This is a genomic window from Halalkalibacter oceani, assembly GCF_040544555.1.
GTDB classification, from domain to species: Bacteria; Bacillota; Bacilli; order Bacillales; family Bacillaceae_D; genus Halalkalibacter; species Halalkalibacter oceani.
The window spans coordinates 115343-173013 of the sequence record NZ_JBEPKD010000006.1; the positions used below are offsets into that span (position 1 = coordinate 115343).

Annotated in this window: 54 protein-coding genes (1 of these 54 cut by a window edge); 44 read left to right on the forward strand and 10 right to left on the reverse strand. The window is 49.2% G+C overall.

Annotation, left to right across the window (positions count from 1 at the left end):
- The 8 genes from ABMB67_RS09295 to ABMB67_RS09330 form a co-directional block, all read left to right on the forward strand.
- On the forward strand, positions 1-41 hold the 3' end of the coding sequence (locus ABMB67_RS09295; RefSeq protein WP_251221452.1) for a GntR family transcriptional regulator. It extends 643 nt beyond the left edge of the window; 41 of the gene's 684 nt are visible here — the last part of the coding sequence; its start codon lies beyond the left edge, outside the window; the stop codon is at positions 39-41.
- Between the two features lie 90 nt (positions 42-131).
- The gene (locus tag ABMB67_RS09300; RefSeq protein WP_354571894.1) at positions 132-1559 is read left to right on the forward strand and encodes an SLC13 family permease; all 1428 of its coding nucleotides are present in this window, start codon (positions 132-134) and stop codon (positions 1557-1559) included.
- Positions 1560-1635: 76 nt separating this feature from the next.
- Positions 1636-2694, forward strand: coding sequence for an Ldh family oxidoreductase (locus ABMB67_RS09305; RefSeq protein WP_354571895.1), 1059 nt, complete (start codon positions 1636-1638; stop codon positions 2692-2694).
- Between the two features lie 5 nt (positions 2695-2699).
- Positions 2700-3656 (forward strand): NAD(P)-dependent oxidoreductase, encoded by a 957-nt coding sequence (locus tag ABMB67_RS09310; protein ID WP_354571896.1) that lies wholly within the window; start codon positions 2700-2702, stop codon positions 3654-3656.
- Between the two features lie 25 nt (positions 3657-3681).
- The gene (locus tag ABMB67_RS09315) at positions 3682-4545 is read left to right on the forward strand and encodes a fumarylacetoacetate hydrolase family protein (RefSeq protein ID WP_354571897.1); all 864 of its coding nucleotides are present in this window, start codon (positions 3682-3684) and stop codon (positions 4543-4545) included.
- 15 nt (positions 4546-4560) lie between these two features.
- Positions 4561-5352: an SDR family oxidoreductase gene (locus tag ABMB67_RS09320; RefSeq protein WP_251221457.1), complete on the forward strand. Its 792-nt coding sequence runs from the start codon at positions 4561-4563 to the stop codon at positions 5350-5352.
- A 335-nt stretch (positions 5353-5687) separates the two neighbouring features.
- Positions 5688-6305: a fumarylacetoacetate hydrolase family protein gene (locus ABMB67_RS09325; RefSeq protein WP_354571898.1), complete on the forward strand. Its 618-nt coding sequence runs from the start codon at positions 5688-5690 to the stop codon at positions 6303-6305.
- 25 nt (positions 6306-6330) lie between these two features.
- Positions 6331-7065 carry a glycerophosphodiester phosphodiesterase family protein gene (locus ABMB67_RS09330; protein WP_251221459.1) on the forward strand — a complete coding sequence of 245 codons (735 nt, stop codon included), beginning with the start codon at positions 6331-6333 and terminating at the stop codon, positions 7063-7065.
- Here the strand turns inward: ABMB67_RS09330 and ABMB67_RS09335 are convergent.
- From ABMB67_RS09335 to ABMB67_RS09350, 4 genes are read right to left on the reverse strand one after another with little or no spacing between them, the layout of a single operon-like run.
- A complete protein-coding gene (locus tag ABMB67_RS09335) occupies positions 7062-9491 on the reverse strand; it encodes a glycogen/starch/alpha-glucan phosphorylase (RefSeq protein ID WP_354571899.1) in 2430 nt (809 codons plus the stop codon). The two genes, ABMB67_RS09330 and ABMB67_RS09335, sit on opposite strands and share 4 nt — an antisense overlap.
- On the reverse strand, positions 9475-10920 hold the full coding sequence (locus ABMB67_RS09340; RefSeq protein ID WP_354571900.1) for a glycogen synthase: 1446 nt from the start codon (positions 10918-10920) through the stop codon (positions 9475-9477). The genes ABMB67_RS09335 and ABMB67_RS09340 overlap by 17 nt, the downstream gene beginning before the upstream one ends.
- Before the next feature lie 22 nt (positions 10921-10942).
- Entirely contained in the window at positions 10943-12046 is a 1104-nt protein-coding gene (gene glgD / locus ABMB67_RS09345; RefSeq protein WP_354571901.1) for a glucose-1-phosphate adenylyltransferase subunit GlgD, read from the reverse strand.
- A gap of 13 nt (positions 12047-12059) precedes the next feature.
- Positions 12060-13229 carry a glucose-1-phosphate adenylyltransferase gene (locus tag ABMB67_RS09350; RefSeq protein ID WP_354571937.1) on the reverse strand — a complete coding sequence of 390 codons (1170 nt, stop codon included), beginning with the start codon at positions 13227-13229 and terminating at the stop codon, positions 12060-12062.
- Positions 13230-13471: 242 nt separating this feature from the next.
- On the opposite strand from ABMB67_RS09350, the gene ABMB67_RS09355 reads away from it, so the two are divergent.
- The 11 genes from ABMB67_RS09355 to ABMB67_RS09405 all read left to right on the forward strand — a co-directional run bounded on the left by ABMB67_RS09355 (position 13472) and on the right by ABMB67_RS09405 (position 26898).
- Positions 13472-14170 carry a DUF2225 domain-containing protein gene (locus tag ABMB67_RS09355; protein WP_354571902.1) on the forward strand — a complete coding sequence of 233 codons (699 nt, stop codon included), beginning with the start codon at positions 13472-13474 and terminating at the stop codon, positions 14168-14170.
- Positions 14171-14193: 23 nt separating this feature from the next.
- Positions 14194-14652, forward strand: a complete 459-nt coding sequence (locus tag ABMB67_RS09360; RefSeq protein ID WP_251221464.1) for a chemotaxis protein CheX — start codon at positions 14194-14196, stop codon at positions 14650-14652.
- 350 nt (positions 14653-15002) lie between these two features.
- On the forward strand, positions 15003-16547 hold the full coding sequence (locus ABMB67_RS09365) for a bifunctional GNAT family N-acetyltransferase/carbon-nitrogen hydrolase family protein (protein ID WP_251221465.1): 1545 nt from the start codon (positions 15003-15005) through the stop codon (positions 16545-16547).
- Positions 16548-16751: 204 nt separating this feature from the next.
- Positions 16752-17261 carry a FixH family protein gene (locus ABMB67_RS09370; RefSeq protein ID WP_354571903.1) on the forward strand — a complete coding sequence of 170 codons (510 nt, stop codon included), beginning with the start codon at positions 16752-16754 and terminating at the stop codon, positions 17259-17261.
- 125 nt (positions 17262-17386) lie between these two features.
- The gene (locus ABMB67_RS09375) at positions 17387-19036 is read left to right on the forward strand and encodes a glycerol-3-phosphate dehydrogenase/oxidase (RefSeq protein WP_354571904.1); all 1650 of its coding nucleotides are present in this window, start codon (positions 17387-17389) and stop codon (positions 19034-19036) included.
- Between the two features lie 132 nt (positions 19037-19168).
- Positions 19169-20905, forward strand: coding sequence for a phospho-sugar mutase (locus ABMB67_RS09380; RefSeq protein ID WP_354571905.1), 1737 nt, complete (start codon positions 19169-19171; stop codon positions 20903-20905).
- Between the two features lie 115 nt (positions 20906-21020).
- Positions 21021-22436 (forward strand): SpoVR family protein, encoded by a 1416-nt coding sequence (locus ABMB67_RS09385; protein WP_354571906.1) that lies wholly within the window; start codon positions 21021-21023, stop codon positions 22434-22436.
- A gap of 249 nt (positions 22437-22685) precedes the next feature.
- The gene (locus ABMB67_RS09390; protein WP_354571907.1) at positions 22686-23384 is read left to right on the forward strand and encodes a response regulator transcription factor; all 699 of its coding nucleotides are present in this window, start codon (positions 22686-22688) and stop codon (positions 23382-23384) included.
- Entirely contained in the window at positions 23381-24745 is a 1365-nt protein-coding gene (locus tag ABMB67_RS09395; protein WP_251221470.1) for a HAMP domain-containing sensor histidine kinase, read from the forward strand. Before ABMB67_RS09390 ends, ABMB67_RS09395 begins: the two co-directional genes overlap by 4 nt.
- Positions 24738-25505 (forward strand): PepSY domain-containing protein, encoded by a 768-nt coding sequence (locus ABMB67_RS09400; RefSeq protein ID WP_354571908.1) that lies wholly within the window; start codon positions 24738-24740, stop codon positions 25503-25505. Before ABMB67_RS09395 ends, ABMB67_RS09400 begins: the two co-directional genes overlap by 8 nt.
- A gap of 571 nt (positions 25506-26076) precedes the next feature.
- Complete coding sequence (locus tag ABMB67_RS09405) at positions 26077-26898, forward strand: PepSY domain-containing protein (protein ID WP_354571909.1); 822 nt, start codon at positions 26077-26079, stop codon at positions 26896-26898.
- 641 nt (positions 26899-27539) lie between these two features.
- Here the strand turns inward: ABMB67_RS09405 and ABMB67_RS09410 are convergent.
- Positions 27540-29225: a DUF4127 family protein gene (locus ABMB67_RS09410; protein ID WP_354571910.1), complete on the reverse strand. Its 1686-nt coding sequence runs from the start codon at positions 29223-29225 to the stop codon at positions 27540-27542.
- A gap of 378 nt (positions 29226-29603) precedes the next feature.
- Here ABMB67_RS09410 and ABMB67_RS09415 point away from each other — a divergent pair, with 378 nt between their 5' ends.
- The 13 genes from ABMB67_RS09415 (at position 29604) to ABMB67_RS09475 (ending at position 42636) form a co-directional block, all read left to right on the forward strand.
- Positions 29604-30821 (forward strand): aminotransferase-like domain-containing protein, encoded by a 1218-nt coding sequence (locus tag ABMB67_RS09415; RefSeq protein WP_251221474.1) that lies wholly within the window; start codon positions 29604-29606, stop codon positions 30819-30821.
- 631 nt (positions 30822-31452) lie between these two features.
- Positions 31453-32595: an acyl-CoA dehydrogenase gene (locus tag ABMB67_RS09420; RefSeq protein ID WP_354571911.1), complete on the forward strand. Its 1143-nt coding sequence runs from the start codon at positions 31453-31455 to the stop codon at positions 32593-32595.
- Between the two features lie 26 nt (positions 32596-32621).
- Positions 32622-33971, forward strand: coding sequence for an acetyl-CoA carboxylase biotin carboxylase subunit (locus ABMB67_RS09425; RefSeq protein WP_354571912.1), 1350 nt, complete (start codon positions 32622-32624; stop codon positions 33969-33971).
- A 3-nt stretch (positions 33972-33974) separates the two neighbouring features.
- Positions 33975-34187 (forward strand): acetyl-CoA carboxylase biotin carboxyl carrier protein subunit, encoded by a 213-nt coding sequence (locus ABMB67_RS09430; protein ID WP_251221478.1) that lies wholly within the window; start codon positions 33975-33977, stop codon positions 34185-34187.
- A 15-nt stretch (positions 34188-34202) separates the two neighbouring features.
- Complete coding sequence (locus tag ABMB67_RS09435; RefSeq protein WP_354571913.1) at positions 34203-35114, forward strand: hydroxymethylglutaryl-CoA lyase; 912 nt, start codon at positions 34203-34205, stop codon at positions 35112-35114.
- Complete coding sequence (locus tag ABMB67_RS09440) at positions 35111-35890, forward strand: enoyl-CoA hydratase-related protein (RefSeq protein ID WP_354571914.1); 780 nt, start codon at positions 35111-35113, stop codon at positions 35888-35890. The genes ABMB67_RS09435 and ABMB67_RS09440 overlap by 4 nt, the downstream gene beginning before the upstream one ends.
- Before the next feature lie 11 nt (positions 35891-35901).
- Complete coding sequence (locus ABMB67_RS09445) at positions 35902-37425, forward strand: acyl-CoA carboxylase subunit beta (RefSeq protein WP_354571915.1); 1524 nt, start codon at positions 35902-35904, stop codon at positions 37423-37425.
- 75 nt (positions 37426-37500) lie between these two features.
- Complete coding sequence (locus tag ABMB67_RS09450) at positions 37501-39378, forward strand: AMP-binding protein (RefSeq protein WP_390189393.1); 1878 nt, start codon at positions 37501-37503, stop codon at positions 39376-39378.
- A 192-nt stretch (positions 39379-39570) separates the two neighbouring features.
- Complete coding sequence (locus tag ABMB67_RS09455) at positions 39571-39783, forward strand: alpha/beta-type small acid-soluble spore protein (protein WP_251195537.1); 213 nt, start codon at positions 39571-39573, stop codon at positions 39781-39783.
- 64 nt (positions 39784-39847) lie between these two features.
- A complete protein-coding gene (locus ABMB67_RS09460) occupies positions 39848-40093 on the forward strand; it encodes a hypothetical protein (protein ID WP_354571917.1) in 246 nt (81 codons plus the stop codon).
- 122 nt (positions 40094-40215) lie between these two features.
- Positions 40216-40992, forward strand: a complete 777-nt coding sequence (locus ABMB67_RS09465) for an SDR family NAD(P)-dependent oxidoreductase (protein ID WP_251221483.1) — start codon at positions 40216-40218, stop codon at positions 40990-40992.
- 107 nt (positions 40993-41099) lie between these two features.
- Positions 41100-42233, forward strand: a complete 1134-nt coding sequence (locus tag ABMB67_RS09470) for an iron-containing alcohol dehydrogenase (protein ID WP_354571938.1) — start codon at positions 41100-41102, stop codon at positions 42231-42233.
- 73 nt (positions 42234-42306) lie between these two features.
- Positions 42307-42636: an NIPSNAP family protein gene (locus ABMB67_RS09475; RefSeq protein WP_251221485.1), complete on the forward strand. Its 330-nt coding sequence runs from the start codon at positions 42307-42309 to the stop codon at positions 42634-42636.
- A gap of 136 nt (positions 42637-42772) precedes the next feature.
- Here ABMB67_RS09475 and ABMB67_RS09480 read toward each other — a convergent pair whose 3' ends face one another.
- The 3 genes from ABMB67_RS09480 to ABMB67_RS09490 form a co-directional block, all read right to left on the reverse strand.
- Positions 42773-43870, reverse strand: coding sequence for an ABC transporter ATP-binding protein (locus ABMB67_RS09480; RefSeq protein WP_251221486.1), 1098 nt, complete (start codon positions 43868-43870; stop codon positions 42773-42775).
- Between the two features lie 115 nt (positions 43871-43985).
- Entirely contained in the window at positions 43986-44885 is a 900-nt protein-coding gene (locus tag ABMB67_RS09485) for a PucR family transcriptional regulator (RefSeq protein ID WP_354571918.1), read from the reverse strand.
- Positions 44886-45115: 230 nt separating this feature from the next.
- Positions 45116-45283: a hypothetical protein gene (locus tag ABMB67_RS09490; RefSeq protein ID WP_251221488.1), complete on the reverse strand. Its 168-nt coding sequence runs from the start codon at positions 45281-45283 to the stop codon at positions 45116-45118.
- 129 nt (positions 45284-45412) lie between these two features.
- Between ABMB67_RS09490 and ABMB67_RS09495 the strand changes: the two genes are divergently transcribed.
- Positions 45413-46552 (forward strand): DUF445 domain-containing protein, encoded by a 1140-nt coding sequence (locus tag ABMB67_RS09495; RefSeq protein WP_354571919.1) that lies wholly within the window; start codon positions 45413-45415, stop codon positions 46550-46552.
- A gap of 105 nt (positions 46553-46657) precedes the next feature.
- On the forward strand, positions 46658-47011 hold the full coding sequence (locus ABMB67_RS09500) for a YlbF/YmcA family competence regulator (protein ID WP_251221490.1): 354 nt from the start codon (positions 46658-46660) through the stop codon (positions 47009-47011).
- An 89-nt stretch (positions 47012-47100) separates the two neighbouring features.
- On the opposite strand, the gene ABMB67_RS09505 is transcribed toward ABMB67_RS09500, so the two are convergent.
- On the reverse strand, positions 47101-47286 hold the full coding sequence (locus tag ABMB67_RS09505) for a hypothetical protein (RefSeq protein WP_354571920.1): 186 nt from the start codon (positions 47284-47286) through the stop codon (positions 47101-47103).
- Between the two features lie 161 nt (positions 47287-47447).
- Here ABMB67_RS09505 and ABMB67_RS09510 point away from each other — a divergent pair, with 161 nt between their 5' ends.
- The gene (locus ABMB67_RS09510) at positions 47448-48290 is read left to right on the forward strand and encodes a Cof-type HAD-IIB family hydrolase (protein WP_251221492.1); all 843 of its coding nucleotides are present in this window, start codon (positions 47448-47450) and stop codon (positions 48288-48290) included.
- A 1087-nt stretch (positions 48291-49377) separates the two neighbouring features.
- Here ABMB67_RS09510 and ABMB67_RS09515 read toward each other — a convergent pair.
- On the reverse strand, positions 49378-49557 hold the full coding sequence (locus ABMB67_RS09515; RefSeq protein ID WP_251221494.1) for a YhzD family protein: 180 nt from the start codon (positions 49555-49557) through the stop codon (positions 49378-49380).
- 231 nt (positions 49558-49788) lie between these two features.
- Here ABMB67_RS09515 and ABMB67_RS09520 point away from each other — a divergent pair, with 231 nt between their 5' ends.
- The 9 genes from ABMB67_RS09520 (at position 49789) to ABMB67_RS09560 (ending at position 57612) form a co-directional block, all read left to right on the forward strand.
- Entirely contained in the window at positions 49789-50688 is a 900-nt protein-coding gene (locus ABMB67_RS09520; RefSeq protein WP_251221495.1) for an ABC transporter ATP-binding protein, read from the forward strand.
- Complete coding sequence (locus ABMB67_RS09525; RefSeq protein ID WP_354571921.1) at positions 50681-51937, forward strand: ABC transporter permease; 1257 nt, start codon at positions 50681-50683, stop codon at positions 51935-51937. The genes ABMB67_RS09520 and ABMB67_RS09525 overlap by 8 nt, the downstream gene beginning before the upstream one ends.
- 70 nt (positions 51938-52007) lie before the next feature.
- The gene (locus ABMB67_RS09530; protein WP_251195317.1) at positions 52008-52277 is read left to right on the forward strand and encodes a hypothetical protein; all 270 of its coding nucleotides are present in this window, start codon (positions 52008-52010) and stop codon (positions 52275-52277) included.
- A 30-nt stretch (positions 52278-52307) separates the two neighbouring features.
- The gene (gene yidC / locus ABMB67_RS09535; protein ID WP_354571922.1) at positions 52308-53069 is read left to right on the forward strand and encodes a membrane protein insertase YidC; all 762 of its coding nucleotides are present in this window, start codon (positions 52308-52310) and stop codon (positions 53067-53069) included.
- Between the two features lie 149 nt (positions 53070-53218).
- Positions 53219-53590: a hypothetical protein gene (locus ABMB67_RS09540; RefSeq protein WP_251195319.1), complete on the forward strand. Its 372-nt coding sequence runs from the start codon at positions 53219-53221 to the stop codon at positions 53588-53590.
- 447 nt (positions 53591-54037) lie between these two features.
- Positions 54038-54721 (forward strand): response regulator transcription factor, encoded by a 684-nt coding sequence (locus ABMB67_RS09545; protein ID WP_251195320.1) that lies wholly within the window; start codon positions 54038-54040, stop codon positions 54719-54721.
- Positions 54718-56106 carry a sensor histidine kinase gene (locus ABMB67_RS09550; protein WP_251195321.1) on the forward strand — a complete coding sequence of 463 codons (1389 nt, stop codon included), beginning with the start codon at positions 54718-54720 and terminating at the stop codon, positions 56104-56106. Before ABMB67_RS09545 ends, ABMB67_RS09550 begins: the two co-directional genes overlap by 4 nt.
- Before the next feature lie 173 nt (positions 56107-56279).
- Positions 56280-57239: a 3'-5' exoribonuclease YhaM gene (gene yhaM / locus ABMB67_RS09555; RefSeq protein ID WP_251195372.1), complete on the forward strand. Its 960-nt coding sequence runs from the start codon at positions 56280-56282 to the stop codon at positions 57237-57239.
- Between the two features lie 67 nt (positions 57240-57306).
- Positions 57307-57612 carry a sporulation YhaL family protein gene (locus ABMB67_RS09560; RefSeq protein ID WP_251195322.1) on the forward strand — a complete coding sequence of 102 codons (306 nt, stop codon included), beginning with the start codon at positions 57307-57309 and terminating at the stop codon, positions 57610-57612.
- Positions 57613-57671: the final 59 nt, after the last annotated feature.

A 57671-nucleotide genomic window follows, 5' to 3' on the forward strand; every position in this document is an offset into this window, starting at 1 on the left:
ATAATCTTCATCAGCTTCCAGGCGATGAGGAGGGGAATTAATGTTCAATCGGTTGAAGGAAAGCACACCGTTTGTGCATAACATGGCTTGGATCGTCCGAATGAAAACAAGCAAGCTGAGAAGCAGCTTGTGTGATTGAAACGAAGCAGCAAATGAAACATGCGTTGAAGTCGTTTCGTCCCGATCTCGTCTTTTATCTTAGTAACAGTGTAAGCTGGTTATTGCTCTTTTTTCTACCGATCGAGCACGCGCTGATGTTTGTTGTGCTCGTCTTCGCCTTAAGTGGCTGGGCGCTCGGAACATGGCCGCAGCCCATTATTTCTCTCGGCATATTATTGTATTTGGAGCTTGTCGGCATTTCTGATTTTGCGCAAGGGCTGGAAGGGTACGCCCAGCCGTTTGTCTGGCTGCTCGTCTCGACGTTCATCATCGCATCGGCCTTTGAGTCGACAGGCTTGGGAAGACGGATTGCGCTTTCGATTTTTTCGATAGTCAAGGGAAACGCGACAGCGAGTATCGGACTTGTGATTTTGGCCTTGACCATCTTAAGCTTTCTCATCCCGACCGGAGCCGGAAGAATCGCGATGATTTTGCCGGTGTGCGTCGGACTGATTGAAGTTGTGCGAAAAAATGGCGACAATCCGGCCTACGCAAAAAGCGTGCTTCTCGGCGTGACGTTCACCTCGTCCTTCATGTCGTTCGCTTTGATCACCGGCTCCAGTTCATCTGTATATGCCGCTTCCACGATTCAGCTGATGACGGGTTTCGATTGGAACTATCTTTACTGGTTTATCGTCAATGTTCCGCTCGCGCTGACGATGCTGCTCGTTCTCTGGCTCGTCTTAATGTGGCGCTATCCAATCAAGCTCGATCATTGGAGCAAGGGCAGGGCTTATATTAAGGAGAAGCTTGGTGAAATGGGAAGCGTTACTATCAATGAGAAAAAGCTGCTGACGATTAGCCTCTTCATGCTGGCCGGCTGGATGACAGAGCCGTTCCATGGCTATTCCGTCGCGATGGTGGCGATGTTCAGCGCGGTGCTGAGCTGCTTGCCGCTTTTCGGCGTACAGCAATGGAAACAGGCAAGTTCAGCAATTAATTGGAACATTATTATTTTGTTCGGTGCGGCATACGCGCTAGCTGATGCGATGCAGACGAACGGAACAGCAGATTGGATTGCCCAAGGCTTGGTCGCCTATATCCCGCCGCAAAGCCCACTGCTCGCCGCGATTGTGATGCTCGTCCTTGTAACCGTTTTCCGGCTTGGGTTTGCGAATATGCTTGGCGTAACGGCAGTCTTTCTTCCGCTGACGATCAGCCTTGCCGAGGCTTTGGCGATCAATCCGGTTTGGCTGGCGCAAATCGTCATTATTACTTGCTCGTTTGGCTATTTTCTTCCGACGCAGAGTCCGGCGAATTTAATGACCTTCGCTTTAAACCGCTATTCAAAGGCAGATCTGTTTCAAGTCGGCATCGTCTTATTCATCGTGACGGTACCGATCATGTTTCTGTTTGCGTTTTTCTATTGGCCGCTTATCGGCTTGAGTCCGTACCGGTAAATAGAAGGAGTAGTCGGAATTTTTTAAATTAAATCTTATATATGGTGTTTTATCGACAAAAGGAGGGGGCAGCTTGATGACCCGGATAAAGGAAGCTGTACTGACAGAATGGATTGGTCAAATTTTAACAGGGAGCGGTCTGGATCAGGAGCAGGCTCAAATGATTTCCGAGCATCTTGTGCTGGCGAATTTACGCGGGGTTGATTCGCACGGAATCAGTAAGATCGACGTCTATTGCAAACGTCTGGAAAAAGGGATTGTCAACAAAAAACTGAATTTTCATATTACGAAGGAAACTCCCGTCAGTGCCCTGATCGATGGTGAAAACAGTATGGGGATTTCACTGGCGACGAAAGGGATTAAGCTTGCGGTTCAGAAAGCGAAGGAGGTCGGCGTCGGCATTGTCGGCATTTCGCATTCCAACCATGCCGGGATGCTGGCTGCTTATACGGATTACGCCGCGCAGCATGACTGCATTTCGATTGCGGTCACAAACGCGCCGTCGGTGATGGCGCCGTGGGGAGGAAGAACGCCTTTCTTTGGAACGAATCCGATTTCTTACAGCATTCCGACAGGCGGGGAGATGAACATCGTATTTGATATGGCAACGACCACTGTCGCAAAAGGAAAAATCGTCCTTGCCGAAAAGGAAAACAAGTCGATTCCGGTTGGATGGGCCATTTCCAAGGACGGCAGGGAAACAACCGATCCGAAAGAAGCGCTTGAAGGGCTGCTTCTTCCGGTCGGAGGGCCGAAAGGGTATGGTCTCTCCTTTTTAGTGGAAACGCTCTCTTCTTTATTTACAGGAGCGGCGTATGGACCGTATATCGGCAGTCTGTTCGATGATTTTGAGCATGAGCAGAATGTCGGCCAGTTTTTCTTTGTGATGAGAGCCGATCTTTTTCAGGAGTTGGATGTTTTTAAAGCGAGAGTCGATCAAATGGCGCAAGAAATCAAAGGAATTGAACGGATGCAGGGAGTTGACCGAATTTACTTGCCTGGTGAAATTGAATTTGAGCGGGCGCGCGAGCTGAGACAAAACGGCATTCCGGTTTCCGCGCAAATGCTCGAGACATTGCAGGCGATCAGCGATCAGCTCGGCATTAAAACCGAGCAATTTAGTCCAGTGGGGTGAGCGGAATGAATATCGTCTATGTCGATCCGGTATCATCGGAATTAAAGCAGCTTTTGCTTGAGATGAAGCCGCCGGGGGCTGAGCTGTCATTTAGCACCGAGCTTGACTCTGACCGCCGGGAAACTGCCTTTGCGCAAGCCGACTATCTCGTCGTGGCGACAGCGGAGATATCGGCGTCCTTACTGGAACGGACTCCCCGCCTGGTCCACATTCAAAAAACGGGCGTCGGGGTTGACAATATTGACCTGCAGGCGGCCAAGGAGCGCAACATTACGGTGGCCAATACACCCGGAGCCAATGCCAACGGGGTGGCAGAGCTGTCAATGCTGATGATTTTGGCGTTGTATCGCAGGCTGCTACTTTTAGACCGGGAAACGAAGCAAGGAGAGTGGCCGATGTGGAAGCATCGCCTTTCCTCTTATGAAGTAAGTGGGAAGGTTCACGGCTTGTTCGGCTTTGGAAGGATCGGTCTGGAAACAGCGCGACGCTCAAAAGCGTTCGGAACGACGATTATCTATTATGACGTTCAGCGCGCGAGCCGTGAGCAGGAGGAAGCGCTAGGGGCGGTCTATGTCGCAAAAGAGGAACTGCTCAGGCAGGCCGATATTATCAGCCTCCATCTTCCACTGTTGCCTGAAACGAGACATTTTCTTGACAAGGCCGAATTCGAGCTGATGAAGCATACGGCTGTACTCATCAATGTGTCGCGCGGCGGCACGGTAAATGAAGAAGCATTGGCGGCTGCGCTGCGGGCGGGGCAAATAAGCGGAGCCGGAATCGATGTATGGAGCAGTGAGCCGCCGGAACGTAATCATCCGCTTTTTGCATTGGATCAAGTGATTGCCACGCCTCATATTGGAGCTGGTACGAAAGATACGCTAAAGCGGGTTTTGGAAATTGCTTTCTCAAATATTGAGAAAATTGAAGCAGGAAATCAAGCTAGTAATCTTGTATCTATATAAGAGTCGAAAAAAGGAGATTGATATCATGCGTTTAGCGACAATTAAGCAGCACGGTGAAGAAAGAGCAGCGGTTGTACATGACGGAAGAGTTTACTCGGTGAAGGATATCAACAGCACTTTTCAGCATAATTGGGCAGAGGATCTGTTCGGGCTGATTACGACAGCTGATATTAGCCGCCTTCAAGAGTGGTATGACTCAGAAGGAGCGGAGGTGCTCGCCAAGCTGGATGGGACCGCCCGCACGGAAGTGGAGTGTGGCCCGCTTTACCGCCATCCCCGCAAAATTTGGGGAATCGGGCTGAACTATGTAGAGCATGCTGCGGATTTAAGTGAAAAGGCGCCTAACACCGAACCGGCGAGCTTTATGAAACCGGACACAACGATTATTGGGGAAAAGGATACGATTTTGCTGCCGCCACAATCAAAGCGGACGACAGCCGAGGCGGAGCTTGGCGTGATCATCGGGAAAGAATGCAAGAATGTCGAGGAAGAGGATGCGATCCATTATGTCGCCGGCTACACGACGATTATTGATATGACAGCGGAAGACATTCTCGAGAAAAACCCGCGTTACTTAACGCGTTCGAAAAGCTTTGACACTTTTTTTAGCTTCGGTCCGGAATTGGTGACGCCTGATGAGGTTGACGATGTCATGAAGCTCGAAGTCTCGACGATGATTAACGGCTCGCTTCATCGGAAAAACGTCGTCTCAAACATGACGTTTACGCCATGGAATCTCGTCTCCTTCCATTCGAAAGTGATGACGCTGCTGCCGGGCGACATCATTTCAACCGGGACGCCGGGTGCTGTCGTGATCCGTGACGGCGATGTTGTCAGCTGCGAGATCAATGGCTTTACGCCGCTTGTCAATCAAGTAAAAAACGCATAAAGGAGTCCTGATAAGATGGATTTACAGCTAAATAAGAAAACAGTCATCGTTACCGCTTCCAGTAAAGGTTTGGGGAAAGCGAGCGCGCTTGCTTTTGCGAAGGAAGGGGCGAATGTCCTTATCTCAAGCCGGAACGCGGAAGAATTAGAGCAGACGGTTCAGCAAATTAAAGCAGCAACAGGAAATGAATCAGTCCGTTATGCCGTTTGTGATATTACGGATGAAACATCGATTAAGAACCTCGTTCAGGAAGCGGTCGATTGGACTGGCCGGGTCGATGTGCTCATTAATAATGCCGGGGGACCTCCAGCCGGCGGCTTTGAAAAATTTTCCGATCAGGACTGGTACAAGGCGTTTGAACTGAATTTGCTAAGCTTTATTCGTCTGACCCGCGAGGTGCTGCCGCATATGAGAAAAGCAGGGGGAGGCCGGATCATTAATTTTGCCTCTTCTTCAATCAAGCAGACGCTCGACAATTTGATTCTTTCCAATACATTCCGCGCCGGAATTGTCGGCTGGGCGAAAAGCCTGTCTCAGGAGCTGGCTGCGGACAATATTTTAATCAATACGGTCGGCCCGGGAAGAATTGCCACAGACCGCGTTGCCGAGCTGGATCAAATCCGCGCCGACAAAGTAGGAAAAAGCTATGAGGAATTGCGCAAGCAAACCGAGCAATCGATTCCAATCGGGCGCTACGGCAATCCGGATGAATTTGCCAGTATCGTTGTCTTTCTCGGCTCTGGCGCCAATACGTATATCACTGGCCAATCTTTTCTCGTCGACGGCGGCTTAGTCAAAGCGTTGTAGAAGAGAAGGTGTCCCTGTCATGTGGGGGCGCCTTCTCTTAAAGCATATGGAGAAAGTGGAACGGCAGCGCCCCTCCTTCAGGCGAAGTGGAACGAGATTCCGCTATCCCGCTATTATGATGCTTATTTGCGCAAAAACAGGAACGAGATTCCGCAATTAAGCCAGAACAAGCGGAATAGCCTCCTTGTAATCGCCAATAGCGGAAGGTGGTTCCTTTCATCTTGGAAAAAGGGTGCTGAAACGTCAATAGCGGAAAGAGGTTCCTAACCAAGGCACCAATCTCCCCCACGACTCATCAATTGTCCAGTTTTTCAAACAACAAAGGAGAGATGACGATGAACGTAGGAAACATTTATTGCATTGGTCGAAATTATGTGAAGCATGCGGAGGAACTCGGCAATGCGGTTCCAGAGGAGCCACTGTTGTTTTCAAAGCCGACGCATGCTCTTGTGCAGGCAGATGGCCGGGAGATTACCCTTCCGCAGGATAAAGGGGAGATCCATCACGAGCTTGAAATTGTGTTGCAGATGAAGCGAGAAGTGAAAGCTGGCGATCGCGTTGCTGACGTCGTCGGGGCAATCGCTTTAGGCGTTGATTTAACGCTGCGTGATGTCCAATCGGCGCTCAAGAAAAAGGGCCACCCGTGGCTGCGGGCGAAAGGCTTTAAGCAATCGGCCATCGTCGGCTCTTTTTGGGACTTTACGAGCGTGGAAGACTGCGAGCAGGTTGATTTCTCGTTTGTCAAAAATGGAGAAGTCGTGCAAAAAGGCAATATCAGTCATATGATCTTTGATTTTCAAACGATTATCGATGAATGCGCGGACTGCTTCGGACTAGGGGAAGGAGACCTGGTTTATACAGGAACGCCTGAAGGAGTCGGGCCGCTGACATCGGGGGATACGTGCCAGCTTTTCTGGGGAGAAGAAGAAAAGGGTTCCTTCCGCGTACGATAATCCTTCATAAGGAGGCTGAAAAAAGTTGGGAACATGTATGTTTGCGCACCGGGGATTATCAGCCCAGTATCCTGAAAATACGCTGGCCGCCTTTCAAGCCGCCGCGGATGCCGGGGCGGATGGGATTGAGCTTGATGTGCAGCTAAGCAAAGATCTCCAGGCTGTCGTCATTCATGATCACAGTCTGGAGCGGACGACGACAGGGACCGGCTTTGTGAAGGAGTATGAGCTGCAGCAGCTGAAGGAGTTTGATGCCGGCAGCTGGTTTGCGCCGCCATTTGCCAATGAAACGATTCCGGCTCTTGCTGATGTGCTTACTTGGGCAAAAGGCAATCAACTGCTGCTCAATATTGAACTGAAGGGACAAGTATGGGAGCGGAGTCAGCTTAAGGAAGCTGTTCTGCCGCTCGTTTTCGAGCATGAGCTGCAGGAGCGGGTCATCTTTTCTTCATTTGACCATCGGCTCATTTATGAGATTCAAAAGCAGGAGCCGCAGCTGGAGACGGCGATTCTCGTCGCGGCGGCTCTCCATGAACCGGAGCGCTATTTGCGGGACATCGGCGTGCGCGGCTATCACTTTCGCGTCCCTTTTCTGTTGCAGGAGGAAGCGGTACGCCTGCAGCAGCATGGCGTGCAGCTTCGTCCTTACACGGTCAATGATCCTTATTGGGTTGAAATGTTCGTGAAATGGGGCTGCGCCGGGCTGTTTACCGATGATCCGGTGATGGCTTTGCAGCTTCGAAAAAAATATGAAGGTTAACGGGAAGCAGGCGGGTGGATGTTCCAAATGTCTGCGGCATACTCCCGAATCGTCCGGTCGCTCGCGAAGGTGCCGGAGCGGCCGATATTGATAATGCTTTTTTCAAGCCATTTCTCCTGATTGCGGTATGTTGCGTCAACGCAGCGCTGGGCGTGAACGTAGCTGTCGAAATCCTTCAGGACGAAAAATTCGTCATTGTTGTAGAGCAGCGAGTAAAAGATATCTTTAAATTCGACATCATCGCTTGTAAAATGCTCATTGACAAACAGGTCGAGAATTTGTTGCAGGCGCCGGTCCTGATTATAATAATCACGCGCCCGGTAGCTTCCGTGCTGCTGCAGCGCAAAAACCTCATCGGAGGTCAGTCCGAAAGTGAAGATGTTCTCCTCGCCGACAAGCTGCTGGATCTCGACGTTGGCGCCATCCTCGGTGCCGATCGTCAAGGCGCCGTTCATCATCAGCTTCATATTGCCGGTTCCCGAGGCTTCCTTACTCGCGGTGGAAATTTGCTCGCTGATGTCAGCGGCGGGAATAATCCGTTCTGCCAGGCTCACCTGATAATTTTCTAAAAAGATGACCTTGAGCTTTTCTTTGACGAGTGGATGATGATTCACTTTATCAGCAACAGCGTTAATCAATTTGATGACGTGCTTGGCGAACGTATAGCCGGGAGCGGCCTTTGCGCCGAAAATAAAGGTCCGTGGCGTGATGTCCAATGCCGGGTTCTCCAGACAGCGCTGATAGAGATGGATAATATGAAAGACGTTTAACAGCTGGCGCTTATAGCCGTGCAGCCGCTTGATCTGGACATCGAAAATCGATTGTTCATTCACTGGAATGCGGGCATGCTGGTAAATATAGGCGGCCAGTTTTTTCTTGTTGTCATGCTTCACTTCAGCGATTGCTTCCTGGAAGCCTTTGTCGGACGAAAATGGAATAATGTCAGCGAGTCGATCAGCGTCCTTGATCCAGCTGTCGCCAATCGCTTCTGTCAACAGCCGGGCAAGGCCGGGGTTGCAATTCATCAGCCAGCGACGGTGGGTGATCCCATTTGTTTTGTTCGTAAAGCGTTCCGGGAAGATCGTATAGAACGACTTCATCACCCGTTCTTTTAAAATGCGTGTATGCAGCTCGGCGACCCCGTTGACGCTGAAGCTGCCAACAATCGCCAAGTGGGCCATATGGATTTGATCGTAGGAGATGATCGCCAATTCCGCTATTTTGTCCCGTAATTCAGGATAGTCATGCCAGAGCGATTGACAGAAGCGTTCATTGATTTCCTCGATAATTAAATAGATGCGCGGAAAAAGCATTTCGATCATGTCTTTTGGCCATGTTTCAAGCGCTTCATTCAACGTCGTATGATTTGTATAGGCGACTGTTTCGGTTGTGATGGCCCAGGCTTCGTCCCAGCCCAATCCTTCTTCATCAAGTAAGAGCCGCATCAGCTCCGGAACGACGAGGCTTGGATGGGTGTCATTGATTTGGAGGACGACATGCCGGGAAAGTTGTTCCATTGGCAGAGCTTTCTGCTTGCATTGCTGTAAGATGCTTTGCAGTCCGGCCGACACGAGAAAATATTGCTGCTTCAGCCGCAAAACCTTTCCCGCATAGGTGGAATCGTCGGGATAAAGGAATTCAGAAATTTTTTCGACGGAACGTTTATAGTCAAGATAATGATAATAGTCATGTCCCCTGCTTGAATGGAAGTGGAAGTGGTTGGCGGTCGATTCGGCGCTCCATAGGCGCAGCGTGTTGACGGTCTCATTTTGAAAACCGACAATTGGTACATCATAAGGAATCGCCAGCACGCGCTCATAATCATGATGATGGAATTGCAGTTTATGATGCTCAAAGGACGTTTCCACCGTTCCGCCAAAGCGGACTTCCACTGTCCGGTCACTTCGTTTCGTTTCCCACATGTATTCATCCTTGAGCCAGTAGTCAGGCAGTTCAACCTGATAGCCATCCACCACTTTTTGCTGAAACAGCCCATATTTGTAGCGAATTCCCATTCCATTTCCGGGAAGCTGAAGGGAAGCAAGGGAGTCAAGGAAGCAGGCCGCGAGTCTGCCAAGCCCGCCGTTTCCCAGCCCGGCATCATGCTCCTCCATAAAGACGCGCTCCGGATCAAAGCCGAGAGAACGGAGGGCTTGCTGATAGGTTTCGAGTTGTCCCATATTTAATAAATTGCTTTCGACTAACCGGCCTAACAGAAACTCCATCGAAAAATAATAAACCTGCTTGCTGTTTGTCTCGCGGTAAAGCTGCTTCGTTTTTTGCCAGTTGGCATGAATCGATTCCTTCATGACGAGGCAGACGACTTGAAACATGTCCTTCGTTGTTGCTTCTTTCAGCTGCTTTCCAAAGGTAAGTGTCAGTTTTTCCGTTAACTCCTGCTCCAGCTGTTCAGCCTGATTCTTCATCGTATGTGTCCGCCTCCCCCGAAAGTAGTTGATTGTACAATTGCTCATAAGCGCCAGCCGACTGATTCCAGCCTAAACGACTGTTGTACATCGTAAGCTGGAGCTGCCGCCATTTTTCCGGCCGGCCGTACTGGTGAATGGCATAGCGAATCGTGTGAAGAAAATCATCGGCCCGGTAATGAGTAAAGGAGAAGCCATTTCCTTCCCCGCTACATTCATTAAAAGGACGAATCGTATCCTTAAGTCCGCCGGTTTCTCTGACAATCGGCACCGTTTCGTAGCGGAGAGCAATTAACTGACTCAAGCCGCACGGCTCAAACCTGGACGGCATTAACAGGAAGTCGGAGCCGGCATAAAGCCTGCGCGCCAATGATTCGTTAAATTCCCCGATAAAGCGGAAAGAATCAGGGTAGCGGGCGGCGACATTTTGTAAGGCGTCGGCCAGAAGCGGATCTCCTTCTCCAAGAATGACGAGCTGCATCGTTTCGGAGGAAAGCAGCTGATCGACGACCGCCAGCAAGAGTGGGATGCCTTTTTCCTCAACAAGCCGGCTGATCATCACGAAAAGTGGCGCTTCGGTCAGAACCGGCAGCCCCAGCTCCTGCTGAAGCCGGACTTTGTTCAGCTGCTTGCGGGCCGGCTGGCGGGTATACGTTTGGTACAGAGCCTGATCCCGACCCGGATGGTAGCTCTTTTCGTCAATGCCATTCAGAATGCCGCTTAGCATAGGCTGTCTCTGCGCCAGAATCAACTCCAAGCCTTCCCCGAACGGATGCTGCAAAATTTCCCTCGCGTAGCTTGGACTGACGGTCGTGATCCAGTCAGCGTAAAGCAAGGCGGCTTTCATGAAGTTAATCGCTCCATTCATTTCGAGCTGCGGTCGGTCGCTCTCTTTAAAATGAAGCAGCTCGTCAAAAACAGAAAGCGGGAACACGCCCTGATATTTTAAGTTATGAATGGTAAAGACGGTTTTCGGCAGCCGTCCGCTTCTGCGCTGGTGAAGATAGGCTGGAAGCAGCCCGGTTTGCCAATCGTGACAATGAAGGATGTCAATTGCAAGCTGGAGACGATCAAAGGCTTCCAGGCAGGCATGAGTAAAGAAGGCATAGCGCTCGGCGTCATCGTTTTCTCCGTAAAGGGCCGGGCGGTTGAAGTAGTATTCATTATCAATGAAATAATAGCTGATCTCTTCCTTTTGATAGAGATAGAGCCCGCCATACTGTTTTCGCCACTTTACCCGAACATCAAACGATTCCAGGAAGGTGGCATGTTCGGCAAGTTCAGCGGGGAGGGAGGCGTGCTTTGGCAAGAAAACGGAGAGCGTATGCCCACGTTCGGCCAAAGCGGATGGAAGAGAGCCGATAACATCGGCGAGTCCCCCTGTTTTAAAAAAGGGGGTACATTCTGAAGCAACCATGACTATATTCATAGGCGGACTCCTTTGGCGAAGTTTACATGACTTTGCGCTTGGCGATGACATAAGGGCGGTGAACGGTGCCGCGAATGATGCGCTTCGATGTAATATGTGCATCTTTGTCGGCGATGATCCGGCTCACGTGGCTTCCTTCATGAATCGTACTGCGCTGCATAATGATCGAGTTGCGGACGCTGGCATGCGGCTTGACGTGGACCCCGCCAAAGAGAATGCTGTTTTCCACCGTTCCTTCGATGATACAACCGTTTGCAATCAGGGAGCCGCTCGTCCTTGCCCGTGTGCCGAAGCGCGCCGGCGGCTCATCCTTCTCCTTCGTATAGACGGTTTGAAGCGCGTGAAAGAGTTCTTTGTACGTCGCCGGTTCCAGCAGGGCCATACTATGCTTATAATAGCTCTCTATCGAATTAATGACAGATAAATAGTCCGTGTAGCGGTACGTCCCAACTGTGAGCCGGTCGAGATGAGCGATGATGCCCTCGAAAAAGCTTTGCCTATTCCGGGAAAGGCAATCGTCAACGAGCTCCAATAGATGGGATTTTTTTAAAATCAGCATCCCCATGTATACATTACGATTGGCCGGGTCGATGACGGCGCCGCTGACGAGCCCGTCGTCCGTCAGAACAAGCTTCCTTTCGTTCTCGTGCTCGCTGCCTTGCTTGGCGAGCGGCTGATAGACAACAGTCACATCGTGACCGGAGTGAAGATGTTCGTAAAACACGTTCTCATAATCTATCGTGCAAATATGCTGAGTGCCCGTCAGCAGAACATATTCCGCTCCGTCCCGCTCAAGAATGTGACGGTTGCGGTGAAAATGCTGCAAATCACCATTCGGCTGTTCAGCGCGCTCATGCCAATCCGGTGGCAGGATGGATAAGCCTCCCTTTTTGCGCTCCAAATTCCACGCTTTCCCCGTAGCTACATGATCGACGAGTGAGCGGTATTTTTGCTGGGCGAAGATGAGGATGTTCTTAATCCGGGCGTTGGCCATATTGGACAGGACAAAATCAATGACGCGATAGCGCCCGCCAAACGGGAGGGCGGCTCCGCAACGGAAAGCGGTTAATTCGTTGAGAAAGTCCTGCTCTTTATCCAAGTGAATTATTCCGATCAATCTGTTCATCTGCTCGCCCCAATCATAAAATTTTTTGCTGTAGCATCATCGAAAACTGCTTTTGTTTCGTTAGATCTTCATCCGTGCTGATGACGAGAATATCGCCGTTCGGCGATTGCAATGTTGTATGATCAGGAATGGTGACGCCTTCTGTGACGATCACCCGATTGAGCGTGACATGCTTGCCGAGTGTTACGCGGGGCATGAGAATGGATTCCGTAACGCTGCTTCCTTCCTGAATCTCAACTTGATGAAACAGAATCGAGCGCTTTATTCGGCCTTTTATGATGCAGCCTTCATTAATGAAGCTGTCTGTCACCTTCGCCGAGGGAGCAAGATAATGGGGCGGCTGATTCGGATTCACGGAGTAAATCGGCCAGTCCGGCTGATGAAGGGAAAACGGTGGATCATTGTCGAGCAAATCCATATTCGCCTGCCAATAGCTTTCAATTGTCCCGACATCCTTCCAATAGCCTGTAAAAGGGTAGGCAAACAATCGGCGCTGATCGGCGAGCAGCGCCGGAATGACATCCTTGCCGAAATCATGGCTGGATGTGGGACTTGCCGCATCGCGGGTTAAATACGTCCGCAACAGCGACCAGTTAAACAGATATACGCCCATCGAGGCCAGGTTGCTGCTGGAATGGAGCGGCTTCTCCTCAAATTGTGAAATCTCTCCCGTTTCCGACGTCTTCATAATGCCGAAGCGGCTCGTTTCCTCCCAGGGGACTTCAATGACAGAGATTGTTACCTCGGCTTGTCGTTCTTGATGAAAGGCGAGCATCTTTCGGTAATCCATTTTATAAATATGATCACCGGAAAGGATCAGAACATAGTGAGGGTTGAATTGCTCAAGGAAGTGCAAGTTCTGATAAATGGCATCAGCCGTACCCCGGTACCACGAACCGCCATGTTTTTCAGTGAAGGGCGGCAGGCAGGTCAGGCCCCCTTGAGAGCGGTCGAGCTCCCATGGCGCGCCGATTCCTAAGTGGGCATTCAGGGTTAACGGCGCATACTGGGTTAAAACACCGACTGTATCCATACCGGAATTCGCGCAATTGCTTAAAGGAAAGTCAATAATACGATAGTTACCACCGAAATATACTGCAGGTTTTGCTTGCTGAGCAGTCAGCTTTCCTAGACGCTTTCCTTCTCCACCAGCCAGCAGTATTGCGACACACTCTTTTTCCATTGTCATCGTCCTCTCCTCGCTTCCAGTCGTGACGGTCTCGTGTTTTTTATGGCGCTAGTAGTCTATGTGACTGAAAGCGTTTACCATTCCTGGAATTGTCTGTTGGAGGAAAATGATCCCGTTTTCAAGAAAAGAACGTAAGAAATTATTCCTTGTTTTTTCGTAATATATTAAAAAAACTCTAGTTTTATAGGTTCTTTTAGACTAAAATAAAACTAAACTAAAAGACTAGGGTGGTGCTCGTGACTGAAACGTTGACTCCATTTTATGAGAAAGAAGTCCGTTGTTTGAATTGCGAAAAGTCGTTTCACACGAGAAAGGTGCGTTCACGGTTTCTCAGAGTTCAAAAAGTATATCCTGATTTTTATATAGAATATAAAAATCCGTCTTTGAATCCTTATTTTTATGAGATAGATGTTTGTCCTGCTTGCGGCTTTGCAGCGGCAGATACGTTTTCGCCCGGGTTTCCACCAGGGACTAAAGCGGTGATCGAGCAGCAGTTCCAGCAATGGAATAAGCAGGATTTTAATAAGGAACGGACAAGCGATGAGGCAATTCGTGCTTTAAAATTAGGGGTACTGTCAGCTGTATTAAAAAAAGAAAAGCATGTCGTCATCGCCGGTTTGTGTCTTCGCCTCGCTTGGATTTATCGGCTTGAGGATCGGGAAGAAGAGGAAATCAGATTTCTTCATCAGGCTCTGAACCACTATCAGCTTTCCTATGAACAGGCAGATTTCGTCAGCACGCAAATGTCGGAAATGAGGATATTGTATCTGATTGGCGAACTGGCGAGGAGAGTGGGTAATATCGATGAAGCAATACGTTATTTTTCTCGGGTCATTCAACATAAGAACAAAGCATTTGAACAGAAGCTGGTCGAAATGGCAAGAGAACAGTGGTATATCATTCGGAGTCAAGAAGAAACGGTTGCTAGCCAATAAAGGAAAAGCTTGGAGGAATGAGATTGAACGTCAAACATGTAAATGCGATTTGTCGAGCTACAAAGGAAATATTAACGAATCATTTTGGATTGGCCGTTACGCCAATGGCCCCTTCGGCAGGGACGGGGACAGTGCCTTCCAATGAAATTGCTGTTGTGTTAGGGGTGAAGGGGGAATTGACCGGTCAGATTGTCTGTTCCTTCTCATCCGGCACGGCGAAAAAGATTGTCAGTGTGATGATGGGCGGAATGGAGATTGAGAAGCTCGATGAAATGGGCTTAAGTGCTGTTCAGGAGTTTGGAAACTGGGTCGCCGGTACGACTGCGACTGAGCTTTCCAAGGAATCGTGTGTCATTGATGTCACCCCGCCGATCATTAATGAAGGGGAGTCGAGATTCCATTCAGCGAATCCGTTTGTGACGGTTCCGCTTGAAAGCAATATCGGCTTAATTGACGTCCATATTTCCGTTAAGGAAGAATAGACAGGCGGCTTTTCCGATTATGGAAGTATTCCTCCATTTTGTTGGAATGAAGAGGATGAGGCAAAACGAATTAGCAGGGCTGGGAAAAGGTAAAAAATAACCTTTTGCCCAGCCCTTTTGCGTAGAACGGCTTTCTTCGTTAAACTGCTTATATGGAAATTGCCTCCTCCTGGAACGGTGGCGACAGGAACGCCAAAACGGGGAGGCAATTTTTGCTGTTTTTACGAAATTGCTTTGCGATAACACGGGAAAAAATAGAAACAGAAATTTCATTATAAGCCAAGGAAAAATAGTGTTCATTTTCGCTAAAAAAGGTTACACTTCAAGGTGGTAGGAAAGGAGTTGGCAACATGTCGAAAAAGATTGATATGTCTAAATTTGAAAAGAAAATGATTATCCGTAACATCGAAGCGAAAGACTTCGATGCAATTATAAATATGCAAAAGCTCTGCTTCCCGAATATGGAGCCGTGGAAAAGAGAGCATCTTGAAAGCCATATCGAAATCTTCCCCGAAGGTCAGTTTTGCGTGGAGTATGACGGGAAGGTGATCGGTTCCTGCTCAAGCTTAATTATTAACTTCGACGAGTATGACGATCAGCATACATGGGATGAGATCACCGACAATGGCTATATTACAAACCATGATTATGAAGGCTATAACCTTTATGGCATCGAGGTGATGGTTCATCCCGAATACCGCCGGATGAAGGTCGGACGCCGACTGTACGAGGCGCGGAAGGAATTGGCCCGAAATCTCAATTTGAAAAGCATCATCATCGGCGGCAGAATTCCGAACTATTACAAATATGCCAAGGAAATGACGCCGCGGAAGTATGTTGAAGAAGTGACAATGCACAATATTTACGATCCGGTTTTGACGTTTCAGGTCATGAACGGCTTTTCGCTGAAGCGGATCAACCATAATTATTTGGAGGATGATCGCGCTTCCCTGCGTTATGCGACGTTGATGGAATGGAATAACATTGATTATCGGCCAACGTCACCGAAGCGGCAATTTAAAACGGCTTTTCCGGTTCGGATTACGACGGTGCAATATGCGATGAAGAAAATTTCCTCATTCGAAGAGTTCGCCGTCCAGTGTGAATATTACACGGACGTGGCGGCAAGCTTCAATTCGGATTTTGCTGTTTTCCCGGAGATTTTCACGCTGCAGCTGTTGTCTTTCCTGCCGGAAAAAAGTCCGAGTTTGGCGATTCGCCGTCTGACTGAATTTACCGAGGACTACATCGAGCTGTTTACCAATTTGGCGGTAAAGTACAATGTAAATATTATCGGCGGCTCGCACTTTGTTGAAGAAGAAGGAAAGATTTACAACATCGCCTATCTGTTCCGCCGCAATGGGACGATTGAGAAGCAATATAAGCTGCATATTACGCCAAATGAGCGCAAATTCTGGGGGATCAGCGGCGGGGACAACGTCAATGTGTTCGATACGGATTGCGGCAAAATCGCGATTCAGATCTGCTATGACATTGAGTTTCCGGAGCTGGCACGAATCGCTGTCAATAAAGGCGCCAATATTATTTTCACCCCATTTTGTACAGATGATCGCCAAGGCTATTTACGCGTGCGCTACTGCTCGCAGGCCCGGGCGATTGAAAACCAAGTTTATACCGTGCTGTCTGGTACGGTTGGCAATTTGACCGATGTTGAAAACATGGATATTCAATATGCGCAATCCGGTATTTTCAGCCCGTCTGATTTCACCTTTGCCCGCGACGGAATTGTCGGCGAATGCAACCCGAATATTGAAACCGTCGTTGTCGGCGATGTCGATCTTGAAATTCTCCGCCGCCACCGCCGAGCAGGCAGCGTGAACCAGCTGCGCGACCGTCGTCACGATATTTATGAAATCAACTATAAGCAGAGATAGTTTTTCGAGGTGATTCGAGGAAGGGCGGCGGCTTCACTCGTTACGCGGCTGGCTGAAAAAAAAGCCCGTTTTCAGCCAGCCTTAAAAGATTGTAACGGCTCCGCACGCCGCTTCTTAAGAAAAGCCGCTGCGCGTTTTTCTTATGTTTATCTCTCCTTCTCGTTGGCAAAGCTTGAATAGACAACGAGAAGGAGGCTACATAGGGTGAAACTTGAACAACATTCATATCCCTCTTACATGGCGAATGTCCTGCTGCTTACGTTCTTTCTTGGAGCAATCGGCACAATCGTCTATGCGGGTTCAGCCGAGCTGCGGGCAGACTGGGGCGTTACGCTTGCCGTCAACGAAACATTTCAAACCGGGGAGGCGATTGATTTCCAGCTGTTTGTCGAGGATGGGCAAAAGCAGCTTATCGAGGGAGCAAGTGTGGAGGCTGTCTTTGACCGGCCTGAAACGGTTCATCAAATTGAAAAAACATTCCATCATCTTGGGGATGGCCTGTATGAGACAGAGGTCGTCTTTTCTGTTCCTGGGACATGGGTCGTGATGGTGGAGGTCAAAAAAGGACGCGATTTTTACCGCAATCAATATTTGCTTGAAGTGGAGGGGCCGATTATCGGTGAACAAAACCGTGATCCGGGCGATCATTTTTCGCTGGAGCAGCCTTTGCCGGAAGAATTGAAGCAGCTGCTCGAACTGCCTGTATTTAAGTAGTAAGTGAGTCGGCTTCTTAGGCATAAAAAGAAACCTAAGAAAGCTGACTCTTTCTTGTAGAAGAAAGAAAATTTTCGTAAGATGGAGAAAGTAGAAAGAATCGGAGAGGGCAAGGAGGAACCGGAGTGGGACATACATTTTCAAGTGAAAAAAGATGGAACTACATCGCACAGTTAAAACGGGAAGAGCTTGATGTCCTTATTATTGGCGGAGGAATCACTGGTGCCGGGATTGCGCTTGACGCCCAGGTTCGTGGCTTGAAAACAGGGCTCGTTGAAATGCAGGACTTTGCCGCAGGGACGTCGAGCCGTTCGACGAAGCTCATTCACGGCGGGTTACGGTATTTGAAGCAGTTTGAAATGAAGCTGGTCGCCGAGGTCGGTCGGGAACGGGCGATTGTCTTTGAAAATGCTCCACATGTAACAACGCCGATTAAAATGCTGCTGCCGATCTACAAAGATGGAACCTTCGGCAAGCTGTCGACTTCCGTCGGCCTGAAGCTGTATGACCGGTTAGCGGATGTCGGGAAGCACGAGCGCCGTGATATGCTGACAAGACGGCAAACGCTGAAGCATGAACCGCTTTTGCGGGCTGAAAAGTTAAAGGGTGGCGGGATGTACGTCGAATACCGGACGGATGACGCCAGATTAACGATCGAAGTGCTGAAGGAGGCCGTCAGACGGGGAGCCTGTGCCTTGAATTATCTGAAAGTTGAATCATTGCTGTATGAAGGGGAAAAAGCGGTTGGCGCCCTCGTCGTTGATCAGCTTACCGGGGAAGCGCATAAGGTACTGGCGAAGAAAATTGTCAACGCCTCCGGTCCGTGGGTCGATACGATCAGAGAGCAGGATCGTTCGAAAAAAGGAAAAAACATTAAGCTTTCAAAAGGGGTTCATCTTGTGATCGACGGGAAGCGTTTTCCTTTGCAGCAGGCGATTTATTTTGATACGGAAAAAGACGGACGGATGATGTTCGCGATCCCCCGTGATGGCAAAACCTATATCGGAACGACGGATACCTTTTATGAGGGTGATTTGGCAACACCGCGGATGACGAAGGAAGATCTTAATTATATTTTACGTGCCGCCAATTATATGTTTCCTTCTCTTAAGCTGTCACCGGAAGATGTTGAATCGAGCTGGAGCGGCTTGCGTCCGCTCATTTATGAGGAAGGAAAAACCGCTTCCGAGCTGTCGCGTAAGGATGAGGTGTTAATGTCAGATTCCGGTCTGATTTCCATCGCCGGTGGGAAATTAACAGGCTACCGGAAAATGGCGGAGCGCGTTGTCGATGTCGTCTGTAAGGAACTGGGGGTAAAGAATGGCTGTGAAACAGAGGATATTACTCTCTCAGGCGGGCATGTCGGCGGGGCGAAAGGCTTTGAGAGCTTTTTGAAAAAGAAAATCTCCGATGGAGTCGCTTTAGGGTTGTCAGAGGACGAAGCGCGTCAGCTGGCGATGCGGTACGGATCAAATGTTGAAAATATTTTTTCGCGAATGAGCGCCTTCCGTAAGCAGGCGCAGGCCTTTCATTTGCCAGCTTCCCTGTATGCTGAATTGCGTTATGGGATCGAAGAGGAAATGGTGGAGACTCCGCTTGATTTCTTTCAGCGCCGAACGGGCGCGCTTTTCTTCAATATCAAATGGGTGGAGACATGGATGGAGCCGGTTACCCGCTATATGCGCGACACATTTGAATGGTCGGAGGAAGAAACAGCGAAGCGAATTCAAGAGCTGGCGACCGAGCTGTATTTCGCGAAAAATCCAATTAATTAGACAGAGGCTGGACCAAAGGTTGTTTTTTAACCTTTGGTCCAGCCTCTCTTTTCAATTAGAAAGAGGAGGCATCAATTTTTTGGAGAAAGAATACATAATGAGAAAGAGGTGAGATGGCAGGAGGGGAAGCCTTTGGAGTGGAAGGAACAATACGAAAAATGGAGCTCTTTTTCCGGACTTGAGCCAGAGATGAGCGAGGCGCTGGCTCAGCTGGCGGGCAAGGAAGAAGAATTGGAGGATTGCTTTTACAAGCATTTGGAATTCGGCACCGGAGGAATGCGCGGTGAACTGGGGCCTGGGCCTAACCGGCTGAACCGTTACACGGTGAGGCGGGCGGCTGAAGGTCTTGCCCGCTTTTTAACAGCGAAAGGAGCAGTGGCGCAAGAACGGGGTGTCGTGATTGCCTATGATTCCCGTCATCAATCAAAAGAATTCGCCATGGAGGCCGCCTTAACGTTAGGGAGGCACCGGATCCGGACTTATTTGTTTAAGGAACTGCGGCCGACGCCGGAGCTTTCGTTTGCCGTACGCTACCTGAAAGCTGAGGCTGGTATTATGATTACAGCAAGCCACAATCCGCCTCAATACAATGGCTTTAAAATGTACGGCCCTGATGGCGGTCAGCTGCCGCCTGGTCCGGCCGATGAGCTTGTTCGTTGCGTCCACGAGGTCGAAAATGAGCTGGCGATTGAGGTGACAGACGAGCTTGAAATGAAGGAAAAGCAGCTGTTGCGGATGATTGGCGCAGATGTTGACGCCGCTTATCTCGAGCAAGTAAAAAGCCTGATTGTTCAACCCGGGCTGGTGAAGGAGTGGAGTGGGCAGCTCAAGATGATTTTTACCCCATTGCATGGAGCCGCCAATCTCCTTGTTCAAAGAGCGTTCGCGGAATCCGGCTTTTCAGGGCTGACCGTCGTCGCCGAACAACAGCTCCCTGATCCTGAATTTTCGACCGTTGTCTCGCCAAACCCGGAGGAAGAGCAGGCATTTGCCATGGCGATCGAATATGGCAAAAAAGAGCAGGCCGAGCTGCTGCTGGCGACCGATCCTGACGGGGATCGCATGGGCGTTGCCGTCAGGGACGGGAGCGGGGATTATAGTTGCCTGTCAGGCAACCAAATTGGAGCCTTGCTGCTTGATTATCTTCTTTCCGAAAAAAAGCGGCAGCAGCGACTGCCGGCAAACGGAGCTGTCATTAAAACGATTGTCACCTCTGAGTTCGGCCGGGCGATTGCCGACTCCTATGACATCACGACACTCGATACGTTAACGGGCTTTAAATTTATCGCCGAAAAAATAAAAGAATTCGAGCAAACAGGAGAGCATACCTTTTTATTCGGCTATGAGGAAAGCTATGGCTTTTTAATCGGTGATTTTGTCCGTGACAAAGATGCTGTCCAGTCGTGTCTTTTAACAGCGGAACTCGCCGCTTTTTATAAAGCGAGACAGATGAGCCTTTACGAAGGTCTGCACGCTTTGTATGAAAAGCATGGCTACTTTGAAGAGAGCCTAACCTCGGTCACATTGAAGGGCAAATCAGGACTTGAAAAAATGGCAGGAATCCTTGATGCTTTCCGCCAATCTCCCCCGGATTTTATTGCTGAAAAGCGTGTGACGACGATTGAAGACTACGAGGCGCTGTCCGCGTTAAATCCGTTGACAGGAGAGACGGCGAATCTTGACTATCCGCGGTCAAACGTGCTGAAATACAAGCTTGAGGATGGCTCCTGGTTCTGTGTACGCCCATCAGGTACCGAGCCGAAGATCAAGTTTTACTTCGGCGTCAAAGGCACGTCAGCAGCCGACAGCAGGCGGAGGCTCAAGACGCTTCGGGACGAGGTGCTGGAGCGGGTGGAGGGATTTCGTTAACCGCTTGCCGGCAAACGGTCAAGGCTGCTTGCGCTTACGGTCTTCCCTCGTTAGCGACGTCTTTTTTTCTCCTTCCCGCATATGATGTATAAAGCATTGTCTGGGAGGGAGATCTATGGCAGCTGTGGAATGGAAAGAGCTGGAGCGGGCGATTGCGGAAATAACGGAAATCGCCGAAGGCTTCGGGCTTGATTTTTATGAGATGCGCTATGAAATTTGTCCGGCTGAAATTATTTATACGTTCGGTGCTTACGGGATGCCAACTCGTTATTCCCATTGGAGCTTCGGGAAACAATTTCATAAAATGAAACTTCAATACGATCTTGGGTTAAGCAAAATTTATGAGCTCGTGATCAATTCAGATCCGTGCTATGCCTTTTTACTCGACAGCAATACACTCGTTCAAAATAAGCTGATCGTTGCTCATGTGCTCGCTCATTGTGATTTCTTCAAAAACAATGTGCGCTTTTCCAATACGCGCCGAGATATGGTTGAAAGCATGAGTGCGACGGCTGAACGGATTGCCCATTATGAGCATGTTTATGGCAAGGAGGAAGTAGAGCAGTTCCTCGATGCGGTGCTGGCGATTCAAGAGCATATCGATCCGAGCCTCGTCCGGCCAAAATTAAACTGGAGCCTGACCGATGACGAAGAGCAGCCGAAGTCGGAAGCAAAACGGTCCGAGTATGACGATTTATGGGGACTTGATGAGAAAAAGAAACCAGAGGAACCGAAGCGGAAGAAAAAAAGCTTCCCTCCGAATCCTGAGAAGGATATTTTGCTCTTTATCGAGGAATACAGCCGCGAGCTGGAGCCTTGGCAGCGTGACGTGCTGACGATGATGCGTGAGGAAATGCTCTATTTTTGGCCGCAGCTGGAAACGAAAATCATGAATGAAGGCTGGGCTTCCTACTGGCATTCGCGGATCCTGCGGGAAATGGAGCTGAGCAGCGAGGAAACGATTGAATTCGCCAAGCTGAACGCGGGTGTCGTCCAGCCGTCAAAGACGTCGATTAATCCGTATTATTTAGGGCTGAAGATTTTTGAAGACATTGAAGAGCGCTATAATAATCCGACAAAGGAAATGCAGGAGCGTCAAGGCGTCAAATCCGGCGGCGGCAGGGAAAAAATGTTTGAAGTGCGGGAGATTGAATCAGATATTTCCTTCATCCGCAATTATCTCACGAAAGATCTCGTAATGCGCGAGGATATGTATTTGTTCCAGAAGCAGGGGGCCGATTATAAAATCGTCGATAAGGAATGGGAGCATATTCGCGATCAGCTTGCCTCGTCACGGGTCAATGGCGGCTTTCCTTATTTAGTCGTTACCGATGGAGACTATTTGAAAAACGGCGAGCTGTATATTACCCATAATTATGAAGGGACGGAGCTCGATGTTGGCTATTTAGAAAAGGTGCTTCCCTATATGTACCAGCTCTGGGGCCGCCCGGTCCATCTTGAATCCGTCGTCAACGATAAGGCAATCATTTTTATTTATGACGGGAAGAAGGTTCATCGCAAATATGTCTAATCCCCTTCTTAACGGCTTCGGTGAAAAAAGCAAAACCGCTAAAAACATAACGAGGAATGCAGAGCTGTCGTTCACAGCTCTTTTTTCTTTGGCTTTCCTTCTTTCAGCAGAGGAGCACGTATCTGGATTCCAGCGGATTGTCCTTTCTTACTAGTGAAAAAATAGGAGAAACGATCTGGGAGCTGCTGCTTGTTTACTCCAGGGCGGTAATTCATGTACACTTTTAAAAAAAAGACAGCGAGGATGGCTATGAATAAAGCGCGTATATTAATTGTCGAAGATGAAGCAAATATTGCGAGGGTGCTGGAGCTGGAACTGGATCATGAAGGCTATGAGACAGCGGTTGCCCGTGATGGCGAGGAGGCGCTGGCCCGGCTGGAGGAAAGCAGCTGGTCACTCGTTCTCCTCGATGTAATGCTGCCGGTTATGAGCGGGATGGAGGTCATGCGGAGAATGAGAGCAGGGGGCGACCAGACGCCTGTCATTCTTTTAACGGCGAGAAATACCGTCGTTGATAAAGTAATGGGGCTTGATCAGGGCGCCAATGATTATGTAACAAAACCATTTGATATTGAAGAGCTGCTCGCGCGAATTCGCGCAAGCTTACGAGTGCAGACAGCGGCTGAGCCACAATCGGCGAAGGAAGTTTTAGCGATGGCAGATTTGACGGTTGAGCTTTCAACACGTGACATAAAACGGGGTGACACGTTGATTGAGTGTACACCGAGGGAATTTGATCTGCTCGTCTTTTTATTGCGCCACGCCGAGCAGGTTCTCAGCCGTGAACAAATTCTCGAGCATGTTTGGGGCTTTGACTATTTCGGCGATACGAATGTCGTCGATGTGTACATCCGCTATTTACGGCAAAAAATCGATAAACCGTTTGACGAGCCGCTCATTCAGACGGTGCGCGGAGTCGGCTATGTGATGAAGGTAGCGAAAAAATGAGAATTTCCCGCCGGATAACATGGTTTTCAACGGTTTGGCTTTTTGTCCTTTTAGTGATTGTCAATAGTGGCGTTTACTTTTTGTTCGCTCACCGGACGGCAGAAACAGAGCTTGACCGGATTATGTCACAGGCTGAAACGATTGCCGAGGCGCTCCGGGGCGATCAAGGAAACGCGGCCAATCTGCTCGCTGCTTATGTGCCGAGAGACGGGATGGTCCGGATTATCAGAGAGAACGGCAGTGAGGCGGTTACGGTAACGAAATACCCCGAGCTGCGGGCGATTCCTCATTCGTATACGACAGGTCAGGAAAAGGAGCAGCTGCACGCTCAGGAGAGACGGATGGCTGTCGCCCGCTTTCCGCTTATTTGGAATGACGGCTCTGTCGTCGCGCTTGAAGTTATTGAGCCGATGGAATCGTATGAATCGACATTGGCGACGCTACGGCTCGTCCTCGTCATCGCTTCCCTCTTTATCCTTCTGCCGGCTTTCCTTGCAGGACGGGCGTTAAGTCGCCTCCTCCTCTATCCGATTCAAGCCTTGAAGGAAACGATGGAGGATATTAGACGAAGTGGCAGCTTTCAGCGGATTGAGGTACCGGCTGAACCGAAGGATGAGCTTGATCAAATGGGGGCGACCTTTAACGGGATGATTGAGCTGCTCGAGAAAAACTATGAAAAGCAGCAGCAATTTGTGTCCGACGCCTCCCATGAACTGAGAACGCCTTTAACGGTGATCGAAAGCTATGCACGTCTTTTGCAGCGTTGGGGAAAGAAAGATCCGGAACGACTTGAAGAAGCAATTCACGCGATTGCCGAAGAAGCAGAGCGGATGAAGGGACTGACGGAGCAGATGCTCGCACTGGCCACCGGAGAGCCTGATCGGACATTGGAGCTTCGCCGGGTTCAGATCGATGTGCTTGCCGAACAGACTGCGAAAAAGCTAGAGCAGGCCTATGAGCGAAAGCTCCATGTCGAAGCGGCGGAGGCGTGCATCGTCTTTGGTGATGAGCCACGGCTGAAGCAGCTGCTCTTCATTCTCTGTGAAAATGCCTTGAAATATAGTGAAGATGATGTCATCATTTCCTTGAAGAATCACGAGGACAGTGTGGAGATGAACGTTACCGACAAAGGGATCGGCATTCCGAAAAAAGATCTTCCTCATGTATTCGAGCGTTTTTTTCGCGTTGATAAAGCGCGAAGCCGGCAAACGGGAGGAAGCGGTCTCGGGCTGTCGATTGCCAAGGCGATCGTTGACGCGCATCAAGGAAAGATCGTCGTGACGAGCAAAGAGGGAGCAGGAACGACCTTTACGGTCACTTTGCCGCGAAGAGGGGAAATTGAGGTGAAAAGCGATGGGTAGAGCGACATGGAAAAAATGGGCAGTGGTCATCGGAGGAGTTCTGGTCGTTACTGTGCTGGCGTTTACTTTCCTGAAGCCATCTCAGTCGGCTCTCGCCGAGGAAGAAGTCAGGGCATCGATCGGCGAGCAGTTTGCCGGAACGATTCAAGCTTTCGTCCATACGAAGCAGAATGGCGTAGAGGTTTACCAGGTCACCATTTTAACCGAGGCCGGGCTCTACGGGGTTCTGGTCGATCCTTATTCAGGAGAGATTCTCTCCTTGGAGCAATTGGCCGACCGTAAGCAGATTGAGCCGGGAGAGAATGAAGGAAATGCACCCGGGAACAGCCGACTTTCTGTTGAGCAGGTGAAGGAACTGATCGCTGGTATGGTGGAGGAAGACGTGACGATTGTTGAAATCGAACATAGGCAGAGGAATGAGCGCCCCTTTTATGCTGTTGTGATCGAGCAGCGTGAAGGAAGTGGAAAAATCGAAATCGACGCGATATCGGGCGAGGTGTTGAACTACCAGGTTGAAGAGGAGCCAGAAAAAGGGCACCCGGGCGATGAACAGCCTGCCCAGACGATTACGAAGCAGGAGGCTGAACGAATTGCGCTGGAGCAAGTGTCCGGACATGTCGAGGATGTTGACCTTGAGGACGAGGATGGCCGTCTCCTCTATGAGGTGGAGATCGAAATCGAAGGTCAGGACGGCGATGAAGCGACCGTATTAATTGACGCCGTAACGGGCGAAGTGATCACGATTATTTGGGAGGACTAGCAGGGGCTGGACAAAAAAAGATTGGCCCAGCCCTATTTTTTTGAGCGTAACTCGAGGAGGCTAGTGGCTTCGTACTGCGCGCAGCTAGAAGGAAAGAAACTCACTTTCCTTCTAGCTTTTTAAAACATGCGCAGACTTCGCACACTGCTGTAAGAGCTTGAGATAAAACTAGCTTTGACCTATTGGCAATGGCTCCACACACCACAAGTCCGATGTGAGAAACCCACTCACATCGGACTTTACAAGATCGTGGCGGTTCCGCACATTGCTTAAGGGCTGGACAAAAGGTACGAAAAAATAACCTTTTGTTCCAGCCCTATTTTTTTGAGCGTAACTCGAGGAGGGCAGTGGCTTCGTACTGCGCGCAGCTAGAAGGAAAGAAACTCACTTTTCTTCTAGCTTTTTAAAACATGCGCAGACTTCGCACACTGCTGTAAGAGCTTGAGATAAAAAGCTAAAGCCGACTTTTTATCTCAAGCTCTATTCTCATCAAATTCTCATTTTTCTTTAAGGGTGTTTTCAGAAAGGAGCTGTATGCTGAAAGCAGAATAAGAAAAGGGAGGAAACAACAATGAACAAATGGACAACGATCGCAACAAGCTTATTACTGGCAGGGGGCGCTGCTATTGGAGTAGCGGGTGCTACGGACAATGGAAAGGTATCTGTCGATGAATCGGCCGTCGTGTTAAATACGCAAACCGCTCAGCCTGCTCAAACGGAAAACGAAAACAGCCCAGCCAACGATGAAACGATCACAAAGGAAGAGGCGATTGCGATCGCCCAGCAGGTGCTTCCCGGCAAGGTGAAAGAAATCGAGCAGGATTCCGATGATGGCCACCGTTATTATGAAATTGAATTGAAGTATGAAGGAAAAGATTATGATTTCGATATTGACGCGGCGACGGGGGAAGTGCTGAATATCGATGGAAATCTGTTAAGAACGCCGCTGGCCGATAAAATGGAGATCACGGCGGAGCAAGCAAAGCAAGCTGTGCTTGACGAAGTGGGAGAAGGCCGGATCATGGAAATTGAGCTGGAGAAAAACAGAGGCACGTATATGTATGAAATTGAAGTCAAGGCCCACGGTGACGATGATGATTGGTATGTCGATGCCAATACCGGGGAGGTGCTGGCTTCAGGCAACCATAAGCGCGGAGCCGAGGCCCAGTCACAGCGTACGCAGCAGGCTGACTCAGCTGAGCGCCTGAGTGTGGAAGAAGCGAAAAACATCGCCCTCGCTCATGTCGGGCAAGGAAGAGTAGATGACGCTGATCTTGACCGCGAAAATGGCCGACTCGTTTATGAAATCGAGATTGAGCAGTCCGGTGGAGATGACGTTGAACTGATCATTGATGCCCTAACCGGCGAAATTCTCCACGTCGATTGGGATTAAGCATTAGCAAAGAGAGCCGGGGCTTTATTGCCTTGGCTTTTTTGGACGTGAGTAAAGAGGGGCTGATGATAATTTCAACAGAGCATTTTATGGAAGTCCTACTCTTGGTGAGTTTATCGTATTTGGACCCATATTTTTATTAATTGTCTTTCAGCTTTTGTTTCCCTAACGGGGGCTTAACCTTAATTAGTATAAGAAGATGTTTGTGTTATTCCATCATGGCGTTATCATGGTAAAATATAAAGGCAGTCATAAATATAGACGATTTATTATTGCAGTCAAATAGCTAATGGCAAGTATAGGTGCATCTCAATACTTGCCATTTTTTGTTTTGCCTCTTTACATAAGTTGAAACTTAAGTTAAAAGAATCCAATGGTGGTGTGATTGGTCAAGATTCCGTTGTATTGATCGTGAATTCACTAACTCCTTATGTGATTAAAAGACCTGCACCAGTTTTGACGCAGGTCTTTTTAAATCTAAGATTTATAAAACCTAACCCCGACTGGCTGTAAGGTTATCCGAGAAATTGCAACAAAAACTAAAACAGCTTTATTACACAATAATCGGCAAATTTTGGCTTAGTTGAATCTTGTATCGTGGTAAAAGACTCCTACTGCACAATAACAGACTTTCAAGCGTTTTACCCGAGCGTGACGGTTGGATTAAGCGTAATTTCGAACGCCCGCCCCCAGGAAAATTCAGGATTTCCATAAGCGAGGGAGGCGCTGCGGTAAGCAGAAAGGTTCCACGATGAGCCGTTTATTTGTCGGATATTATAGGAAGCGCAGAAAGCGGGCTCGGCGGCGAGAGTGCTTGTATACGCCTGCATTTGTTCGCGGAGAATGGCAGTCAGCTGTAAGTAGTCGCTGCTCGTGTTGAACAGCAGCATATTTTGATCGGGAGCGACATTTGTATAGGTAGAGCGTTCCGCTGAAATGGCGCGGATGTCTCCGATCGTTTCCCGCTTGTAATAATAATCCTTGAGAAATCTTTTGAACAATAAGGAGCCGTGGGCGTTGACCGCGATGTTCAGCGCCTCTGCTTCGGTTTCACTCTTTAAAAAATCGTAACGCGCCTGCCCCATTCCGACGGCAATGCCGATTTTATTTCCAGCTGTGTTCCAGCCGCTGTAGCCGAGAATACGTCCTGTAAACGGGGTTGCCAGCAAGGAGTGGGTAACGGTCGGATCAGCGGGACCAGCTCCAACGAAATCAATGACGATTGTCGGAAGTTGTTTTTTTCCGTTTGCTGCCATCCGCCTTGCCGCATTGTCAGCTTCAGCGGAGCTCGTTATCGAAATGATTTCGATGTCATACGGGCCGCTCGTTACATAGTCCCCGCCTGTTATCTCGACGTGATGACGAATATTGTCTTCAATATTCATATATTCATATGGGTTGATGATGGTGGAACCGTGCGGCCCGTAGTAGCGTGTCTGAAAGCGGGGCGTTGAACTGCCGTGCTGCAAATGGTTCACCATACGCGCCAGCAGGCAATGGCCGAGGCCGTCAGCATCCGGCAGTATAATTGCCCGCTCGCGGTTTTGTCCGTTTGTTCCGTCGAGCCATTCATTGATCCGGGCTTCGATCCAATTGATTTCATTCATCTGCACGCCTTCGGTCGAGGCATCATCGACACCAATCGCCAGAAAGTCGATCACCTGCTGTTTCGCCAGCTGTTCAAGGACATAGCGATTCGTTTTAAACTTATGACGGCGGGCGTGGTAGTATTGCTCTTTATTGAAGTGAACAGGATCGCCAAAGGCTGTACCGTCTGGACGAAGATCATAGCCGTTTAGAATCGGTTCGAACTCCGTTTCCGTTTTTCGCGTTTGCTGCATAAAGCTTCTCGATTCAGTATAAGAATCTTGCGTCTCACTTTCGACGAACGGAGTTGTGGCGAGGCGCATCACCGTATCGAGCACATAGATAGGTTTATGCGGATAACGCTGTTTGATTTGCTTCAGCGTATCGAGCAGGCCGGTTACGGTTGAATCGTAATGCGGGTATGTTCCTCCGCTTGTCGGGCGGAGCCGGCGGCTGCCGATCAGACCCCCGTACACGAGCATATCAATCGAAATAATAAAGCCATCAACCGAATCTGCATGGTTGACAATAAACTGCCGGATATTCGCCGGATCCCCGAAAGTCGGTGAATACGTGCTTGTTACCGATGAGCCGCAAGCGAGTAGCTGCGAATCTAACCGGTTCCTGATTGACGCTGTGTTTGGGGTTATAACCTCAATCCCCGCTGATTTTCCTTGCATGATCACATCGTCAGTGTTGACCGGTCTGTCATCAAGTGGTACATACAGAATTCTCCCCATTCAAACCCCTCCATTTGTCTCTTTGTAGCAGCGCGTGAAAAAGTCGCGCTTAGTCATCCCTATGCAAAAGAGAAGGAGGATTTCATCATCCTTTTGACCTCTGCCGGAAGCCGGTTTTTAAAGCGGACGAGCAGTTCACGGCCAATGCGTCATATTTGGAGTTGCCCCCTCGATCGTTTTTCTGTTTTTTAGCTGTGAATTGGGGAAAATGGTAGTATGCGAAGAAGATGATCCACGTGAAAGTGGACCTGGTTTCTGAGCAGTTCCTTTGGCTGTCACAAAAGCTTCGGATGGAATTGATTTTTGGGATTGACTTTTAAGTGAAATGAGTTAGTATGTATAATATTCAAAACTTTTAGAGTAATAGAGGTGCAAGTTATGAAATATGCCTTTGCAAATCGCGTTCGTCATTTACAATCCTCCGCCGTGCGGGACATTCTTAAGGTTGTCGGACAGGGCAATGTCATTTCATTTGCCGGTGGGCTGCCGGATGATGACTTATTTCCGATTGAAGGGATAGAAGAAGCCTTTTCCCGCGTGTTTGAGTCAGGAAAAGGTGCGTTGCAATATATGGAAACAGAGGGCTATCGTCCGCTGCGTGAGGTGATTCTTGAAAGAATGAGCAAAAAGGGAGTGAGCGGCTTTTCAACCGATGAGGTTCTCTTGACGACCGGGTCGCAGCAAGCGATTGATTTGTTCTCAAGAATCATGCTGAGTCCTGGCGATGTGATTTTAACGGAGGACCCGACCTATTTGGCTGCGCTCCAGGTGTTTAAGTCCTATGAGGCTGAGGTAATCGCTGTCGACTCGGATGACAATGGCATGCTTCCTGAAGATTTAGAAAGAAAACTGAAGCTGTTTAAGCCGAAAAGCATTTATGTCGTGCCAACTTTCTCCAACCCGGCGGGCCGCGTCTGGTCACTGGAACGGCGCAAGATGCTCGTTAAGCTTGCTCATAAATACAAGGTAGTCATTTTTGAGGATGATCCGTATGGAGAGATCCAATTCAGACCGGAGGAAACGTATACGCCGCTTGCCGCGCTTGATGATGGGACGCATGTGTTATATACGAGTACCTTTTCCAAAACGGCGGTGCCGGGATTGCGGACAGGCTGGGTTGTCGGTCCATTCCAGGTCATTCGGATGATGGCCCAGGCGAAGCAGGCGAATGATCTTCATTCCAATTCACTGTCGCAGCAGGCACTGTATCAGCTGTGCCGCCATTTTGACTTGGACGGCCATATCCAAAACCTCGTTAAGGTGTACAAGAGCCGGATGGAAGTGATGGTGAACTGTCTGGAGCGGGCCGATTTGCCGGACCTGCGCTTCGTCACACCGAAAGGCGGGATGTTCCTCTGGGTCGAGCTTGAAAAGTCGCTTAACACGACGACGCTGCTCAATACAGCGGTGGAAAAGGGAGTCGCCTATGTGCCGGGTGAGCCGTTCTATGCCGGAAAACCCGAGAAAAACACGATGCGTCTGAACTATACGCACTCCACCCCGGAAAAAATTGAACAGGGGATGGGCTTGCTCGTGGAGCTTTTGGCGGCGCAGGCAGAAACGAAAAACAAGCCGGTAGAAATCGGCAGCTACTAAAAAAATACAGATTCAATCAAAGCCGTCTGCGGGGACTTCATCCGCGGGCGGCTTTTTTTAGTCTTTTTGAATAATGATTCGCCGGGGAGATGTGGGGAGAATCAGGGAAGGGCGTCGGCTTCGCGCGTTACGCGGCTGCCTGAAAGAAGCCCGCTTTCAGTCATCCTTAAAAAATGGTAACGGCTTCGCACGCCGCATAAAGAAAACCGTCTGGCGGTTTTTCTCATTTACGAAATCAAACATTTACAGGGGAGAATCGAGGAAGGGCGGCAGCTTCGCGCGTTACGCGGCAGCCTGAAGGAAGCCCGCTTTCAGTCATCCTTAAAAAATGGTAACGGCTTCGCACGCCGCTTTAAAGAAAAGCCGCTACGCGGTTTTTCTTTGACATTGTTAGTGGTGTTTTTGAATAAAGATATAAAGATCGTTGAACAGAGGCTTTACCATGCTACTGTTCGAACAACCTGGCTGAACGGGAGGGCATTGAAACTGCTGAAAAAGTGAAAATCGTCCTTTTTCACAGCTTCTCTTTAACGGCGGGCTTTGGGTAACGTAAAGAGAAGTTATGATAGCGCTTTCATAATATGCGCTTTGAAAATGAGCGCTTGTTCAGCGGAGTAAAAGGAGGTTTCTGATGAATTTTGAGTTGACAAAGGAACAGCGGATGATCCGCAATCTCGTTCGTGATTTCGCTCAAAAAGAACTGGCTCCATTGGCGGAACGGCTCGATGCCGAAGCGGAATTTCCGGCTGAACAATTTGCGCAAATGGGCGAGCTAGGTCTGCTTGGTCTGCCCTTTCCCGAACAATATGGCGGTGCCGGCGCCGATACGATTTCCTACGCGCTTGCCGTGGAAGAAATCGGGCGGGCCTGCGGCGGGACGGGGCTAAGCTATGCGGCGGCGGTGTCGCTTGGCGCCAGTCCGATTTATTATTTCGGCACGGAGGAACAAAAAAAGAAATATTTGCCCCCGCTGGCAAAAGGGGAAGCGTTCGGGGCATTTGGCTTAACGGAGCCTAACGCCGGCTCGGATGCTGGAGGAACGCAAACGACGGCAGTGCTTGATGGCGAGGAGTACGTAATCAACGGGGAAAAATGCTGGATTACGAACGCCGGCATTGCCGAAATCATCACGATTACGGCGGTGACGGCCCGTGATGTGCAAGGAAGAAAGGTGATTTCGGCCTTTATCGTCCCGACGGATCAGAAGGGTGTAACGATCCGCTGCCAGTACAAAAAAATGGGGGTACGCGCGTCCAATACATGTCAAGTATTGCTCGAGGATGTTCGCGTGTCGAAGGAAAACGTGCTCGGCGATCCGGCTGGAGGCTTTAAACAGTTTCTCCTCACGCTTGACGGCGGACGGATTTCAATTGGCGCGCTCGCTGTCGGCATCGCCCAGGCCGCCTTTGACAAGGCGCTCGCCTATGCCAAGGAACGCAAGCAGTTTGGCAAAGCGATTTCGTCGTTTCAGGCGATTCAATTTAAGCTGGCTGATATGGCGCTTGACATTGAACTGGCGCGCAATATGGTGCTTAAAGCAGCATGGCTAAAGGATGAGGGCAAGCCATTTGCTAAAGAAGCAGCCTTCGCCAAGCTGTTTGCCTCCGAGGCGGCGACGCGCGTTTGCAATCAGGCGCTGCAAATTCACGGGGGCTACGGCTATATGCGGGAGTACGGGGTTGAGCGGATGCTCCGTGACGCCAAATTGCTGGAAATCGGGGAGGGGACCTCTGAAATCCAGCGGCTCGTCATCGCAAGAAAGCTTGGCTGCTAAAGCAAAATCGGAGGGAGGTGCAGACGGTGTTTACGAAAATAGTGATTGCCAATCGTGGAGAAATCGCCATTCGGGTAATTCGTACGTGCCGGCGGCTCGGCATTAAAACGGTTGCCGTCTATTCCGAGGCTGACCGGACGGCGGCGCATGTTTTTCTTGCGGATGAAGCCTATTTGCTCGGGGCGGCGCCAGTGAGCGAAAGCTACTTAAATGGCGAAAAACTGATCAGCATTGCAAAAGCAGCGAAAGCGGAGGCGATCCATCCGGGCTACGGCTTTTTATCCGAACAGGCGTCATTTGCGAGCCGTTGTCAGGAAGAGGGAATTGTCTTCATCGGACCTTCGCCGGAGATTATCGCTTTAATGGGAGATAAAATTGCGGCGCGAAAGGCGATGGAAGCAGCCGGATTTCCGGTAATTCCGGGAACGATGGAAGCCGTGAAAAACGAAGAGGAAGCGGTCGACGCCGCGGCTGAAATCGGTTTTCCCGTGATGCTGAAGGCGGCAGCAGGTGGAGGCGGAATCGGAATGGAGCTTGTCCGCAATCCGATTCAGCTGAAGCAGGCGTTCGACGCCACTCGGCAGCGGGCCTCGCGCTTTTTCAAAAACGGCGAAATGTTTTTGGAAAAAGCTCTGGAAGGCACCAGGCATATTGAAATTCAGCTTTTAGCCGATCATGATGGTCATGTCATTCATTTGTTTGAACGGGACTGCTCCATTCAACGCCGTCATCAGAAAGTGATCGAGGAAGCGCCGGCCGCGTCGATTAGCGGACCTTTAGGGGAGAAAATCGCCGAACTGGCTGTTACAGCGGCGAAGCAGCTTGGCTATACGAATGCCGGTACGATAGAATGCTTAGTTGATCAGAAGCAAAACGTCTATTTTTTGGAGATGAATACGCGCCTCCAGGTCGAGCATCCGGTAACGGAGGAAGTGACAGGGCTTGATCTTGTCGAGTGGCAGCTGCGGATTGCCGCCGGAGAAAAACTGGAGCTGCGGCAGGAGGAGATCGCCTGCACAGGGCATGCGCTTGAGGCGCGGATTTATGCCGAAGATCCGGAGACTTTTCTGCCTTCTCCCGGAAAAATCACCGGCCTGCTGCAGCCGCAGGAGCCTTATATTCGCCATGAATGCGCCGTTTCAAAAGGAAGCGTCGTCTCGCCGTTTTACGACCCGATGATCGCGAAGATTATCGTTAACGGCTCGTCGCGGCTGGAAGCAATCGAGCGGATGAAGTACGCCCTGCGCCGCTATCAGATTGAAGGCATCAAAACAAACCTCCCGCTTTTAAGGAAGGTGATCAATCATCACGAGTTTTCAAAAGGGAACGTCACAACGAAGTTTATTATGGAACATATCGACAACGGGGAGAGTTGAAATATGGCTGAAATTAAAGCAATGATGGCAGGGAATGTTTGGAAGATTATCGTTCAGGTTGGCGACGAGGTGACGGTCGGGCAGCAAGTCGCGATACTTGAATCGATGAAGATGGAAATCTCGATAGAAGCTGCAAGCAGTGGAACGGTGACGGCGATTTTGAAGGAGGAAGGTGAGTTTGTCAACGAAGGCGACGTGCTGATGGAAATGACATGAGGAAGGAGGAGCAGGATGACTGACAGCAGTCAAGTGTATGTCCGTGAGGTTGGACCGAGAGACGGACTCCAGCATGAGCAAACATGGCTGGATACGGCCGATAAGCTGAACTGGATCGAACAGCTGGGGGAAGCCGGGCTGACGTATATCGAGATCACCTCCTTTGTCTCCCCGTCGTGGATTCCGGCATTGGCCGATGCGGACGAGGTGGCGCGCACGCTTAAGAAAAGGCCCGGGGTTACCTATGCCGCGCTCGTCCCGAACAGAAAGGGACTTGAACGGGCTTTGCTCGCTAATATTGATGAAGTCGCGATTTTTCTTTCAGCAAGTGAAACGCATAATCAGAAGAACATCAATGCCGATACGGAGACGGCGCTTGCCCGTTTGAGCCGGGTGGCCGAGGAGGCGCGGCAGTCCGGGAAGGCGGTGCGCGGCTATCTTTCGATGGCATTCGGCTGCCCTTATGAAGGCAAGGTGGAAGTCGACGAGGTCGAACGGCTGGCGGAGCGTCTGTTTGAAATGGGAGTAACGGAGCTGTCACTAGGCGATACGATTGGCATCGCCGGACCGAAGCAAATTGAGGCTGTTATCAGCCGGCTTGGCCGCATGATTCCGCTTGAGCGGCTCGCTCTTCATCCTCATAATACCTATGGGACAGGACTCGCGAACATCTATGCTGCTTTTCAGCTCGGGATCCGCCGCTTTGACGGCTCGACGGGAGGGATTGGCGGCTGTCCTTACGCCCGCGGCGCTTCCGGAAATGTCGCGACAGAGGATCTTGTGTACTTGATGCAAACACTCGGCGCAAAGACTGGCATTGATCTTGTCCGGCTGACAAGCGCGGCACAATGGATTGAAAAGCGGCTTAGGCGGCCGTTGCCGAGCAGTCAATTACAGCTGAGCAAAGAGGAAGGGCGGTGCTTGTGAGCGCGTTGATTGCTGTTGAGAATAAAGGCAAGGGAATCGTTTTGATTACGCTGCGTCAGCCGGAACGCGCCAATGCTTTATCGCTCGCGCTGCTTGTCGATTTGCAGCGGGTGCTACGCGAAACGGTGGAGAGAGAACCGCGCGTGCTCGTGTTCAGAGGCGAAGGAGAGAATGTCTTTTGCGCCGGGGCTGATTTGAAGGAAAGGGTGAAGATGACGGAAGCCGAAGTGCGCCGGACGCTCTCGTTCATCCGGACGACGATTGAAGCGGTGGCGGCAGTGAAGCAGCCGACGATCGCCGCGATGAACGGTCATGCCTTTGGCGGAGGACTGGAGCTCGGATTAGCCTGTGATCTGCGCGTTGTCAGCGCCACGAGTTTATACGGCTTGAGCGAGACGTCATTAGGGATTATTCCGGGGGCGGGTGGAACGCAGCGTCTGACGCGATTAATCGGCTTAGGAAAAGCGAAAGAGCTGATTTACACGGCTGCCCGGATTTCCGGCAAGGAAGCGGAACGAATCGGGCTGGCAGAAAAGGCGGTTCCGCAGGAAAAGGTTGTGGAAGAGGCGTTGCAGCTTGCCGCTAAAATCGCTGAACAGGGGCCGATCGCGGTTCAGCAGGCGAAGCAGGCAATCGACGCCGGCTATGATCTTGATCTGCGGACGGCGCTGACGATTGAACAGCTCGCCTATGAGCGGACGCTGTCGACAAAGGACCGGCTTGAAGGGTTGCGCGCCTTTCAGGAAAAGCGCAAGCCACATTATAAAGGTGAGTAGGAGGGAGAAAAATGACGCAGGAAGATACATTTCATGAGCGGACGGAGAAGCTGCGCGCCGGAGGAAAGCCGCATTACCATGCCAGCAATAAAGCGCAAAACAAGCTGTTCGTCCGCGAACGGGTCAAGCTGCTTTTGGACGATGGTCTGGCGCTGGAAGACGGATTGTTTGCCAATGCGTTAAAGGAAGGGCTGCCGGCTGACGGTGTTGTCACGGGAATAGGCAAGATAAATGGACAGACCGTGTGCGTGATCGCCAACGATTCGACCGTCAAGGCCGGGTCGTGGGGGGCCAAGACGGTCGAAAAAATGATACGAATGCAGGAAACCGCTGAAAAGCTCCACGTCCCGCTGCTCTATTTAGTCGACTCTGCCGGGGCGAGAATTACCGATCAAGTTGAGATGTTCCCGGGACGACGCGGGGCAGGCCGGATTTTTTACGAGCAGATCAAGCTATCGGGCAAGGTACCGCAAATCTGTCTTCTATTCGGACCGTCCGCCGCCGGCGGCGCCTATATTCCTGCTTTTTGCGATACGGTAATAATGGTCGATGGCAATGCGTCGATGTATTTAGGCTCACCGCGGATGGCCGAGATGGTCATTGGCGAGAAAGTGTCGCTTGAAGAAATGGGAGGAGCGCGGATGCACTGTCAAGTGTCGGGCTGCGGCGATATTCTGGCGGCGACAGAGGAGGAGGCTATCCGTTTTGCCCGCGATTATTTGCGTTATTTTCCGGCGAGCTATAAGGAGCGGCCTCGCTGGGCTGAGCCGCGGCCGTCAGTTCCCGGCTCGATAGATGAGCTGATTCCGGCCAATCAAAATGCCCCTTTTGATATGTATCAGCTGATTGAGCGGCTGATCGACAAGAACTCCTTTTTTGAATGGAAGAAGCTGTTCGCGCCCGAGCTGATTACCGGATTCGCCCATTTGGACGGACGGGTGATCGGAATCGTCGCCAATCAGCCAAAGGTAAAAGGAGGCGTGCTTTTTCCCGATTCAGCCGATAAGGCGGCAAAATTTATGACGCTCTGTGATGCCTTTCATATTCCACTGCTTTTTCTCGCCGATATTCCGGGTTTCATGATCGGAACGAAAGTCGAGCGCGCCGGGATTATTCGCCACGGCGCGAAAATGATCGCCGCGATGGCCGAAGCGACTGTCCCGAAGATTTCCGTAATTATTCGCAAGGCATATGGTGCAGGGTTATACGCGATGGCCGGTCCCGCGTTCGAGCCGGATTGCTGTCTCGCCCTCTCACAGGCACAAATTGCCGTCATGGGGCCGGAAGCGGCCGTGCAGGCCGTGTATGCGAAAAAAATTGCCGAGCTTCCTCCGGATAAGCAAAAAGCTTTTATCGAGGAGCGTCGCAACGCTTATCAGCAGGATATTGATATTTATCATCTTGCCTCCGAAATGGTCGTTGACGGGATCGTAGAAGGCGATGATTTGCGGGAGGAGCTGACCCGACGCTTTTCCGCTTATGAAGGACAGGAAAGAACGTTTAGCGAACGGAAGCACCCGGTGTATCCCGTGTAAGAAAGGAGTAGAGCCGTGGAAAAAAGCTGGCGCCCTTCAGTGGACGAAATCGAAAGAACAAGGCTTTATCAATGGATGGAAAGGCTCGGTTTTACTGATTATGAGGAGTTTTACGAGCGCTCGATTACTGATCCCGGCTGGTTTTGGGAACAGGCGGAAAAAGAGCTGGAAATCAGCTGGTATAGGCGCTATGAGAGGGCTTATGACCCGGCCAGGGGGATCGAATGGCCGATTTGGTACCGTGGCGGTCTGCTTAACGCCAGCTATAATGCGATTGAAAAATGGAGCGCCACGGCAGAATATCGTCAACAGCCGGCCCTTTTTTGGGAAGGTGAGGATCGGCAAAAGCGGAGCATGAGCTTTCAGGAGCTGACGGAGGAAACGGAGCGGATCGCCGCCGGGTTGAAGAAGCTCGGTGTGAAGCGTGGAGATGTCGTGATGATCTATATGCCGGTGCTGGCGGAAACGGTGATTGCGCTGATGGCGATAGCGAAGCTCGGCGCGATTTTTTCCCCGATTTTCTCCGGTTATGGATACGAGGCTGTCGCAACGCGGCTTCAAGCGGCTGAGGCGGTGGCTGTCATCACCGCTGACGGCTACTTCCGCAAAGGGCAGGAAATTGCGATGAAGCAGGAGCTTGATCAGGCATTAGCCTTGTGCCCGACTGTTCAGCATGTCGTCGTCGTTGAGCGGCTGAAAACGGCAGTTTCGTGGAAAGAGGGACGCGATGTAAAATGGACAGCACTTCTTCGCTCGCCGCCGCTTAAAAAAACAGAAACGATGAACAGCGACGACCCGTTGATGATTTTATATACGTCGGGAACGAGCGGCAAGCCGAAGGGCACCGTCCATACTCATAGCGGCTTTCCGTTGAAAGCGGCGTTTGATGCCGGGATTTGCATGGACGTGAACAAGAAGGACCGCATGTTTTGGTATACTGACTTCGGCTGGATGATGGGACCTTTTCTTATGTTCGGTGCCTTGCTTAATGGTGCCGCGATTGTGCTTTATGAAGGCGCTCCCGACTATCCGGCCCCCGATCGGCTTTGGCAGCTGGCGACTGAGTACAAGGTGACTCATTTCGGTCTTTCACCGACCTTGGTGCGGGCGCTGATGAAGTATGGTGAACAGTGGACGCAGAGGCATGAGCTGTCTGAATTAAAGGTGCTGGCCTCAACAGGTGAACCGTGGAATGATAAACCGTGGGAATGGCTGTTTACCCATGTTGGCAAAAGCCGGCTGCCGATCATCAACTATTCAGGCGGCACGGAAATTGCCGGCGGGATTTTAGGAAATATTCTGATCCGGCCGATTGAGCCGAGTACGTTTAATGCCGCCTTGCCGGGAATGGCGGCGGCCGTGTATTCGGCGGAAGGGAAAGAGGTCATAGAAGAAGCCGGTGAGCTGATTTTGACAAAGCCGTGGGTCGGGATGACAAACGGGTTTTGGAACGAGCCGGAACGTTATATTGAGACGTATTGGTCCCGCTGGCCATCCGTGTGGGTGCATGGCGATACCGCTGTCCGCAGCGCGTCGGGCTATTGGCGAATCAGCGGACGTTCGGACGATACGTTTACGATCGCCGGAAAGCGGATCGGACCAAATGAATTTGAAACGGCTTTGGTCAGTCATAGCGCCGTTCATGAAGCGGGGGCAATCAGCATTCCCGATCCGGTAAAAGGAGAGGCGGCGATCTGCTTTGTTGTTCTCCACGGGGATGTGTCGGCAAATGAGTCATTGAAACAGGAGCTAAAAACTCATCTCGCGCGGACGTTGGGAAAAGCGTTCATCCCGCAGGCGATTCACTTTATTCCTGATTTGCCAAAAACAAAAAATGGAAAAGTGATGCGGCGCATTTTGAAGGCCACCTATGCAGGCGAAGAGGTCGGCAACCAAACGGCACTTGAAAATCCCGAGATCGTAAATGAGATCAAAGCACTGCGCCCGAAATAACCTAGGGGGATGAAAAAGCACGGCAATGGTTTCACACGCCACAGGATTTTAAAGATGGTGGCGGTTCCGCTCATTGCTTCGAGCTTGCGACAGGCTTTTGTCGCAAGCTCTTTTTCCATTTATTACACAGCTTGTGCGTACATATCTGCCTCTAAAAAAACCACACTAGAAGTACAGAAGGAGGTGAATCAAATGGCTAGCAACAACAACGGAAATTCAAACCAACTTCTTGTACCTGGTGTACAACAAGCGCTTGATCAAATGAAATACGAAATTGCGCAAGAATTTGGCGTGCAGCTTGGAGCTGATGCGACTTCTCGTTCTAACGGTTCTGTAGGTGGAGAAATCACGAAGCGCCTTGTCCAAATGGCTGAACAGCAAATGGGCGGATTTAAACAACAATAATGAAATGGCTTTAAAAAGAGGGTGTCCGTTTAGGGCACCCTTTAAACAATGGGGAGGTATCGAAATGGCGATCTGTACGGTTTGCAACGGCATGAGTCAAATTGATTACACATGCCCAGCTTGTCATGTACGCACTGTTGATTTTGGCAAAATTATGGATTACGAAGACAGCTACAGGCCCTATGAAGAAATTGAAGTAGCGAAGGCCGCCAATGGCATCGCAAATGACCGGGAAGAACAGCTTTGTCCTCATTATATGATTTGTCCCGCCTGTTCGAGCTCTTTTGTGTATCAAGTAAAAGAACAGTAAGCCCCCTCCTTTTCCTCCTAATTTAGCGAATTTTCTTGCAAAAATATCGAGAAAGACTATATAATGTGAAGCATATTCCTTTGTTATTGAAGGGATAAAAACGTTAACAGGGGGAATAGACTGTGGTAGAGGAACAACAAAAAATTGCAGTGGTGACAGGAGGGAGCCGCGGTATTGGAAAAGCGGTCGTCAAAAGGCTTCTTCAAGCAGGGCATCTCGTTGTGTTCGGCAGCCGTACGGAAGCCGATAGTAAGCAAACTGTAACGGAGCTTTCCTCCATCGGAGAAGTTCATGGACTTGTGCTCGACGTTTCCGAACGGAAGTCTGTTCAGCAATTTGTCGATGAAGTGATCGATCGGTTTGGCCGGATTGACATTCTCGTTAACTGTGCCGGAATTAATATCCGCATTCCAGCTGAGGACTATCAGGAAGAGGATTGGGAGAAAGTATTAAATATTAATTTAAGCGGGGCGTACCGGATGTGTCAGGAAGTCGGTAAGCAGATGATTCAACAGCAGTCAGGTAAAATATTAAATATTACATCGATGCAGTCTCATATCGTTACCCCGAACCAAAGTGCCTATGCTTCAGCGAAAGGTGGACTTGTCCAATATACGAAGCTGCTAGCCGTTGAATGGGGCAAGCATAATATTCAAGTGAATGCCGTCAGCCCAGGTTTTATTGAAACGGAAATGACGCGAAGAACACTGGAGGAACCGGATTACCGCCAAAAACTGCTCAATCAAACAGCTCAGCAGCGCTTCGGCACACCGGAAGAAGTCGCGGAAGCCGTTGAGTTTCTTGTATCGGAGCGGGCGAGTTTTATTACCGGCCATATTTTAGCGGTTGATGGCGGATTCCTTGCCGGTCATCCTTCCTTTGTTCCACCACAATCATAATTATTTATTATGGTCAGACCATCATTCCTAATGAAAAAAATGATTGCGCTTACAAAGGGAGGGAGGAGAAAATGGGGAAAAATTAACAATTTTCAATTCCAACGATCATCAAATGTGGTCGGGGTATTTCCGCTCAAATTGGAGAAACATTGAAAAGCTATCGTCTTAAGAAGCTGTTAATTGTCACGGACAAAGGAGTCAGACAGGCGAATTTGCTGGAAAAAATTGAAGCCTCCTTACGCAGCAGCGGGATTGATTATGCCATTTATAATGACGTAGAGCCGAATCCGAAGGCGGAGCTGGTCGAGGAAGGGGTCGCTTTTCTCAACGCCGAGCAATGTGATTCGGTGCTAGGCATCGGCGGAGGAAGCAGTCTCGACACGGCAAAGGGGATCGCGGCGATGGTAACAAATAACGGAAGCATTCTTGACTATGAAGGGATTGGCAAGCTGCCGAACCCGACTCTGCCATTGTTTGCGATCCCCACGACAGCGGGAACCGGCAGTGAAGCCACAGCTTCAACCGTTTTTACAGACCGCGAGACGCTGTTTAAAGCGGTCATTATCAGCCCTCATCTCTTTCCAAAGGTCTCCTTTTTAGATCCGGGATTGATTTTGCAGCTGCCACAAGGCATTACAGAGGCCACAGGAATGGATGCTCTAACCCATGCGATTGAATCCTACGTGTCGAAGGATGCGACGCCTGTGAGTCGCGCGCTGGCGATTCAGGCGATTAAAATGATCGCCACTGATTTAGAGAAAACCTATTTCGTCGGCACTGATGTGGAGAGCCGGGAAAATATGCTCGTTGCCTCGATGCTGGCCGGAGTCGCCTTTTCGCAGTCGCGTTTAGGAAATGTACATGCGATTTCTCATACGTTCGGCGGCGTGTTCAACATTCTGCACGGAATCGCCAATGCGACGCTGCTGCCATTTGTCATGGAGTTTAATCTTCCGGCCTGCGCTGAGAAAATGAAGGATATTGCCGTTGCGCTCGGGGAAAATGTCACGAGGTTAAATACGCTTCAGGCAGGGGAGAAAGCAATTGAAGCTGTCAAACGGTTAAATCAATCTTTGAATATACCAAATAATATTAAAGAGTTAGGCGTTTCACTTGACCACTTGCCGCAAATGGTCGAAGATTCGATGAGAAGCGCAAATGTCCTGTCCAATCCCCGCCTGACACGGGCCGAAGATATTGCAGCAATTATCGAACGCGCTTACGCCACTGAGGAGCTTTGATCCCTCTTTACATATCGGTCATTGATCCGTACAGTGATGGTAGAAACGATACTACAAAAAAGGAGATGATTACATGTTTTATGAAATGAGAACGTACACGATTAAAGTAGGGAAAGTCCCGGAGTATTTAAAGCATTTTGAGGAAAATGGTCTTCCGGTTATTACGAAATATGCCAAGCTTGTCGCCTGGTGGTACACGGATATTGGCGAACTGAACCAGGTCATTCACGTCTGGGAATACGAAAGCATGGATGACCGCGCTGTGAAAAGAAGACAGCTTTATCAGGATCCAGACTGGATTGAAAAATTTGTGCCGACCGCTTTTCCGATGCTTGAAAAGCAGGAGTCGAAGCTGCTCTATGCCGCCGACTTTTCCCCAATTGGCGGAAAAAACAAGTCATAATGACAGGAGCCTGGGACAAAGGAAGCTGCTGGAAAAGTGAAAATCATACTTTTTCAGCAGCTTTTTCGTGATGAGCGGAGCCATTACTCTTCTTCGAGTTCCCTTTCTCCAGTCTCTTACGTGAGATAAGCCGTCTTTATTTAATGACGAGCTCAGTCTCCTTGTCAAAGAAATGGACTTTGTTCATATCAAGGGCGAGATCAATTGAATCGCCGCTCGCCACCGTTGTGCGGGAATCAATACGGGCGATGAGCTCCTGTCCTTCAATCGTTGTATAAAGAATCGTTTCCGCTCCCATCAGTTCCGCCACATCAACCTGCACCGTGATCTTTGTGCCAGGCGAAGCCTCAATAAACGCCAGTTCATCATGAACATCTTCAGGGCGAATGCCGAGAATCAGTTCTTCCCCATCATAGCCTTTCTCCTTTAGCACTTTTAAGCGGGCGCTTGGAACCTTGATCGCAATATTGCCCGCCTGGAACGAGTCGCCCTCAATCCGACCCTGGAGAAAGTTCATTGCCGGGGAGCCGATGAAACCCCCGACGAAAATATTTTTTGGGTTGTCATACACTTCTTTTGGCGAGCCGACCTGCTGAATAAAGCCGTCCTTCATAATGACAATCCGTGTCGCCATCGTCATCGCTTCCGTCTGGTCATGCGTGACGTAAATCGTTGTTGTTTGCAGGCGCTTGTGCAGCTTAATAATTTCCGCTCTCATTTGTACGCGCAATTTTGCATCGAGATTGGAAAGCGGTTCATCCATAAGAAACACTTGCGGGTCGCGGACAATCGCCCGTCCGAGAGCGACACGCTGCCGCTGTCCGCCCGACATCGCTTTCGGTTTTCGATCGAGCATTTCCTCTAAGCCGAGAATTTTGGCGGCATCTCTCACCCGCCGGTCAATTTCATCTTTTTTAAACTTGCGGAGCTTAAGCCCGAACGCCATATTGTCATAAACATTCATATGAGGATAGAGCGCATAATTCTGGAACACCATCGCAATATCGCGATCCTTTGGGGCGACATCATTCATACGTTTTGAGCCGATATACAAATCACCCTTTGAAATGTCCTCCAGCCCGGCAATCATCCGCAAGGTCGTTGATTTTCCACAGCCGGAAGGACCGACAAACACGATAAACTCCTTATCCTCAATATCGAGGTTAAAATCGGTCACAGCGGTGACATCCCCATCATATACCTTGTACACATTCTTTAATTGAATCTCTGCCATCATTGTCCCTCCTCATTAACTTATTTGAATTGTAAGTTTTTTGAGAGAGAAGAGCTATGGCAACGTTGCACAAACTTTTATGGAACCGCTGTGCACAATGACAAATAGGCACCGCTTATTTAGGATAAACGCCCTCCTCAAGTAAAAGCAGCGCCACGTAGACGACGACCGCCTGAGGGAATTGGCGGATATCAAAGCTCGTCCGCTCCATCCATTTATCAATCCGGTATTGCAGGCTGTTGCGGTGCATATGGAGGGCTTTGGCGGCGGCGGAAATATTGAGATTCGATTCGAAATAGAAGCGGAGACTTTTTAACAGCTCTTGATCCGCGAGCAGCTCTTTGTCGAAAATCCGGCTAATAAATTGACTTCGCTCCTGAGCTGACAAGGACTGTAGCCAAAAGTAAGGAATCAGTTCATATTCGTAATAAACGCGCTTTCGTTTTTTAGGCGCAACGAAGCGGTCAAAGCAGGCCGACTCCCACTGAAATTGTGATTTTGCCAATGATCTCGGCTGACTCGCTCCGATCAGAAGAGTAACATCGACATAGAAATCGGTCGAAAGAGCTTCACAAAAGCTTAAATAATCAGGTGATTCATAGTCCTGCTGCCTGGCGTCCGTAACAATGACTCCCCTTGTCGGACTGATCCACAAAAAGGTCATCGACAAATCAAACTCGCTCTCCCAAATTTGCTGAAAAGCGGCGACGTCCTCAATCTGCTTTTCAAGCAGAAAGTGAATCAATTGCACCGACTCAGGCTGAGTAGGCGGTTTGCCCTGATGAAAAAGCCAATCCGCCCACTGCTTCTCAGAAAGCGACTTCGGCAGAGGCAAAGGCCGATAAGCCTCCAGCAGGAGCGATAACAGCATTTGCTCATTTTCCGTCAGCTTCGCCTTAACAAATCCGAGCGGCTTCTCATCCTCTCCCTCAAACCACAATACACCCTCCGCATCCGGCTGATAAGACCCTGGAAAAATCGCCCCGGCAAACTGCCGCTTCACCTTCTCAATCATCCTCAATCCCCTTCCCACACACGTTTCCAACAGTATACCAAAAAGCCCAACCAAATGGTCGGTTTTTGACCATTTGGTTGGGCTTGAAGGAACGAGCGAAGCCGCTTTCCAAAAGCCCGATAATCGGTTTTATTAGCGGGCAAAGCGAGCGAAGCCGTTCCAAAAGGAGGAAGGTTTTTGACCATTTGGTTGGGCTTGAAGGAACGGTTTTGCTATTTGATTAGACTTAATTACTGTTCGCCTGGTGGATCCTCCTCCTTGAAATCACGGGCTTGTTCAATTTTTCCGGCATGGTGGTCATTGACGGTGCCGCCGCCAAGCCCTTCGTTAATCATCCGGTCAACATCGACAAAGTACTTATCTCGTCCTTCGTGCTGAGAATCTTTTTTATCTGCCATCTGCACCACTCCTTTACTGCTAGCGTGGCGGAGAGAGGATGATTTTATACATCGAGCGAAGCTGGCTTGATGTCACAACGTATCGTATACTAGAGCTATCGTAGAGAACATTGAAGGAGTGACACACGGTTGCAAACAGTAGGATTGATTGGTTTTATGGTCATCATCGGCGCGATTATCGGCGGTGTGACCAACTCATTAGCGATAAAAATGCTCTTTCGCCCGTACCGGGAGATAAAAATTAGGGGATGGCGTTTGCCGTTTACGCCGGGATTAATTCCAAAGCGTCATGATGAATTGGCCTCACAGCTTGGCAAAATGGTCGTCGATTATTTATTGACAGCAGAAGGACTGGCAAAGAAGCTCAAAAGCTCTGCTTTTACAAGCGGCATGACGAGCTGGCTTCAGGGTGAGGTCAAGAAGCTGGCAGCGAGTGAAGTCAGCGTTGCGCAGCTGCTGAAAGAGCATACAGACATAAAGGAGCCAAAGCAGCTGGCGGTGGAGCGCACTGAGCGCTTTATCCAGCAAAAATACCGCGCTTTTTTTGATCAGCATCAGCAGACAACGCTGGAGCAGATCCTGCCGGTCCCCTTAATGGGAGCGGTAGAGCAGCAAATTCCAAAGCTGACCGCTTATCTGTTGGAGCGCGGCCAACATTTTCTCCAGCAGCCAGAGGGAAAAGAAAGGCTCAGTATGATGATTGATCGGTTTCTCGCGCAAAAAGGGACGATCGGAAATATGGTGTCGATGTTTTTAGGAAATGAGCGGCTTGTCGATAAAGTCCAGCCTGAACTGATCAAATTTTTCCGCGATGAAGGGACAAGCCAGCTCGTCGAAAACCTGCTCAACCAGGAATGGCGTAATATCAAGCAAAAGCGTCTCGGAGAGCTTGAAGAATTTTTAAATGAAGAACAGACTGTCGCCTGGCTCGTGCAGACAGCCGAACAGCAGGTACCGGTTTATCAGTGGCTTGAGCTGCCGCTGAACGAATGGGCGGCGAAGTATGAAGAAGCGGTTACGACGGCAATCATTCCGAAAGGGGTTGACCTGCTCACCGAGTGGCTTGCGCTTCATTTAGAAACCTTACTGGCGAGCTTTCATTTGGACGACATTGTCCGCGAACAAGTACAAGCCTTTTCTGTCGAGCGTCTCGAGGAGCTGGTTTTATCGATTTCAAGGCGCGAATTTAAAATGATCACTTATCTCGGGGCGCTTTTAGGCGGTGTGATCGGGCTGATTCAAAGTTTTATTGTGCTGATGCTCGGGTAAAGGAAAAGCGACTGTAGTATTTGCTTCATTTCGCTATAGGGGATGCAATGTCGGAGTGAACATGTTATAGTCGAAAAGACTATGTTTTTTAGGAGGACTTACCTTATGTCGAATGTATACGATAAGGCTCAGGAATTAAAGCGCGGTTTAGCGGAAAGTGAAGAGTTTACGACATTGAAATCATTGCATGAGCAAATTGAAGCAGATGAGATTGCGAAGAAAATGCTTGATAACTTCCGCCGACTTCAGCTTGATCTTCAGCAGAAGCAAATGCAGGGAGTTCAGATCACCGAGGAAGAAGCGCAGCAGGCTCAACAGCAATTTGAAGTGATCCAGCAGCATGATCTGATTTCAAAGCTGATGGAAGCAGAGCAGCGTTTGAGCGTGATCATCGGCGATATCAACAAGATCATTACCGAACCGCTTGAAGCGATTTACGGCAACCCGGAACAGCAATAAGCGCTGAAGCGATGCCGAAGCTCACCAGTGAACATATACGCCATGGCGTCGAAACAGGCAGTCCTCTCAGGGCTGCCTGTTTTTATTGATTAATGCTTCGTCAGTTTTTTGCCAATCAGGGTGGCCATATGAAAAATAAAGCCTGCAAACAGACCGAGAGCAGTGGAAGCGAGAATCGTCATGCCAATGTTGGCAATAGGCCGTTCCATGCTCGATATAGATAAAAGAATTAGAATCAATGGAGGAAATAAATAAAACGATAACAATCTTTTCACAGTCAAGACTCCTTTTTGGATGTTATTAAAAAGTATATAGCGGATAGGAAGGGTTTTCAATAGAATGAGCAGTTCTATCTTGACGGCATTTCTCATAAGCTAAGGGAGAAGAGTGAATCCATATTTTTATCATGGACAACGAGAAAAGGGGGACACGGAAGATGACATACCGCTTGCTAGCCCTGAACATCGATGGAACATTGCTAAAAGCAAATGCCAGAATAGCAAGGCAGACAAAGGATGCAATTGACTATGTTAAACAAAAAGGGGTCTATGTGACATTGGCGACGTCAAGGCCGTTTCCATCGGCCAAAAAGGTAGCGAAATCATTAAAATTATCGAGTTATTTGATTACAAATGATGGGGCATTTGTCGCCTCTTCGAACAAAGAGCCGCTGTTTGTCAGAGCGATCCCGACGGAAATTGCGATCCAGATTACCGATTTTCTCGAGCAATATGAATGTCACATCCGCGTTCTGCATGAAGATCATGCGACCGGGAACAGAGTGCGCCAAAAAAGCAATTTAATTGCCAAAATGACGGTCGGGGTCGGTGATCCGCTTTACTATCCGATTTCATTTGTTGATTCTGTCAGTGAGCAATTGTTAAAGGATGCGAGTCCGCCTCCTAAAATACAAGTACAGTTCTTTCATGACAGCGAGGAGTTAAAAGCCATCCAGCAAATCAAAAAACAGGTAAAAGGGATCCATGTGATGGAAACAGGGGCGGGGCGCTATGACTTCATCCATGCCGAAGCCTCAAAAGCGCGGGGGCTGAGCGTACTTGGGCAGCATCTTGGCATTGAGCCTAGTGAAATGGTCGCCATCGGCGCTTACGACAATGATGTCGAAATGATTTCCCAGGCCGGCCTTGGCGTAGCGATGGGCAATGCGACTCCGGCGGTCAAAGAAGCAGCCGACTGGTTGACACGCTCCAATGAGCAGAATGGTGTCTCGTACATGATCAGAGAGGTGTTCCGCAAGCAGCTACGCGTGCAATTATAACATAAACGAAGGGTGTGCCAAAAAGGAGTTCGTCGTCCTTTTGGGACACCCTGATCTCATTGGATGGTGGTCAAAGAAAATTCGTTGACTCGTTTTGGTTCAGATCCTTCTTACGATTAGTCAAGTTCTTTCATTTGAAGTTTATGAAGGGGAGATCAAGTGTTTTACCTACATGAGGGGAAGTTCACCGCTCCTGAAATAAACTTCGCTTTCGGCGGGAAGCTGATGAGCCTCCTCGGGCTACCGCCCTGTGGGGTCTCACCGTTGCTTTTTCTCTCGCAGGAGTCTCCGTCTATTTCATCCGCTTCGATAGTGTCTTGGTCAAGAGTCTAGGTAAACACCTTAATTATGATAACGCACGGAAGCCATTTTCAGGCTCGCTACAAGAGGATTCATGCGACAAGTATGCCCGTAATTATGTAGAAACTTTGAATAAATCACTGTCGCTTCAAATACGGATTTAAAGTAATCCGAGGGGCTGATCGACCTTCCTTTCCTTCTACTACTCTTAGAAACATAAAAAAGCGTGTATTTATTCACGCTTTTTTATGTTTCATCAACTTTAATTGTTATCAGATCATCGTTATACATACTAAGCATTTCAATCGACCATCGTTTGTCCTCTTCATGAAAGATAAGCGATTTTACCAAGGGAACCCGCATATGTTTATCGCCTTCTATTTCATTTAAGGCTACTTGTATTACCTCGACCTCTGTCAGAGCAGAATTGCCCGGATGCGCGATCGTCACGACTTCAAAGCTGTCAAATTCCGCTCTTAGCGGTTGAGTACCGAGAGCCTGCCCATTTTTAAACCATACTCTGACATATTGCCCGAGTTCAATAGGGACAGGCTCTTGAGAGGAGAGCCAAACTCCGGAGCTGTCTCCATCCAGATAATTTTGAGTAACAGCCGGTTTCCCTCTGTTTTAACAGCATAGTCTTCAAAATCCCCGCCATTAAAATTGACTGTTTTTTCTAATGATCCTGTCACGTGATTTTTAAATAAAGCGAAGCTTAGCATACAAATCAATAGTATCGTGAAATGGATGAAGATTATTTTTTTTATGTGACATCCTCTCCTTTTTGCTAGCGATGAAATAAAAGCAGCGTTCCAGAACGGGTCAAGCGGTGCGTCTGATTATAGTACTGACGTTCATGCAGATCCTGCTCCGCAAGCGCTTTGGCGGCTTCGTCCGTCTCTGCCTCGAAGCGATTCTCGAAAACGAGCTCTCCTGTTTCGTTAAAAACGGTCAATGTATACTCCATTTCTGTCAGCCCTTTCCCTTTTTACGTTCAGTTTAAAACGGAGCCGGCTAATAATCAATCGAAAAAGGCTTTTTGCTGGAAACGCATTATTGATTTGTAAAAAATGGAATCCGCGTTTGGGTGATTCCGGCTGATGACTCGTGCTAAAATGAAGCTTGATGAAGAAAATGAAACGACAACGCCGCTGAATCGTATGACTAAAGAGAGACGAATGGGCAAGGAGGGCTATGGATGGGACTTGATATAACAAATGTGACGAAGCGCTTTGGCGCGTTCACCGCTGTCGATGATCTGACGCTTACCGTTCCAGCAGGGCAAATGTTTGGTATGCTCGGGGCAAACGGAGCCGGGAAAACGACGACATTCCGGATGCTGCTCGGGCTGCTGCAGCCGACTGAAGGGAAAATCAGCTGGAAGGGCGAAGAAATCACCTATCAGCGCACGAATGAGGTCGGCTATTTGCCGGAGGAACGCGGGTTATATCCGAAATTGAAGGTGAAAGACCAGCTTCTTTATTTAGGGCGTCTAAAGGGGATGGACAAGGCTACGATTTTAGCTGAAATGGAAAAATGGCTTGAGCAGTTTAAAGTACCGGAATATGCGACGAAGCGAATTGAAGAGCTGTCAAAGGGAAATCAGCAGAAAATCCAATTCATTGCCGCCGTCATTCATAAACCGGAGCTTCTCATTCTCGATGAGCCTTTCAGCGGACTTGATCCGGTCAATGTTGAATTATTAAAAGGGGCCGTAATGGAGCTGCAACAAAACGGTACGACGATTTTATTTTCCAGTCACCGGATGGAGCATGTGGAGGAGCTGTGCGAGCATTTGTGTATTCTTCACCACGGAAAGCCGGTCGTATACGGAAAGCTGCGCGAGATCAAGAAATCGTTCAGCAAGAAAAACGTCTTTATTGCGAGCGATTACGATTTATCATCATTAGCCGACCAGGCTGGAGTGCTGAAGTATCGCCAGACAGCAGAAGGGGTACGACTCCAGGTCGAGCATGAGGATGTCGCGAGAGATGTCTTTCAATTTATTGCTGAAAAAGGCTTTGTCCGCAAGTTCGAAGTGGAAGAGCCGAGCTTGCACGATATTTTTATCGAAAAGGTAGGGGAGAGCTATGCGTAATTTCTGGATTATCGTCGGCCATACGTATACAAAGAAGCTGCTTACGAAAACCTTTCTCGTTACGACGGCGATTACGCTTCTCTTCGTCCTCTTTTTCATGAATATGGAGCGGATTTTTACGATGTTCGAGCAGGATGCGGAGCAGGCAGCCACTCATATTGTTGTCGTCGATGAAACGGATGAGCTGATTGATCCGTTAAGGGACCAGCTGCAGCCGTTTACCGAGCGGATTATTTTGGCCGGAGAAGCGGAGACGCTGGAAGAAGCCCGTCAGAGCGTCGAAGCAGGAGACTATGATGCGGCTCTGAGGATCTCTTATGATCAACAGGGGCAGCTCGAAGGAGAGTATTTCTCTGATTCTTTAACACAAACGTTCGCGCCCAACCAGCTGCAGCAGGCTTTGCAGCATGTGAAGGAGACGCGCTTGACGGTCGAACTGGGCCTCAGCCCGGTCGAACTGGAACGGATCTACCAGCCGATCTCCTTTGAACTGACGACGATCAGTGAAACGGCTAAATCAGAAAGTGAATTAATGCAGGCGCAAATGATCGTCTATGTGCTGTTATTTGTTATTTATTTTACGGTGCTGTTATTTGGAAACATGATCGCGACGGAGGTTGTCACCGAAAAATCATCACGTGTGATGGAAATTCTTGTATCGACGGTTTCGCCGATCACGCAAATGTTCGGTAAGATCGTCGGCATTGGCTTGCTGGCGCTGACGCAATATGGTTTGTTGTTCCTGGTCGGTGCTGTCAGTTTGATGATGCAGGCCGACGGAAGCTCATTGGCGGGTGCTTTTTTGTCAGAGGAGCTGCCGCTTGATTTACTCGGTTATGCCATCCTGTTCTTTTTATTAGGCTATTTCCTTTATGCGACGCTGTCAGCGACACTCGGTTCAATTGTCAGCCGGGTGGAGGATGTCAATCAAGTGCTCGGGCCGGTCAACTTCCTCGTGATCGGAGCCTTTTTCCTGGCGATGTTCGGGCTGAACGCGCCTGAGTCGACGGTCGTGACCGTGGCGTCCTTCATTCCGTTTTTTACACCGATGCTGATGTTTCTCCGTGTCGGCATGTTGTCTGTTCCGCTCTGGGAGGTCATTTTGGCCCTTGTAATTCTTCTTGGTACCATTGCGGTGCTGGCGGCGATTGGAGGCCGTATTTTTAAAGGGGGCGTGCTGATGTATGGCAAGAGTTCGGCACTTAAGGATTTAAAAAAGGCGTTTCAGCTGTCGAAGCAGGAACGGTAAAAGAGAGCCTCCATTTGGTGGCAGGCTGTTTGTATGGTAAACTAATGAATGAAAGAGGAGGTGGGTAAGGATGCTGGAAGTGATTTCGGAGATGATGATGCTTTGGTACAGTGTCATTCTAACAGTATGGCTCGTTACAGCTTTTGCAAAAGCGAATATCGTACTGATGGAATGGGAGCTCCGGATGAGTTCACGGAGACAATGGCTGAAGCTGGAAGGCGGTCAGCCTCCAGGGATGCTCCTTATCCCTTCCCAACGAAGCAGCTATCGGCCGAAGATTCCGAACCGGGCCGATCACCATAAATCAGATGAGGAAGATCCTTCCCTTGTTGTTTGCTGACATTAGTGAAAACAACAAGGAGGATTATGAATGAAAAAACGATTACTGCTAGTGATGATGATTGGGCTGGTCGTCCTGTTAAGTGCGTGTGGAGCGGCGAACCAGGCTCCGATTACGATGGAGACGGAAGGATTTTGGAATCACTTCTTTGTCTTCCCGATGTCATGGTTATTGATTCAAGTTGCGGAGCTGTTTGATGGCAGCTATGGCTTCTCGATTATCGTTGTCACGATTGCGATTCGGCTGTTATTGCTGCCGCTCGTATTGAAACAACAGAAGAGCGCGCGGGCGATGCAGGCGTTGCGTCCGGAAATGGAAGCCTTGCAGAAAAAGTTCAAAGCCGGTGATAAAGATCCAAAGAAGCAGCAGGAGATGCAAAAGGAACTGATGGGTCTCTACCAGACACATGGCGTCAATCCGCTTGCCGGCTGTCTGCCGCTCTTTATTCAAATGCCGGTTCTGATGGCGTTTTACTTTGCAATTATGCGGACGGAGCAAATTGTGCTCCATACGTTTCTATGGTTTGACTTAGGACAGCCTGATCCTTTTTACTTGCTGCCGCTCATTGCCGGCTTTACGACATTTTTGCAAGTGAAAATGACTGCTACAGGGCTGCAGGATCAGATGAAAGTGATGATGTATATTATGCCTGTCATGATTATCGTCGCCGGTATTACACTTCCCTCGGCCTTATCGCTTTATTGGGTAGTGGGCAACATCTTCATGATTATTCAAACATATTTTACCGTGACAAGATTTGAGCAGAAGCGGGCGGAAGTAAGCAACTCATAAAGTGAGACAGCAGAGCCTTGGAAAAGGGTTGAGATTATCCTTTTCCCTGGCTCTTTCTGTTATTTGCGCCCAAACCGGAAAGTGGGCCATAGACATTCACCTATTTTTCCTTTGCTGAATAAGGTAGAGTGAAGAGGAGGGAAGAGCAAATGACGAGTCAGCTTGAACAAATCAAAATGCAATGCCAGCAATGTATCAACCAGGCGGTCCATGTTGAGGTCAATGGTCAGCATGGCTATAACGGAGTCGTTGAACACGTTGATGATGAATATGTTTATTTAATGGTCCCTGTTGATGAAAACGGACAATACCTTGACCTGGCAACGATGAATATGAATGCGATGCACCCAAATGGAGCAAACCAGGCTGTTCAGCCGATGATGAGACAGCAGATGGGAGCGCGTTATCCGTACAATCCATACTTTTCTCCGTATCCGTTTTACCCATACCCGCCGCGCCCTTTTGGCTGGAATCGCCTCGTCCTCCCATTAGCGGCCCTAACGGCTCTGGCGATTCTTTAACAGAATGACAGAGGTTGGGACAAAGGTTGTTTTTTTTACCTTTTTCCCAGGCTCTAAGCAATGAGCGGAACCGCTACGATCTTTTAAAGCCCGTTGTGAGTGGGTTTCTCACAACGGGCTTGTGGCGTGTGAAGCCATTGCCAGTAGGTCCAAAGCTAGTTTTGTCTCAAGCTCTTTTTTCGGAGAAAAGGAAAGTCGTCTTTTAAGGATTTGTTCAAAAGAGTGGCGGCGTTCCCCACTGCGCACAGCAGGAAGAAAAGAAGCCCGTATTCCTTTTGGCTTCCCCGGGAAATAATAGCTATAACGAATGCAGGAGAAAAGAAAAAATGCAGTGATATTATGAAAAAAGTTGTATTTCTGCATAACTTTTTCTAGGAAATGGTGTGAAGCTCGTTTCAAGCGGGAAAATACGGTACAATATGAGGTATAGAGAAGGAGGAATGAGCGATGAAGCAATATCTCGTTTATTTGGTGGAAGATGAGGAAAATTTGTCTGAAGTATTAAAAGCTTATTTAGAAAAAGAAGGCTGGGAGGTTCGTGTCTTTAATGATGGAGATGCGGCCCGGGACGCGATTACGGACAAGCCTCATCTCTGGATCCTTGATATCATGCTTCCTGGGACAGATGGCTATCAGCTATTAAAAGGGATTAAAGAAGAAACTGATACACCGGTAATCTTTATTTCCGCGCGGGATCAGGATTTGGATCGCGTGCTCGGACTGGAAATGGGCAGTGATGACTATTTAGCTAAGCCATTCCTACCGCAGGAGCTGATTATTAGAACGAAAAAACTGCTAAACCGTGTATACGGGGCATCCACTCAAGATCAGAAAAAAATTGAGTTGAATCAATATACGATTGATCCAGTTGGACGGACGGTTATTGATGAAGAAGCAGACGGGGAAAAGCTTGTTGATTTAACGACAAAGGAAATGGACTTAATCTTATTGCTTACGGGAGAAATCGGCAAGGCTTTTTCACGCGAAAGTATTATCGAGCATGTGTGGGGAGAAAACTATTTCGGCTCAGAGCGGGCCGTTGATGATGTCGTCCGCCGCGTCAGGAAGAAAATGCCACGCATTCATTTAGAAACGCTCTATGGCTACGGCTACAGGGTTCTATCTTCATGATTAAAGTGAATTTAACGCAGCGGATCTGGCTTGCGTTTATTTCATTAATTGTCCTCGTCGGTCTTTCTATTATTATTATTTATCCGATTTCAATTAAAGGTACATTAACAGAGGAAACGTATCGCATCATTGAGAACGAGCAGCTTCGCTATGCGTATCCATTGCTTGATCTGATCAGCCCGAGGCGGGATGAGCCGGGCTTTGTTGAGCGGCGTGAAGCTGGCTCGGTCGGACATTTCTTTATTTATGATACGCTTGGCCGGTCTCCGGAGGGACAGCCGCCGCCGACAGAGGTTTTACAGGAAATGGCACAAAACGCATACAACCAGGAGGCGAGCCGCGGTCGCTATGAAATCCAATACGGTGGAGCGACGGTTTTCTATGTAATTGCCAAGGCGCAAATTTCCGGGAATCCGGCTTATCACATTACGTATATGTGGGACACGTACCGCGATGAAATGGTCAACCGTCTCTGGGAACGTCTCGTCTATATTCTGTTAATTACAAGCGGTCTCAGCCTGCTGCCGGCAATTTGGCTGAAGCACTATTTGCGCCAGCCGCTGATCGTGCTTGGAAACCATTTGGATCAAATTGCGAACCGGGATTGGAAGGAACCGTTGAAATGGAAGGGCGATGAAGATTTCCAACGGCTGTCCGACCAATTTGAGAAGATGCGACAAAACTTAAATTTGTACGATCACGCGCAAAAGACTTTTATTCAGCATGCTTCTCATGAATTAAAAACCCCGATTATGGTCATTAAAAGCTACGCTCATTCGGTAAAAGATGGCATTATGCCGAAGGAAAATATGGAAAAAACGATGGACGTCATAGTTGAAGAAGCGAACCGGATGGAGCGCCGTGTGATTGATATGCTTTATTATACGAAGCTTGACTCACTCAAGGAAGAAACGCCGAAGCATGAGGATCTTGTCTTTGGCGACCTTGCCTTTCAAATTGAAGAACGCTTCCGCGTCCAGCGAGAGGATGTGAAGATTCTCGTTGAAGGAGCGGATACGCGCTTCAAAGGGGACCGTGAACAACTGGAGGTTTTGCTTGAGAACCTCGTTGAAAATGCGTTGCGCTATGCGCAAGATACGATCTGGATTAAAGCCGAAGCAGATGAACAGCGGACGAAAATTATCGTTGAGAATAACGGGGAGCATATCCCGGCCAGCGACTTGCCACAGCTTTTTAATCCATTTTATAAGGGGAACAAAGGGAAGTTTGGTCTTGGGCTGGCGATTGTAAAACGGATTTCAGAGCTGCACAATGGCTATCCGAAAGTCGAAAACAGCGATGTTGGCGTCAGATTTGTCGTGACGATTCCGAAGCAGGAAACTGAGCAGGGCAAGGCGGCGCGCCGGCATAAAAGGAAGGCTTAGACGCGGCGCTTGTTAGTTGGAGATCCGGGACGGGGAGAGCGAGCCTGTCAACTGAATGAGCCTTCTCAAAATCAGGGGATGTGTCAAAAGGAAAAACAACCTTTTGGCACATCCCTCTATGCTATACTTATAGAAAAGAGACGATTAGCGATGAAGGAGAGGTTGATGAATTAATGGGAAAAGGGATTCGTTTTCAACAGGTCGGCGACCGCGTTGAAACCTATTATTTAATTAAATCGGCGACAAAAGGGATTGCGAGCAACAATAAACCTTTTTTAACGCTCATTCTTTGTGATCATACAGGGGAAATTGAAGCGAAGCTGTGGGGCGCTTCCCCTGAAGATGAAGCGACGTTTAAAAGCAGGGTCATCGTACATATCCAAGGGGAAGTAACGGAATATAGAGGCCGGCTGCAAATGAAAATTAGCAGTATCCGGCCAACGAGCGCGATCGACCAGGTGAAGGTTGCTGATTTTGTTCGCTCCGCTCCGATGGCTCCTGCTGAAATGCTGGAGCAAATCACGCAATATATTTTTGAAATGAAGAATGCTAATATTCAACGGATTACCCGCCATCTTCTGAAAAAGCATCAGGAGGCTTTCCTCGAATCACCGGCAGCGACGAAAAATCACCATGAATTTGCCTCGGGCCTTGCTTATCACGTTGTCTGCATGTTAAATGTCGCCAAAAGCCTTGCTGCGCTTTATCCGAGCCTTGATACCGACTTGCTCTATGCCGGGGTTATTCTCCATGATTTAGGAAAAGTACGCGAGCTTTCCGGGGCGATTGATACGACGTATACATTAGAGGGAAAGCTGCTTGGTCATATTTCGATTATCGTCAATGAAATTGCCGAAGCCGCAAAGGAGCTTGGAATTGAAGGGGAAGAAGTGTTAATGCTTCAGCATATCGCTCTGAGCCATCACGGCAAAGGAGAATGGGGCAGTCCAAAGGCGCCTGTGCTGCGTGAAGCGGAAGTTCTCCATATGATTGATAACATTGATGCGAAAATGAATATGATGGATCGCGCGCTTGAGCGGGTTCAGCCGGGAGAATTTTCCGAGCGGATCATGCCAATGGAAAACAGAACCTTCTATAAACCGAGCTTTCATGAAGCGCCGCTTGATCTTTAATTCTAGTTCTAAACCTCCGGGCTTGTACATAGATATACAGTAGTACAAGCTGCATGGAGGGAAGGAAATGGAAACAAAACAAAAAAACACACGACGGGCATTATGGTTGTTAGCTGTTTTAGTACTCGCATTTCTCTTGACTCAAACAAGACTTGGCATGATCCTTTTTTCAAGTCCCTGGTGGGTTTATCTTGTCATCATCGGAATTATCGTCAGTGGCTATTTCTCGCTGAAATATACGTTGGAGGACAAACGGTACGAGCAGGAATGGATTGAAAGTGAAGGCAAGGTCTACCTTGAGCGGATGGCGGCCGAAAAGGATCGGAGAAATCATATGAAAGAAGCTGTCTCCAAGGCGAAAAACACGCTCTAAAGAAGGATGAAAAAAACGAGAGCGGGTCAAAAGTATTTCACCTACATGACTATCCGAAC

Coding starts and splice junctions, on each gene's coding strand:
- ABMB67_RS09560 (WP_251195322.1), top strand. CDS start 57,307: ATGGAAACAAAACAAAAAAACACACGACGGGCATTATGGTTGTTAGCT.
- ABMB67_RS09385 (WP_354571906.1), top strand. CDS start 21,021: ATGGCAGCTGTGGAATGGAAAGAGCTGGAGCGGGCGATTGCGGAAATA.
- ABMB67_RS09485 (WP_354571918.1), bottom strand. CDS start 44,885: ATGATTGAGAAGGTGAAGCGGCAGTTTGCCGGGGCGATTTTTCCAGGG.
- ABMB67_RS09325 (WP_354571898.1), top strand. CDS start 5,688: ATGAACGTAGGAAACATTTATTGCATTGGTCGAAATTATGTGAAGCAT.
- ABMB67_RS09550 (WP_251195321.1), top strand. CDS start 54,718: ATGATTAAAGTGAATTTAACGCAGCGGATCTGGCTTGCGTTTATTTCA.
- ABMB67_RS09445 (WP_354571915.1), top strand. CDS start 35,902: ATGACGCAGGAAGATACATTTCATGAGCGGACGGAGAAGCTGCGCGCC.
- ABMB67_RS09315 (WP_354571897.1), top strand. CDS start 3,682: ATGCGTTTAGCGACAATTAAGCAGCACGGTGAAGAAAGAGCAGCGGTT.
- ABMB67_RS09460 (WP_354571917.1), top strand. CDS start 39,848: ATGGCGATCTGTACGGTTTGCAACGGCATGAGTCAAATTGATTACACA.
- ABMB67_RS09310 (WP_354571896.1), top strand. CDS start 2,700: ATGAATATCGTCTATGTCGATCCGGTATCATCGGAATTAAAGCAGCTT.
- ABMB67_RS09405 (WP_354571909.1), top strand. CDS start 26,077: ATGAACAAATGGACAACGATCGCAACAAGCTTATTACTGGCAGGGGGC.
- ABMB67_RS09350 (WP_354571937.1), bottom strand. CDS start 13,229: ATGGAAAAAGAGTGTGTCGCAATACTGCTGGCTGGTGGAGAAGGAAAG.
- ABMB67_RS09455 (WP_251195537.1), top strand. CDS start 39,571: ATGGCTAGCAACAACAACGGAAATTCAAACCAACTTCTTGTACCTGGT.
- ABMB67_RS09510 (WP_251221492.1), top strand. CDS start 47,448: ATGACATACCGCTTGCTAGCCCTGAACATCGATGGAACATTGCTAAAA.
- yidC (WP_354571922.1), top strand. CDS start 52,308: ATGAAAAAACGATTACTGCTAGTGATGATGATTGGGCTGGTCGTCCTG.
- ABMB67_RS09500 (WP_251221490.1), top strand. CDS start 46,658: ATGTCGAATGTATACGATAAGGCTCAGGAATTAAAGCGCGGTTTAGCG.
- ABMB67_RS09525 (WP_354571921.1), top strand. CDS start 50,681: ATGCGTAATTTCTGGATTATCGTCGGCCATACGTATACAAAGAAGCTG.
- ABMB67_RS09305 (WP_354571895.1), top strand. CDS start 1,636: ATGACCCGGATAAAGGAAGCTGTACTGACAGAATGGATTGGTCAAATT.
- ABMB67_RS09520 (WP_251221495.1), top strand. CDS start 49,789: ATGGGACTTGATATAACAAATGTGACGAAGCGCTTTGGCGCGTTCACC.
- ABMB67_RS09410 (WP_354571910.1), bottom strand. CDS start 29,225: ATGGGGAGAATTCTGTATGTACCACTTGATGACAGACCGGTCAACACT.
- ABMB67_RS09435 (WP_354571913.1), top strand. CDS start 34,203: ATGACTGACAGCAGTCAAGTGTATGTCCGTGAGGTTGGACCGAGAGAC.
- ABMB67_RS09490 (WP_251221488.1), bottom strand. CDS start 45,283: ATGGCAGATAAAAAAGATTCTCAGCACGAAGGACGAGATAAGTACTTT.
- ABMB67_RS09365 (WP_251221465.1), top strand. CDS start 15,003: ATGTCGAAAAAGATTGATATGTCTAAATTTGAAAAGAAAATGATTATC.
- ABMB67_RS09390 (WP_354571907.1), top strand. CDS start 22,686: ATGAATAAAGCGCGTATATTAATTGTCGAAGATGAAGCAAATATTGCG.
- glgD (WP_354571901.1), bottom strand. CDS start 12,046: ATGAACAGATTGATCGGAATAATTCACTTGGATAAAGAGCAGGACTTT.
- ABMB67_RS09395 (WP_251221470.1), top strand. CDS start 23,381: ATGAGAATTTCCCGCCGGATAACATGGTTTTCAACGGTTTGGCTTTTT.
- ABMB67_RS09450 (WP_390189393.1), top strand. CDS start 37,501: ATGGAAAGGCTCGGTTTTACTGATTATGAGGAGTTTTACGAGCGCTCG.
- ABMB67_RS09320 (WP_251221457.1), top strand. CDS start 4,561: ATGGATTTACAGCTAAATAAGAAAACAGTCATCGTTACCGCTTCCAGT.
- ABMB67_RS09415 (WP_251221474.1), top strand. CDS start 29,604: ATGAAATATGCCTTTGCAAATCGCGTTCGTCATTTACAATCCTCCGCC.
- yhaM (WP_251195372.1), top strand. CDS start 56,280: ATGGGAAAAGGGATTCGTTTTCAACAGGTCGGCGACCGCGTTGAAACC.
- ABMB67_RS09420 (WP_354571911.1), top strand. CDS start 31,453: ATGAATTTTGAGTTGACAAAGGAACAGCGGATGATCCGCAATCTCGTT.
- ABMB67_RS09400 (WP_354571908.1), top strand. CDS start 24,738: ATGGGTAGAGCGACATGGAAAAAATGGGCAGTGGTCATCGGAGGAGTT.
- ABMB67_RS09430 (WP_251221478.1), top strand. CDS start 33,975: ATGGCTGAAATTAAAGCAATGATGGCAGGGAATGTTTGGAAGATTATC.
- ABMB67_RS09515 (WP_251221494.1), bottom strand. CDS start 49,557: ATGGAGTATACATTGACCGTTTTTAACGAAACAGGAGAGCTCGTTTTC.
- ABMB67_RS09530 (WP_251195317.1), top strand. CDS start 52,008: ATGCTGGAAGTGATTTCGGAGATGATGATGCTTTGGTACAGTGTCATT.
- ABMB67_RS09335 (WP_354571899.1), bottom strand. CDS start 9,491: ATGAAGAATCAGGCTGAACAGCTGGAGCAGGAGTTAACGGAAAAACTG.
- ABMB67_RS09545 (WP_251195320.1), top strand. CDS start 54,038: ATGAAGCAATATCTCGTTTATTTGGTGGAAGATGAGGAAAATTTGTCT.
- ABMB67_RS09475 (WP_251221485.1), top strand. CDS start 42,307: ATGTTTTATGAAATGAGAACGTACACGATTAAAGTAGGGAAAGTCCCG.
- ABMB67_RS09480 (WP_251221486.1), bottom strand. CDS start 43,870: ATGGCAGAGATTCAATTAAAGAATGTGTACAAGGTATATGATGGGGAT.
- ABMB67_RS09540 (WP_251195319.1), top strand. CDS start 53,219: ATGACGAGTCAGCTTGAACAAATCAAAATGCAATGCCAGCAATGTATC.
- ABMB67_RS09340 (WP_354571900.1), bottom strand. CDS start 10,920: ATGAATATAGTCATGGTTGCTTCAGAATGTACCCCCTTTTTTAAAACA.